The sequence below is a fragment of the Anaerolineae bacterium genome, from assembly GCA_035529315.1.
Classification (GTDB): Bacteria; Desulfobacterota; Desulfobacteria; order Desulfobacterales; family ETH-SRB1; genus Desulfaltia.
Genome location: DATKWZ010000030.1, coordinates 1 through 57,671, shown reverse-complemented (window position 1 = coordinate 57,671; position 57,671 = coordinate 1). Strand labels below are relative to the sequence as shown.

At 42.0% G+C, this 57,671-nt stretch carries 47 protein-coding genes, 1 other RNA gene and 1 pseudogene (1 of these 49 running past the window's edge); 15 read left to right on the top strand and 34 right to left on the bottom strand.

Annotated features, from left to right (window positions below; all coding sequences use genetic code 11):
- A protein-coding gene (locus VMW78_05635; protein ID HUV50484.1) for a septum formation initiator family protein crosses the window boundary here: on the bottom strand, positions 1-236 show its 5' portion. Its footprint begins 43 nt before the window's first position; only the first 236 of its 279 coding nucleotides appear in the window; it begins with the start codon at positions 234-236; its stop codon lies beyond the left edge, outside the window.
- A 17-nt stretch (positions 237-253) separates the two neighbouring features.
- Positions 254-1,822, bottom strand: a complete 1,569-nt coding sequence (gene murJ / locus VMW78_05630) for a murein biosynthesis integral membrane protein MurJ (protein ID HUV50483.1) — start codon at positions 1,820-1,822, stop codon at positions 254-256.
- A 97-nt stretch (positions 1,823-1,919) separates the two neighbouring features.
- Here murJ and rpsT point away from each other — a divergent pair, with 97 nt between their 5' ends.
- Positions 1,920-2,186, top strand: coding sequence for a 30S ribosomal protein S20 (gene rpsT, locus VMW78_05625; protein ID HUV50482.1), 267 nt, complete (start codon positions 1,920-1,922; stop codon positions 2,184-2,186).
- On the opposite strand, the gene VMW78_05620 is transcribed toward rpsT, so the two are convergent.
- The 4 genes from VMW78_05620 to VMW78_05605 all read right to left on the bottom strand — a co-directional run bounded on the left by VMW78_05620 (position 2,183) and on the right by VMW78_05605 (position 7,936).
- Positions 2,183-2,701 carry an LptE family protein gene (locus VMW78_05620; protein ID HUV50481.1) on the bottom strand — a complete coding sequence of 173 codons (519 nt, stop codon included), beginning with the start codon at positions 2,699-2,701 and terminating at the stop codon, positions 2,183-2,185. The genes rpsT and VMW78_05620 overlap by 4 nt on opposite strands.
- Positions 2,702-2,735: 34 nt before the next feature.
- Positions 2,736-5,327 (bottom strand): leucine--tRNA ligase, encoded by a 2,592-nt coding sequence (gene leuS / locus VMW78_05615; protein ID HUV50480.1) that lies wholly within the window; start codon positions 5,325-5,327, stop codon positions 2,736-2,738.
- Positions 5,328-5,574: 247 nt separating this feature from the next.
- Positions 5,575-7,188: a hypothetical protein gene (locus VMW78_05610; GenBank protein HUV50479.1), complete on the bottom strand. Its 1,614-nt coding sequence runs from the start codon at positions 7,186-7,188 to the stop codon at positions 5,575-5,577.
- 298 nt (positions 7,189-7,486) lie between these two features.
- Positions 7,487-7,936: an Hsp20/alpha crystallin family protein gene (locus tag VMW78_05605; protein ID HUV50478.1), complete on the bottom strand. Its 450-nt coding sequence runs from the start codon at positions 7,934-7,936 to the stop codon at positions 7,487-7,489.
- A gap of 346 nt (positions 7,937-8,282) precedes the next feature.
- On the opposite strand from VMW78_05605, the gene VMW78_05600 reads away from it, so the two are divergent.
- Positions 8,283-9,434 carry a pyruvate carboxyltransferase gene (locus tag VMW78_05600; GenBank protein HUV50477.1) on the top strand — a complete coding sequence of 384 codons (1,152 nt, stop codon included), beginning with the start codon at positions 8,283-8,285 and terminating at the stop codon, positions 9,432-9,434.
- Between the two features lie 5 nt (positions 9,435-9,439).
- On the opposite strand, the gene bioA is transcribed toward VMW78_05600, so the two are convergent.
- Genes bioA through bioB form a run of 6 tightly spaced genes read right to left on the bottom strand, consistent with a single transcriptional unit; the run spans position 9,440 to position 15,070 of the window.
- Positions 9,440-10,783 (bottom strand): adenosylmethionine--8-amino-7-oxononanoate transaminase, encoded by a 1,344-nt coding sequence (bioA, locus tag VMW78_05595; protein ID HUV50476.1) that lies wholly within the window; start codon positions 10,781-10,783, stop codon positions 9,440-9,442.
- On the bottom strand, positions 10,780-11,496 hold the full coding sequence (bioD, locus tag VMW78_05590) for a dethiobiotin synthase (protein ID HUV50475.1): 717 nt from the start codon (positions 11,494-11,496) through the stop codon (positions 10,780-10,782). Before bioD ends, bioA begins: the two co-directional genes overlap by 4 nt.
- A 60-nt stretch (positions 11,497-11,556) precedes the next feature.
- Positions 11,557-12,348: a malonyl-ACP O-methyltransferase BioC gene (gene bioC, locus VMW78_05585; protein HUV50474.1), complete on the bottom strand. Its 792-nt coding sequence runs from the start codon at positions 12,346-12,348 to the stop codon at positions 11,557-11,559.
- Positions 12,335-13,030 (bottom strand): alpha/beta hydrolase, encoded by a 696-nt coding sequence (locus tag VMW78_05580; GenBank protein ID HUV50473.1) that lies wholly within the window; start codon positions 13,028-13,030, stop codon positions 12,335-12,337. Before VMW78_05580 ends, bioC begins: the two co-directional genes overlap by 14 nt.
- Positions 12,990-14,168 (bottom strand): 8-amino-7-oxononanoate synthase, encoded by a 1,179-nt coding sequence (gene bioF / locus VMW78_05575; GenBank protein HUV50472.1) that lies wholly within the window; start codon positions 14,166-14,168, stop codon positions 12,990-12,992. The genes VMW78_05580 and bioF overlap by 41 nt, the downstream gene beginning before the upstream one ends.
- Entirely contained in the window at positions 14,156-15,070 is a 915-nt protein-coding gene (gene bioB, locus VMW78_05570; protein ID HUV50471.1) for a biotin synthase BioB, read from the bottom strand. The genes bioF and bioB overlap by 13 nt, the downstream gene beginning before the upstream one ends.
- 296 nt (positions 15,071-15,366) lie before the next feature.
- Here bioB and VMW78_05565 point away from each other — a divergent pair, with 296 nt between their 5' ends.
- Positions 15,367-16,965: a SidJ-related pseudokinase gene (locus VMW78_05565; protein HUV50470.1), complete on the top strand. Its 1,599-nt coding sequence runs from the start codon at positions 15,367-15,369 to the stop codon at positions 16,963-16,965.
- Between the two features lie 308 nt (positions 16,966-17,273).
- The gene (locus VMW78_05560; GenBank protein HUV50469.1) at positions 17,274-19,265 is read left to right on the top strand and encodes an RNB domain-containing ribonuclease; all 1,992 of its coding nucleotides are present in this window, start codon (positions 17,274-17,276) and stop codon (positions 19,263-19,265) included.
- A gap of 108 nt (positions 19,266-19,373) precedes the next feature.
- On the opposite strand, the gene VMW78_05555 is transcribed toward VMW78_05560, so the two are convergent.
- The 4 genes from VMW78_05555 to VMW78_05540 form a co-directional block, all read right to left on the bottom strand.
- Positions 19,374-20,030 carry a thiamine diphosphokinase gene (locus VMW78_05555; GenBank protein ID HUV50468.1) on the bottom strand — a complete coding sequence of 219 codons (657 nt, stop codon included), beginning with the start codon at positions 20,028-20,030 and terminating at the stop codon, positions 19,374-19,376.
- Positions 20,031-20,034: 4 nt separating this feature from the next.
- Positions 20,035-21,504, bottom strand: coding sequence for a leucyl aminopeptidase (locus tag VMW78_05550; GenBank protein ID HUV50467.1), 1,470 nt, complete (start codon positions 21,502-21,504; stop codon positions 20,035-20,037).
- 315 nt (positions 21,505-21,819) lie between these two features.
- Positions 21,820-23,262, bottom strand: a complete 1,443-nt coding sequence (locus VMW78_05545; GenBank protein HUV50466.1) for a diadenylate cyclase — start codon at positions 23,260-23,262, stop codon at positions 21,820-21,822.
- 7 nt (positions 23,263-23,269) lie between these two features.
- Positions 23,270-23,707, bottom strand: a complete 438-nt coding sequence (locus VMW78_05540; GenBank protein HUV50465.1) for a DUF2914 domain-containing protein — start codon at positions 23,705-23,707, stop codon at positions 23,270-23,272.
- Between the two features lie 749 nt (positions 23,708-24,456).
- Here VMW78_05540 and VMW78_05535 point away from each other — a divergent pair.
- A complete protein-coding gene (locus tag VMW78_05535) occupies positions 24,457-26,082 on the top strand; it encodes an ATP-binding cassette domain-containing protein (protein ID HUV50464.1) in 1,626 nt (541 codons plus the stop codon).
- 186 nt (positions 26,083-26,268) lie between these two features.
- On the opposite strand, the gene VMW78_05530 is transcribed toward VMW78_05535, so the two are convergent.
- Positions 26,269-29,625 carry an FAD-dependent oxidoreductase gene (locus VMW78_05530; GenBank protein HUV50463.1) on the bottom strand — a complete coding sequence of 1,119 codons (3,357 nt, stop codon included), beginning with the start codon at positions 29,623-29,625 and terminating at the stop codon, positions 26,269-26,271.
- 355 nt (positions 29,626-29,980) lie between these two features.
- On the opposite strand from VMW78_05530, the gene VMW78_05525 reads away from it, so the two are divergent.
- Positions 29,981-30,196 carry a hypothetical protein gene (locus VMW78_05525; protein HUV50462.1) on the top strand — a complete coding sequence of 72 codons (216 nt, stop codon included), beginning with the start codon at positions 29,981-29,983 and terminating at the stop codon, positions 30,194-30,196.
- A gap of 156 nt (positions 30,197-30,352) precedes the next feature.
- On the opposite strand, the gene VMW78_05520 is transcribed toward VMW78_05525, so the two are convergent.
- Positions 30,353-30,748 carry a hypothetical protein gene (locus tag VMW78_05520; GenBank protein ID HUV50461.1) on the bottom strand — a complete coding sequence of 132 codons (396 nt, stop codon included), beginning with the start codon at positions 30,746-30,748 and terminating at the stop codon, positions 30,353-30,355.
- Positions 30,749-30,833: 85 nt separating this feature from the next.
- On the opposite strand from VMW78_05520, the gene eno reads away from it, so the two are divergent.
- From eno to VMW78_05505, 3 genes are all read left to right on the top strand, one after another.
- Complete coding sequence (gene eno / locus VMW78_05515; GenBank protein HUV50460.1) at positions 30,834-32,108, top strand: phosphopyruvate hydratase; 1,275 nt, start codon at positions 30,834-30,836, stop codon at positions 32,106-32,108.
- Positions 32,089-32,967 (top strand): hypothetical protein, encoded by an 879-nt coding sequence (locus VMW78_05510; GenBank protein ID HUV50459.1) that lies wholly within the window; start codon positions 32,089-32,091, stop codon positions 32,965-32,967. The genes eno and VMW78_05510 overlap by 20 nt, the downstream gene beginning before the upstream one ends.
- A gap of 111 nt (positions 32,968-33,078) precedes the next feature.
- Positions 33,079-34,719: a CTP synthase gene (locus VMW78_05505; GenBank protein ID HUV50458.1), complete on the top strand. Its 1,641-nt coding sequence runs from the start codon at positions 33,079-33,081 to the stop codon at positions 34,717-34,719.
- 87 nt (positions 34,720-34,806) lie between these two features.
- Here the strand turns inward: VMW78_05505 and dnaK are convergent, their stop codons facing one another.
- From dnaK to ffs, 3 genes are all read right to left on the bottom strand, one after another.
- Positions 34,807-36,735, bottom strand: coding sequence for a molecular chaperone DnaK (gene dnaK / locus VMW78_05500; GenBank protein HUV50457.1), 1,929 nt, complete (start codon positions 36,733-36,735; stop codon positions 34,807-34,809).
- An 18-nt stretch (positions 36,736-36,753) separates the two neighbouring features.
- Complete coding sequence (gene grpE / locus VMW78_05495; protein ID HUV50456.1) at positions 36,754-37,404, bottom strand: nucleotide exchange factor GrpE; 651 nt, start codon at positions 37,402-37,404, stop codon at positions 36,754-36,756.
- A gap of 242 nt (positions 37,405-37,646) precedes the next feature.
- An RNA gene (gene ffs / locus VMW78_05490) (signal recognition particle sRNA large type) lies at positions 37,647-37,897 on the bottom strand.
- A gap of 128 nt (positions 37,898-38,025) precedes the next feature.
- On the opposite strand from ffs, the gene VMW78_05485 reads away from it, so the two are divergent.
- The 5 genes from VMW78_05485 to VMW78_05465 all read left to right on the top strand — a co-directional run bounded on the left by VMW78_05485 (position 38,026) and on the right by VMW78_05465 (position 43,671).
- Positions 38,026-38,397, top strand: coding sequence for a DUF3568 family protein (locus tag VMW78_05485; protein ID HUV50455.1), 372 nt, complete (start codon positions 38,026-38,028; stop codon positions 38,395-38,397).
- 133 nt (positions 38,398-38,530) lie between these two features.
- Positions 38,531-40,000: a tRNA lysidine(34) synthetase TilS gene (tilS, locus tag VMW78_05480; protein ID HUV50454.1), complete on the top strand. Its 1,470-nt coding sequence runs from the start codon at positions 38,531-38,533 to the stop codon at positions 39,998-40,000.
- Between the two features lie 127 nt (positions 40,001-40,127).
- Positions 40,128-41,969, top strand: coding sequence for an ATP-dependent zinc metalloprotease FtsH (ftsH, locus tag VMW78_05475; protein ID HUV50453.1), 1,842 nt, complete (start codon positions 40,128-40,130; stop codon positions 41,967-41,969).
- Complete coding sequence (gene folP, locus VMW78_05470; GenBank protein ID HUV50452.1) at positions 41,956-42,822, top strand: dihydropteroate synthase; 867 nt, start codon at positions 41,956-41,958, stop codon at positions 42,820-42,822. Before ftsH ends, folP begins: the two co-directional genes overlap by 14 nt.
- A 75-nt stretch (positions 42,823-42,897) precedes the next feature.
- The gene (locus tag VMW78_05465) at positions 42,898-43,671 is read left to right on the top strand and encodes a type III pantothenate kinase (GenBank protein ID HUV50451.1); all 774 of its coding nucleotides are present in this window, start codon (positions 42,898-42,900) and stop codon (positions 43,669-43,671) included.
- A gap of 48 nt (positions 43,672-43,719) precedes the next feature.
- On the opposite strand, the gene VMW78_05460 is transcribed toward VMW78_05465, so the two are convergent.
- The 5 genes from VMW78_05460 to VMW78_05440 are packed head-to-tail and all read right to left on the bottom strand — an operon-like array spanning position 43,720 to position 47,546.
- Complete coding sequence (locus tag VMW78_05460; protein ID HUV50450.1) at positions 43,720-44,412, bottom strand: zinc-ribbon domain-containing protein; 693 nt, start codon at positions 44,410-44,412, stop codon at positions 43,720-43,722.
- 2 nt (positions 44,413-44,414) lie between these two features.
- A complete protein-coding gene (locus VMW78_05455) occupies positions 44,415-45,584 on the bottom strand; it encodes a PilT/PilU family type 4a pilus ATPase (GenBank protein HUV50449.1) in 1,170 nt (389 codons plus the stop codon).
- Between the two features lie 40 nt (positions 45,585-45,624).
- Positions 45,625-46,707, bottom strand: a complete 1,083-nt coding sequence (locus VMW78_05450; GenBank protein HUV50448.1) for a type IV pilus twitching motility protein PilT — start codon at positions 46,705-46,707, stop codon at positions 45,625-45,627.
- A 9-nt stretch (positions 46,708-46,716) separates the two neighbouring features.
- Complete coding sequence (locus VMW78_05445; GenBank protein ID HUV50447.1) at positions 46,717-47,220, bottom strand: DivIVA domain-containing protein; 504 nt, start codon at positions 47,218-47,220, stop codon at positions 46,717-46,719.
- A gap of 26 nt (positions 47,221-47,246) precedes the next feature.
- The gene (locus tag VMW78_05440; protein ID HUV50446.1) at positions 47,247-47,546 is read right to left on the bottom strand and encodes a YggT family protein; all 300 of its coding nucleotides are present in this window, start codon (positions 47,544-47,546) and stop codon (positions 47,247-47,249) included.
- A gap of 239 nt (positions 47,547-47,785) precedes the next feature.
- Here VMW78_05440 and proC point away from each other — a divergent pair, with 239 nt between their 5' ends.
- Entirely contained in the window at positions 47,786-48,655 is an 870-nt protein-coding gene (proC, locus tag VMW78_05435; GenBank protein HUV50445.1) for a pyrroline-5-carboxylate reductase, read from the top strand.
- Positions 48,656-49,218: 563 nt separating this feature from the next.
- Here proC and VMW78_05430 read toward each other — a convergent pair.
- The 8 genes and pseudogenes from VMW78_05430 to VMW78_05395 form a co-directional block, all read right to left on the bottom strand.
- On the bottom strand, positions 49,219-50,523 hold the full coding sequence (locus tag VMW78_05430) for a hypothetical protein (protein ID HUV50444.1): 1,305 nt from the start codon (positions 50,521-50,523) through the stop codon (positions 49,219-49,221).
- Between the two features lie 96 nt (positions 50,524-50,619).
- Complete coding sequence (locus VMW78_05425) at positions 50,620-51,339, bottom strand: hypothetical protein (protein HUV50443.1); 720 nt, start codon at positions 51,337-51,339, stop codon at positions 50,620-50,622.
- A gap of 172 nt (positions 51,340-51,511) precedes the next feature.
- Complete coding sequence (locus tag VMW78_05420) at positions 51,512-52,624, bottom strand: endonuclease NucS domain-containing protein (protein ID HUV50442.1); 1,113 nt, start codon at positions 52,622-52,624, stop codon at positions 51,512-51,514.
- A gap of 105 nt (positions 52,625-52,729) precedes the next feature.
- Entirely contained in the window at positions 52,730-53,599 is an 870-nt protein-coding gene (locus VMW78_05415) for a site-specific DNA-methyltransferase (protein HUV50441.1), read from the bottom strand.
- 78 nt (positions 53,600-53,677) lie between these two features.
- The gene (locus VMW78_05410) at positions 53,678-54,328 is read right to left on the bottom strand and encodes an MT-A70 family methyltransferase (GenBank protein ID HUV50440.1); all 651 of its coding nucleotides are present in this window, start codon (positions 54,326-54,328) and stop codon (positions 53,678-53,680) included.
- 2 nt (positions 54,329-54,330) lie between these two features.
- Positions 54,331-54,921, bottom strand: coding sequence for a BglII/BstYI family type II restriction endonuclease (locus tag VMW78_05405; GenBank protein ID HUV50439.1), 591 nt, complete (start codon positions 54,919-54,921; stop codon positions 54,331-54,333).
- Positions 54,922-55,029: 108 nt separating this feature from the next.
- A complete protein-coding gene (locus tag VMW78_05400) occupies positions 55,030-56,847 on the bottom strand; it encodes an AAA family ATPase (protein HUV50438.1) in 1,818 nt (605 codons plus the stop codon).
- A 685-nt stretch (positions 56,848-57,532) separates the two neighbouring features.
- Positions 57,533-57,671: pseudogene (locus tag VMW78_05395) on the bottom strand (ORF6N domain-containing protein).

The window sequence follows — 57,671 nt, the reverse complement described above, 5'->3', positions numbered from 1 at the left end:
TCATCTTTACCTATTACTCCTAATTCCTGTCTTACCACATTTTCGACAAACTTGGGGTCATTTTTCAACCTGTCTATCTCACGATACATATTAAGGTTCTCCTGATTAAGCTTTTCATTTTTTTCAACCAGTCTATCCTTTTCACCCTTTATGCTGACGAAATCGACAACCCCATCGTCTCCAAATATTATAAGCAAAAACAGGGAAAACAGAATCAATATTACTATAGACAGCATGATATTTTGCCTGGTAGTCAACTTTTTTTAATGCCCTTAACAATTATACCCCAAAGCTTTCGCAGTTCCGGACTTTTTATTAAAAAGGAAAAGAATCCATAAAGAAGAAAGCCGATTATTATTGTTCCCATAAGCCCGAAAAAAAGGCCATATATAGATCCGTCTGTTAAGGGAATCATAAAAATGGAAACAATGCTAATAATTATACCCATTATTGCGGCACAAAGCAAACTTTTGCAAGCAGATTCGGCAATACTTCTTAATCCTAATGAACCAAGTTTTATTGTTAATGCCCTAACAAGAAGCCCGAAGTTCAGCATTGAAGCAAGAGAGGTGGAAAGGGCAAGGCCCCCGTGAGCGAGCGGCCCCATCAGAATAATCCCAAGCACTATATTGGCAATAATCGATATTACGGCCATGCGTACAGGGGTCTTTGTGTCCTGCAGAGCATAAAATGTAGAAACAACTATTCTTACACCTGAAAATGCCCATAAACCTATACCATAATATAAAAGAGCCTGCGCAGTCAATTGTGTAGCTTTGGAATCAAAAACACCCCTTTTAAATAACAGAGCAACGATCGGCTCCCTTAGTATAATAAGGCCGACCATGGAAGGTATTGTTATGAACAACACCAGATTCATTGCATGTGAAAAGGTGGCTTTAACAGCCTCTAAATCCCCTGACGCCGCCTGCCTTGAGATGCTTGGCAAAATAGCGGTAGCAGCCGCTATTGCAAATATGCCGAGAGGAAACTGCACCAGCCGGTCTGCATAATAAAGATATGAAACACTTCCTTCAGACAGTAATGAGGCAAGAAGGGTGCTAACCAGGATATTAATCTGGTAAACAGCGGATCCGAATACGGTTGGAATCATTAACAGGCCAATTTTTTTCAGCCCTGGATGAAATATTTTTACCCTTTGCCAAAAATACAATCCTTTTTTAATAAGAAAGGGGATCTGAAGAGCGAGCTGAAGAAAACCGCCGATAAGCACCCCTATGGCAAGGCCGGTTACCGGATCAGGCATGTATGGTGAAATAAAAAATACCGAACATATCATTGCAATATTCAAAAAAACCGGCGCCAGGGCCGGAGCGGCAAAGTGGCCCAGACTATTCAGAATTCCCATGGAAAGGGCTACCAGGCCGATGAAAAAAATATAAGGGAACATAATACGGGTCAAATTTACTGTCATGGAAAACTTTTCAGGCGAGTCAATAAATCCGGGCGCAATAATCTTTATAATAACAGGGGAAAGTAGAATGCCCAAAACCGCGACAATCGCAAGGATCATGGAAAGAAGCCAAATGGCGGCTCCGGCCAGCTTAAAGGCTTCCTCTCTGCCTTTGACCGTAAGGTATTCCGTAAACACAGGTATGAATGCAATGCTAAGCGAACCTTCGGCAAAAAGCCTTCTCAGCAGGTTTGGGATCCTGAATGCTACAAAAAAAGCGTCTGAACTGAGTCCGGCCCCAAAAAACCATGCAATTACGACATCCCTTATGAAGCCGAACAGACGGCTTAATAAGGTTGCGGAGCCTACGACCCCAGCAGCTTTTGTCACGCGTGTATTTTCAGACATTGATTGCTTTTAAATAAAACCGTTAAATTTAACTTGACATGCTTTTTAATATTATGTAGCTAAAATCTTTTAAACTTATGCAAAGGAGTTATATAAATTGGCTAATCATAAATCAGCATTAAAACGGGCGCGCCAGAATAAAGAAAGGCGCATGCGTAACAAAACAACGATGACCAAGGTTAAAAACATTGTCAAGGATGTACGGCTTGCCTCAGGTAAAGAGTCGAATGAAACAGCTTTAAACAAACTTAATCAAGCGCAATCTATTATCGACAAAGCAGCAAAAAAGGGAACTATTCATAAAAAAAATGCATCTCGAAAAGTTTCCCGCCTTGCCAGCCTGGTAAGGTCGATTACAGCCTAAAAATCCTCTGTCAGGCTATTATAAACCTTTTCTGCAAGCCTTGTTGAAAGGATTGAAATTGCATCATGTCGTTTTTGCTCTGTCAATAGCTTGTCAGAAACCACGACATAGGCCTCGTTGCCGGCAATATCTTTTGTTGACCAAAGTATCCTGCCGTCCTTATCTGTTAATTTCAAATCAAGTGTAAATGTTACCCGTCTTTCAAGGGAGGTTTGAGCCCCGCTGTGTGATATCGTCTCAATACTCATTGATTTAATTACACCGGAAAGGAGAGCGTCTGCCTCGTCCATGCCTGCGATTTTGCCGTTTCTCGTAAATTCATAGATAAGATCGTTTGTAAATGTATTTTCAATTCCGATTTCAGAGGTGCGGTTTTCAAGAATTGTTACGCAAACACTATTTATACCTGACGGAAGAGTCCCGCCTCCGGCAAACCTGTAGCCGCATGCTGACAAAAAAGCCAAAAAGCACAATATCGCAAAGACAGCCCAAATTATTTTTCCTTTAAAAAGCATTTTCCTCCTTCGACTTTTTGCGAATTCATCATTATTACACTACAATATTTACCAGCTTCTTTTTAACGACAATGACCCTTTTTATGGATTTATCATTTATAAATTCCCTTGCGCGTTCATCTGAAAGAGCCATCTCTTTTATGGCAGCATCATCCGCATCAGCGCTTATCCTGAATTTGCTGCGAAGTTTGCCGTTTACCTGCACTACTATTTCAAGGCTGTCTTGCACAAGAGCATCTTCTCTGTATAATGGCCATGATTCCAAAAGAACGCTGGATTTATGCTCCATGGCATCCCAGAGTTCTTCAGTAAAATGTGGAACTATGGGTGATAAAAGCAGTATAACCGATTCCACGGCAAATCTCATTACTCCCGCGGCTTCAGAGCTTTTTGTTGCCGGGTCTATGCCGTACATGGTATTAACAAGCTCCATTACAGCGCTGATTGCTGTATTGAAATGGAACCTGCCTTCTATATCATCGGTAACCTTTTTTATTGTTTGATGGGCTTTTTTATATAAAATCCGTATGCTCTCGTCCAGTTCGTCAGGACTGCCGTTAAAAGGGATCGCCCCTTTTATCAAATCGATCCAGACTGCCGCAAGGCTCCATATACGATTCAGGAAACGGTATGACCCGTCAACCCCCTGGTCGCTCCATTCAAGGTCCCTCTCGGGCGGAGCCGCAAAAAGACAAAAGAGCCGTGTAACATCAGCGCCGTATTTTTTGAGCATAATATTCGGATCTATCACATTCTTTTTTGACTTGGACATCTTTTCAACCCGGCCTATTATGACCTTGTTGCCGCATTTTTTGCAAAAACCGCCTTTGGCTTCTTCAGGGAAAAGAAATCCATGCTCAGAGCAGGAAGCAGTCTCCTTGCAGACCATACCCTGTGTCAGCAGTCTGGTAAAAGGCTCCTTGTATTTAACAAGTCCAAGATCTTTTAGCACGCGTGTAAAATACCTTGAATAAAGCAGATGCAAAATAGCATGCTCAACCCCGCCGATATATTGATCAACCGGCATCCAGTAGGAAACAGCCTTTGTATCAAACATGCCGCCATTGTAATCTGCGCTGCAGTATCTCTCAAAATACCAGGAGGATTCAACGAATGTATCCATTGTATCGGTTTCTCTTTTTGCGTCCGGGCTGCCGCACTTCGGGCACCTGGTTCTTGCAAAATAATCAAGACCTGCGAGCGGCGACCTTCCTCCTGGCAAAAGATCAGCCTCCTCAGGCAATACAACCGGAAGATCCTCTTCAGGGACGGGAACAACCCCGCATTTATTGCAATAAACCATGGGAATGGGGGCTCCCCAGTAACGCTGTCTGGAAACACCCCAATCCCTTAATCTGAAGTTGACTGTTTTTTCTCCAAAGCCCTTTTCGTCAAGAAAAGAGGCGATTTCATCAAGGGCTTTTTTGTTGTTCATGCCGTCAAACCGGCTGGAATTGACCATAACCCCTTCACCTGTATATGCTTCGGTCATGGAGTCTGCATCAAGGTCCTTATCAAAAGGCTTTACAACAACAATAATGTCAAGACCGTATTTTTTGGCAAATTCAAAATCACGCTGGTCGTGTGCCGGCACCGACATAACAGCGCCTGTGCCATATTCCATGAGAGCAAAATTAGCTGTATATATAGGCATGCGCCTGTTGCTCAATGGATTTATGCAATATGAACCGGTAAAAACCCCTTCCTTTTCATAACTTTCAACAGCCTTGTCAGATCTATCCTGCATTGACATCCGTTCCACAAACTCTCCAACCTTATCTTCCTGGCCGGTGCCTTTTGAAAGCCCTGGCACAAGCGGATGCTCAGGGGCAAGACACATGAAGGTTGCTCCGAAAACCGTATCCTGACGGGTTGTAAATACAGGTATAATCTTGTCTGAATTATCTTCGGCATTTTCAATCGGGAATCTTATCTGTGCGCCTATGCTCTTGCCGATCCAGTTTTTCTGCATGGTGATGACCTTGTCAGGCCAGCCGGAAAGCTTGTCGCAATAAGCAAGCAAATCTTCTGCATAATCGGTTATACGGAAAAACCATTGCCAGAGCTTTTTCTGGCGAACCGGTTTCCCGCATCTCCAGCACATGCCGGCCTCTACCTGCTCATTGGCAAGAACAGTTTTACAGGTATTGCACCAGTTTACAAAAGACTCCTTTCTATATACCATCCCTTTTTCATACATCTTTAAAAACAGCCACTGTTCCCACCTGTAATATTCGGGCCTGCAGGTAGCTATTTCCCTGTCCCAGTCATAGCTGAAACCTATGCGCTTCAGCTGAGATCGCATCGACTTGATATTATCGTATGTCCATCCGGCAGGATGGGTATTGTTTGCAATAGCGGCGTTTTCCGCGGGCATTCCAAAAGCATCCCATCCCATTGGATGCAGAACATTAAATCCCCGCATTCTTTTATATCTTGCGACCACATCCCCTATGGTGTAGTTTCTGACATGACCCATGTGTATCTTGCCTGAAGGATAGGGAAACATCTCAAGAATATAATACTTTTCCCTGTCAGGATCCTCTTTACACTTAAACAGCCCTTTCTCATCCCAACAGGATTGCCACTTTGATTCAACGGTTTTTGGATCGTATTTCTTGTCCATTTTCTACATAATGCCTTTATCAATAAAGCTGGTTCAAGGAGGGTAAACAATCAAAATTATATTAATATGCCATAATATGTTATTAATAGCAAGGGTTGCAATCAACTTCCGGTTGTATTGAAAGCGTCCGAACCTCTCTTTTCGACCTGTTCTTTTTCGAGGCTGCCAAGTTAATATCTGGGTTTAAGAGTCGGTATGTCTGTACATTGAGACAGGCGCATGGGGAGCAGGTTTTTCAAGCCGGATATCAAAATCCCTGATTAACGGCCTTGTTGCAGGCATGAGCGAAGTCTTCGGGATAATGCCCGATAATCCAGCGATATAGCCACTGACTGTAAGTCCCCGGCGATTTAGGATGACGGGGAATAAAAGTGTACATAAGCCGATGGTCATTGTCCGGATTATCAAATCTCTTGGATGTTTCGTAACAAATCATCATTTCCACACCCAATTTTTCCAGCATCCTTACGGTTGTCAAAATAGCCGTGTCCAGAGACCTCCTCACCGTAGAATCCGCCTCAAGAATATTGCCGCACTTTGCTGTGGTCATAATCTGTACTTCTCCCTGAGAGCGCTGGGCTTTGGGTACAAAAGCCATGATGTTTTCGTCCTGATAGAAGACAAGGCTTTTTGCCCTGTCTTTTCTGCCATCCATTCTCCTGTTATTTTCTATGGCATTAATGTATGTTTCAAAGAAGTTTTTGCCGGTACTATTTCTGAACCCGCGGCAGAAGCGAGCTACTTCATCTCCTTGAGTATAGGTTGAAAATAAAGTGTGGCTTTCATCATTTTTCCCATTGATAAAACCCGGAGTATATTTGGGCACTATCGCAAATTGCTGGTGTATTTGCTGGTGAGATGCATTGAGCCGATATCCTGAAGGAGACAGATCAAATCCGAAATTCCATCCCCACATTGATGCGTTAAAGGGTAAATTATTTTTATCATCTTCATGATGTTTTATGGTTTTAAGAAGATGTATCCGCAAAGACTCTAACTCCTCTTCTGTGAAACTGCGTTTTTTTGCGGGAATGGGAATTTCCAGACTCTGGGCAACCTGTGTGTAAACCCTCTGGTAGTATAAATGCCTGAGACCGATCAAATCCTCTTTCTTAAGTGCTTTGATTTTATACCTGATGGAATCATGTGCCATGTTTGCTGCATAATGTCCCCATGGGATATAACTGTTTTCTCTCAGATATTCCCAGATATGAGTGCCCGCAGACTTTTTATACTCTCCCACGATTTTATTGGGGCCCTGGATGCCTGGAATAAGTACCATTGCCTGCTTATAAGTATCAGGTAAAAAAGGATTGTTGGATACGATTTCAAACAAATGGCGATTTTTAATTGCCTGTTGAACCCCCCCATTTTTTGTTTTTTCATATTGAATGCCGGCAGGCTCTCCTGTATGTGGATCAAACTCAAACAAGCACGACTTTTGGGCTAACTCGATAAGCAGGTCCGCGTCTGTGGACATTCGGCCCAATGATATAGTAAGCGGGTCATTGTCTTCAAACTCATTTATATGGGCTTTTAATTTCGAAGATTTATATTTGTTAATAATATCAAAGGGGTTTGCATTTTCTATTCTTTTGTCGGCGCTTGACTTTAATATAAAAGTTGCGCCCATAAAAGGAAACGGGTTGGAGATCTCGAATACCCAGTCTGCGTTATCAATTTTTACATCATTTGCCGGAAAGTTAATTTTGTTTTCAACAGCAGTTTTGCCGTTAATATGTCCAAGCGTTGTTATGTGATCTTTTTCTCTGAGATTGACAACCGTGTAATCAGGCTTGTGAATGCCATAAATAAATTCACCGGAACTTGATACGCAAGTCCTTACAGACAATTCATTCATACATTTTCCTTTTGGTTACACCTTCAGTGAAACCACCTGCCCTTCTGTGGTGAACTTTTACAAATTAGATAAAAAACACATCTGAGTTTTAATTGTCAAGAATGTATATTCTCTGTTTAATTTGAGCAGCTGGCCTTTCATATGTTTTTCCATTTTTCTGATGCCATTTTTCTGATGATAGAAGCTTTAGAACTTTACTCAAGATTGCCTTGATCTTTTGTCGCTGGAAAAATAAAGGCAGGACCTGTTAAAGACCCTGCCTTTGAGGATGAACTGTATTTCAGCTATGTGCCGGTAATTATTTTATATCTATGGTTATTTGTTTTGGTTTCTTTTCTTCCGGTTTTGGAACTTCGACCGTAAGGATCCCGTCTTTATAGGTCGCCTTGATATCCTCGGGATTTACAGCTGTCGGCAGCGTAAAAGATCTGTGAAATGAACCAAAACTTCTTTCCCTGCGGCAGTAGTTTTCTTCCTTAATCTCTTTGTCAATGGATCGTTCACCCTTAAGAGTCAATACATTATCATTAACATCAACAGTAACTTTTTCTTTATCTACTCCGGGAAGTTCAACTTTGAGAATAATAGCGTCATCAGTGTCATAAATGTCTACCGTGGGCTTCCACGAAGCCAGGCTAACCTCATCATCAAAGTCCTTTGAACGGAGAAAGCTTTCATCAAACATACGATTAATACGGTCTTGCAAGGTTGCTACATTTCTGAAAGGATCCCATCTAACGAGAGTCATAATAACACCTCCTTATTATATTGGGTTGATTTTATATTCCGAACAAGCTTGCTTTAATTATTTATTACTCTGTTTATCAAAAATAATCATATTGGATGTTCTGTCAAGAAAAAAAGAGATTATAAGTAAACCCGATAATAGCATAACCATTTACGTATACTGTCTCCAAATACAACTTTTGCCGTTAGGGGGATATCAGTAATGATCAGCGTAGATCGGTGGCTGAATCGCAATAGCGAGCGCATTCCCCGCAGCTTGTCGGAGCAAAGCGGAGATCCTGTTACAGTTTTTTTATAGAAAACCTCTGTGATCTGTGGTAAAAGCCTTTTAGAAAGGAGCCCTTGATATGACTGAATATGATTTTTGGAAGATTTTTCCCAAAATGCCCGGAAAGGTAACTATCGGCGACATAACGATTAGGGACGGTTTTCAGCATGAAGAAAAATTCATTTCCACTGCGGCAAAGATATTTTATCTTGAAGAGCTGATATTCGCGGGCTGCAGGCATATTGAAGTAACTAATCTTGGAAGCTCATTTTCAATGCCTCAGTTCAGGGATGCTGAAGATTTGTTTAAACACCTTAAAGGGGACCGGTTTAAAAAACAATGTGAAAGAAAGGGGGTTAATTATGACGATATCTGCTTTACAGCGATTACGATCCGCGAAACAGCGGTTGATCGCGCTATTTCACTAAGAAAAAAGGGGGTTGGGCCTGATCGTCTTCTGATGATGGTTTCTACGGAAGAAGAGCATCATTTTGCAAACTCAGGGACAACGCTTCCCGAATACTGGAAAGAGGCGGAGCGTTGCATTAAAAAATGCAATGATGCGGGAATGAAGATGTGCGGAACGGTCAGCACTATCTGGGGGAGTCCAATTGGCGGGGCTAAGGACATGAAGGAGGCAGTGGAATTTGCAAAACGATGGCTGGAAATCGGAGCCCATGACATTGAACATGCGGACCATGACGGCAGCGCTTCAGCTCCTGATGTTTACCGTTATTTTTCCAGGACACTTGATGAAATTCCCGACGCTGCACTCCATATCGCCCATTTCCATGAAACAAAGCGCACAGCGTCGGCATCTGTTCTGGCTGCATTGCAGGCAGGAATTACAAGCTTTGAGGCAACCCTGGGAGGCCTTGGCGGGCAGCCGGCAAACTTCATGGACGACTGCCCCACCAAAGGAACCGGAGAATATTATTATAAAGATCCCAGATATGTGGGTCTAATTACACTTGAGGATACGCTGGTACAGATTGACGAGATGGGCATCGAGCATGGATATGATGTTGACCGCATCCTGTGGCTTGGCAGGCAGATGGAAAAGACAATTGGACGGAGACTCCGCTCCGAGGCTATAATCAATGGCCGGACTTTAAATGAAGGGCATATGGAATTTGCCCGGCCGGGTTTAAAGGAAAGAAAGATAAAATTAGGCGAAGAGACCGGACAAAAGATTCCCGGAGACTGGAATCCAAAAGCTGTGTTGCCTTAAAAGCCTTAAACCGCTAATGACGCAAGCACACCGTATGTCCGATCTATTATATCCATCAACTCTTCTTCTGTTACACAGAGCGGAAGAAAGAGATATATGACATTCCCCAATGGGCGAAGGATCAATCCGTTTTTCAGCCCTTTTTTGTAAACCGACAATCCTATCCTGTCTTCAAAGGAGAACGGTTCTTTGGTTTGTCTATTTCTTACAAGTTCGAAGGCTGCTACCATCCCTATATATCTTACATCACCCACAATCGGAATCTCTCTGAATTTTTGGATGATCCTGTGAAAAGTTACAATTTTTGCCGCTGCATTTTCCAGGGTCTTCTCTTTTTTAAAAACCTCTAAAGAGGCGAATCCTGCGGCAGTGCTTAACGGGTTGGCTGTATAGGTGTGACCGTGATAAAAGGTCATGTTGCTGGTATAATCAGCATAAAAGGCGTCGTATATCGCGTCGGTCGTCAGGGTAGCGGCAAGGGGAAGGGTCCCGTTGGTTATCCCTTTTGACAGGCACATAAAATCCGGCTTAACATCCGCATGTTCCACCGCAAACATTTTTCCTGTCCTTCCGAAACCGGTGGCAACCTCATCCACTATCAGATGGATATTGTATGCATCGGCAAGTTCTGAAACCCTTTTAAGATATTCAACAGGATAGATAATAAATCCGCCTGATCCCTGCATCATAGGCTCAAGGATGATCCCCGCGATCTCATTGTTATGTTCCTTAAGAAGTTCCTCCAGTGGATCAACACACTCTATGGCGCAAGTTTCCCGTTTCTTAGCGCACGGACATCGGTAACAGTAGGGAGAAGGTATCTTAAATGCAGGGAAAAGGAGGGGAGCAAATGTTTGATGAAAGACCGAGATCCCGCCGACGCTCATCGCTCCGACAGTGTCGCCGTGATATCCGTTTTCAAGCCCGATAAATTTCTCCTTTTTTTCCTGCCCTTTATTTTTCCAAAACTGGAATGACATTTTCAGGGCTACCTCGCAGGCGGTGGACCCGTTGTCTGAATAGAAGACTTTGCTAAGATTTTCAGGGGAACATTGAACCAGACTTTCTGCAAGCAATATTGCATTCTTATGGGTAAACCCGGCAAAGAGAACATGATCAAGCTCGGAAAGCTGTTTCTTTATCGCGGACCGGATATAGGGATGATTGTGTCCGTGGACGTTACACCACCAGGAAGAGATGGTGTCATAATAGACATTCCCTTCATGGTCGTAAAGACGGCAACCCTCCCCCTTTTCAATCAGGACAGGATATTCCTTTTCATAATCTTTCATCTGGGTATAAGGATGCCAGATATATTTTCTGTCTTTTTCCAATAAGTCAAAACTCATAATATTATATGCTCCCATGATCTATTTAGCGCTTTCAGAATATTTTTCCCTATAGGTTCAAATTCAGCGATTAACGCTTCCGTTGAATCGACCCTGGATAATGATCCAAACGATGGTCTTTTCCCTATCCTGGAAATAGTTTTTATATTATCTGCTTCTATTATTTTATTCTCTTTTCCTGCAAAATTAAAGACCATGCCTAATATCGGGATGCCTCTTTTTGTCAGGGCCTCGATGGTAAGAAGGGTATGGTTGATTGTGCCTAAACCGCTATCAGTAACAATTAAGACCGGAATTGCAAGATCTGCCACAAGATCGATCAGAAGACGGTCTTGGGTAAGAGGAACCAGGACGCCACCCACCCCTTCGACTATAAGAAGATCGTGTCTTTGCACAAGCGTATGATAGCTTTCTGCAATCTTATTAATATCAATCTCTTTCCCTTCCATTTCTGCGGCAAGATGCGGAGAGGCTGGAAAATCGAATGTATATGGGTGTAAAAGCAAGGGGTTGTCAATATCTTCCTTTTCCCTTCCAAGCATCGAGAGACAACAATCCATGTCATCCGAGGTATTCCTGTTTCCGGTGCTTACCCATTTTTGAATCCCGACGTTAATACCTTTGCGGCTCAAGTACCTGGCCAGGCAGCCGCATATAACGGTTTTGCCTATGCCTGTATTGGTGCCTGTAATAAATAAGCTTTTATTTTTCATAGACCGTCCACGAGACCTTTGCAAAACATCCCCTTTTAATTCAAAATTTAACATTTAAAATTAATAATTCTCAATGTAGCCGGCCTCACATAAAAAAACCTGATAACTTACCCTTATTGCCCCAAACCTTTTTATATAAGCATTTTCAGCCTTTTCAAGAAGCGCCGGAGTAAACAGAATACGGTCTCCGTTCCTTCTAATATTTACTCCGGTATGTTTTATTGTCCTTAACAGATCAAGGATATTATCATGTCTTCTTGTAAACAGGGTTTCGCTTATTTTGACTTTTTTAAAAACCGTGTGCAAAAGAGATTTCACATCATCATGTTGCATAAAATATTGCGCCGCCATATTTACTTTTCCTGGATATATACCCTTCATTATTTCATAAAGCTCATAGAATGTTTCAGGCCCCATCATTGAAAAAACAATCATACCTCTGTTGGTGAGCAGCTCATGGTAGTGTTCCAATCCTTTCTTTAAATCCGCAAACCATTGAAAGGTGGAATTTGAAGTAATCAGATCGTATCTTTTTCCGTTTTCCGGAATAAACCCCTCTGCATCATTAACAAATAGCCTGACCTTTTTTTTCCTGTTTAATTTGCGAGCGGCGACAGAGATCATTTCAGGCGAGAAATCTATGGCTGTAATGTCGGCTGACGGAAACCTTTCTTGCAGCATCTCCGTGTAATTTCCTGTCCCGCATCCGATTTCAAGGATATTCTGAAAAAAATGAGGCTGTATTGAATCTATAAGCCTTACGCCAACCTCCTTCTGAACAAAAGCATATTGATCATAGGTGCGGGCAGCCTTTGAAAACGAATTTTTTATCCTTTGTTTATATCCCGGCATAAAATCTTTCCTTGAAATCAGGCTCAAGAAACGGGATATGCCCGCTTTTTTTAAAGGTAACCATCCCGGGGAAAGAGATATCCTTTGCCATCTCAACTATCTCGGAATAAGGCGCAATCCGGTCTTTTTCCCCATGGATGATCCTTACAGGATTTTCTTTCAGCGCAGTAGTCTCAAGCCTCTGTTGCATCAGATAATCGAGCCCCTTCAAAAGGAATTTCAGATCAAACATCTCTATATAGGATGAAAACATGCGCTCTTTAAACCACGCAAATGCCCTTTTTTGTCCCATGAAACAATTTCTGTAAAACCGGCTCAGATATAATATGCGATCCTTTATTAAAAGGGCGATCTGGGAATCGATTTCTTTCTCTGGATAGGTTTTTCTCATGGAAACTAAAAAGATTTCCCGCACAAACTCCCTGCCGTATTCCTCTAAAAAATTGATAGCCAAAAATCCTCCCATTGACCATCCAAAGAGCGAGACCTTTTTAATCCGATTTTCAACCAGCGCGCCCATAAGATCTGCGCTGAAACCCTCTGGATCATTTATTTGCGGAAGAAGATAATTAAAATCAAGATCAAGCAGCTCAAATATTCTCGCGTCAAACCCCCATCCCGGGATCAGTACAAGAACTTCGTCATGCCCCCTGTTTAGATATTGGAATCTGTTTAAACGCATATTTTAACACATCCGCAGCCTTTTTAAGGTCGTCTTTGGAATGATTGAAGGTAATGGAAAACCGGACACGAGCCTTTCCCTCAGGTACGGTAGGCGGACGCACGGCAAGAGCAAAAATGTCGTTTTCATAAAGCCTGTTTGAGATATTCAATGCATCGTAATTTTCACCCGCAAGCACAGGCACGATCTGGGCGTTCCCCATGACATTAAGGCGGTTTTCTTTTAGGAGAGATCTGAAATATTTGGTCTTTTCCAGCAGGACGGATCTCCGAGCCGGTTCTTCCACCACCATCTTTATTCCCCCTATACTTGCGCCGATTACAGAAGGGGGAAGCGCTGTTGAATATATGAAGCTTCTTGCCCTGTTGATACAATAATCGATCAGTCCCGCTGATGCCGCGGCATACGCGCCATAGCTGCCAAGCGCCTTTCCAAAAGTTCCTACAATAATATCTATCTTGTCTGTTAATCCGTATTTTTCGGCAACACCTGTTCCTTTTTCTCCGATAACGCCGACAGCATGGGCCTCATCTATCATACAAAGAGCGTCATACCTTTCCTTTAATTCCACGATCTCTTTTAGCGGCGCCACGTCTCCGTCCATGCTGAACAGAGACTCTGTAATGATGAACGCTTTTTTAAATCCTTTTCTTTCCCTTTTCATCAATGTTTCAAGGTGGTTAACATCGTTATGTTGAAAACGGAAAAAACGCGCGCCGGAAAGGAGGACTCCGTCCACGATACTTGCGTGGTTAAGACGGTCAGAGAATATAACATCCTTTCTGTCACATAAGGCCGATATAAGGCCGATATTTGCCAGATAACCGCTTCCAAACAAAATAGCCTTTTCCTTGCCGATAAAATCGGCTGTCATCTCTTCAAGCTGATGGTGGATGGAAAGATCGCCGCTCATGAGCCTTGAAGCAGACGAACTCGTTCCGAATCCATTGATCGCCTTTTGACTCTCTTCGATAAGTCGTGGATGTCCGGCAAGGCCGAGATAGTCGTTGGAGGAAAAATTCAGATATTCTACGTCATTTATATATACCCGGCCCGGCCCGGCAGGCCGCAGAGGTTTGAGTGTCCGCAGCAGATGCTGCTTTTTTCGTTCATCCAGGTAAGCATCTATCCATTCCATAACTTTCTTATCTCCGATATCATGGCAAGGTCTTCTTCAGGAGACCTTCCTTTTACAGTCAGATATCCTCCTATCATCATGCCGTTTGCGCCGGCGATAAAGGCTAATCCCTGGAAATCCTTTAAAACCGATTCTCTGCCGGCCGCTATCCTTATTGTCATGTTGCCTGTGATTAAGCGAAATATCGCGATGGTTCTCAGAACTTCTGCTGCTGAAATGTTTTCTGTTCCTTCAAGCGGCGTTCCTTTCAAAGGAACAAGTATATTGATCGGAATCGAATTTACATTAAGATCTCTCAGCGTCAGAGCCATATCAACCCGGTCTTCTTCGCTTTCGCCCAGCCCTATAATCCCGCCGCTGCATACTTCAAGGCCGGCCTCCTGGGCCGCCCTTATCGTCCTGATTCTGTCGTCAAATGTATGGGTAGTGACAATATTGGGATAGAACCGTCGAGATGTCTCAATGTTGTGATGATACCGGTTAAGTCCGGCATCTTTTAGAAGGACAAGAGATTTTGTGTCAAGTATGCCTAAAGAGGCGCAAGGGGATATTCCGATTTTTTCCTTTATTATGTTTATCACTTCAGCGATTTTTTCAACCTCTTGCCGGTCAGGCCCCTTTCCGCTGGTAACAATAGAAAATCTCTTTGCCCCGATCTCTTTTGCCCTTTTCGCCTGGGCCAGCAATTCATCTTTGCTCTTTAACGGGTATACAGAAATTTTTGTGTTATAATGAATTGATTGCGCGCAAAATCTGCAATCCTCACCACAACGTCCTGATTTGGCATTGGTGATACTGCACAGCTCAATCTTTCCTCCTGCCAGGCGTTTTCTTTCCTCGTTGGCAAGCAAGATCAATTGCCAGGTAGATAGTTTCTGAAAATCCTGTAATTTTGTATACATATTCGTAACCGTTTCGTAAATTGAGTTTATTATAAAACTTTATACATTATAATATATGATCCCCAAGTTTTTAACATACTACACTGATTATAAAATGCAAGGATCGTTAAAACCCTGTCCCCTGTAAAGAGCTGCTAAAATCATGCACATTCTACTTTACGCATAAATAAAATCAGGTTATGTTTATTTTGCAGAGTTTTTATATTCACCGCAGAGTACGCAAAGAAATTTATTGCCAAGAGACTAAATGAGCCGTTAAAATTATTTGGATTTGGTCGTTATTATTTGAGCTTAAGATGTATTATCGGAATCTGGAAAGAGAACAAAGCAATTTGGAAAATGCGCTCAAAAACGAACACCTGGATTTTAGCGCTGCATTTATGATTGTTCAGGATCTGCATCAGCTTGTCCGGGCAAATCCGGAAATTATCCGGCCGGAAACAATCTCGGCGCTGAAAAATGTTCTTGAAGATCCAAAGCACACCTTCCAGACACAATCATTTTTTCTCTATAAAGAGGCTGCTGATGCACTGGCCTCTATTCTGGTTCTTTCTGCTGACGAGTCCCTGTCAGAAAAAAGCATTTCTTCCCTGAAACAGATTGTTAATACAGGCTCCGGCATGCAGCAAAGGGCTGCTACCGAAGCCATGGGATCACTTCCCCTTCAAATTTGCGGCCCCGGTATGCCTGAGTATTGTTCTGAAAAGATACCATATGCAAGGTGGGATGACATATTAAAGCTTAACAATATTGCCGCCTGTAATAGCCCGGTAATTCTTGGCAGGAGTATGGTCGCACCAATAAATAATAGCTCCAAAATACTTGTTGTAAAATCGGCTGCAACCGAAAGCGGGGTGAAATTAATAAAAAAAGAGGCGGAATGGATGCATTATCTGTCTTCTTATGGCTATTCCTTACCCGTTGGATTTAAGATTCCTCAGCCTCTTCAGATTAACGGAAGCTATCTGTTCAGGCTTAAAAACCTGCCGGTCAGGCCTCCGGAGGGATCGTATATTAATCCAAAACACAATTGTGCTATAGCTTATATAGCTCATAAGGACTATTTCAGCTATCCGAACGACCATAGAAAAGCAAGACAACTGACCAAGGACAAATTCAGAGAGGTAATATTAAGAAATTCCAAGCTGTTGGGGAAATTAACCTCTTTGGGCATTGTTCATTCCGCCCCTATTCCTCTTTTCCATAATCGTGTGCAGCGCAACAGAAGAGCGGATCAGGGTGTCTATGAATGGCACCATGGCGGCAGACTTGACAGGTGGCTGTATTCATGCCGGCACCCAAATTTCGGAATAACCGGCATAAGAGATTTTGAACATCTTATCTCATATCAGGGATCGAGCCGGGAGCTTTACAGGCACATCGGCAGACAGATATTAAGCCTGGTGCTGGTAACCGGCAGCTACTTCCGTAACTTTGAGGCTGACAAGGTTGGATTCGACAAGCATGGAAAACCTGTGGATGTCCGATATCTTTTTGATAAACCCTTTTTGCAGGAACTTCTTCAGAGCATTTTTCATGAGTATTATAATGGATTTGTAAAAGAAAATTTCTGCGGTGATATCCCTTTTAACATTGAACAGCTCAGTCCCCGTATAATTGAAGAGATGGGGGTTGATCATCATATGGAGGAAATTCTGAGAGTGGCTGATCAAATAGAAATGACGGAAAAGGAGTTTATAGATTTTCTGGCCGCAAGAGGCTGCTCAAAAGAAGAGATAGAAGCTTTTAATAAAGATGCCGCAGATATTACCATCCAGACCGGCCCACATCTTGGCGGGTTTAATCAGAGTATATCTGTGCCGGAACTTATTCAATGCCTGGAAGTGGTGTCAGCCTATTGTATAGGGGGCAGATATCTGGCGAAAAAGGACTGAAAAAAATGAACGTCCAACATCGAACGTCCAACATCGAATGGAAAAAGATGAACATCTGAAAAGAAACAGAAATAGTCATTCAATGTTCGGCCTTTGTTTTTTTATTCAATTTAAAAATAATTTGAAGAGCGAAGCGACATCATTATTCGACGTTCAATGTTCGATGTTGGACGTTCATCTTTCAAAAATATCTGTGGAATGTTCGGTATTGGGTGTTTGTTTTTTAACTAAAGAATCAGCCCATGGTCAAACAACTTAATGGCATCCACACATTGACTTTAAAGAAGCCGGTTGTTATGATTTTAAATATGAAACCAGGAAATATTATTGAATATATCGACCGCCAGAAAATAATATGCGCGGTTGTTATGGAAGTCAAAAATACGAAATTGCGGCTTCTTACAGAAAAAGACCGGGAAGTAAAACTTTCCACAGGCCGTGTTTCACATAAATCCAGCACATGCATGGATCTTTCATCAAGCAGATATGAGCTGGTTGAAGCTTTAAAGGCAGCGGCAAACAAGCGCAAACATCTGATCGGCAGTGTAAATATCGGGGAGTTATGGGATATATTACATTCAGAACAGGAATGGATCGATCTGGCCACTATGACCGAACTGTGTTTTCCGAATAGCCCTGACGGTGATCACGAGGCAGCGGTTGTCAGGGCATTTTTTAACGACAGGCTTTATTTTAAGTTCGACCTTGATCGCTTTTTTCCGAATTCAGAAAACCAGGTTGAGCAGATTGCTGCCAATAGAAGAGAGGAGGCTCGAAAAGATCGGATAATAGAGGAGGGCGGGGCATGGCTTAATAAAATGGTCAATGCAGATAAAGGCTCTTTTTCACCTGATTCTCTGTCCTTAGAATATGTAAAGATATTAGAGTCCTTTTATCTGTTTGAAAAGGAAAGCACAGATTATGCTCTTGGTAAAGCAATGCTTGAAAAGGCCGGCATAAGAGATGGTGAAGCTGTTTTTCAGCTTTTAGTAAAGCTGGGTGTATGGGATAAAAATGAAAACATTGATCTGTACAGATATAAAATCCCGACCGCCTTTCCTGAGGAGGTAATGAAAAAAGCGGCGGAAATGGCAGGTTCATTGAGTGACATTTTCATATATGGTGGTCGAGAGGATCTGACCATGCTTCCTGTTATTACGATAGACGGGCAGTTGACCACGGATTTTGATGATGCCTTAAGCATTGAGGAGATCGGTGATCACTACAGACTTGGTATTCATATATCCGATGTGGGCCACTTTATCAAAAAAGGGGATATTATTGACCAGGAAGCCGTTGCTCGCGGAAGCTCAATTTACATGCTCGACAGGAAAATACCGATGCTGCCGGCATGCTTTGCCGAGGATCTATGCAGCCTGAAAGCCGGAGAATTGCGTCCGGCCATAAGTGTAATGGTAGAATTAAGCCGGTTTTTTGAAATAATTGATTTTGAGATTATTCCAAGCCTTATAAGGGTAAAACAACAACTTACATATTATGATGTTAACATGATTGCAGAGGATGACAGGGAAATAGGCATCCTGTATGATATAGCAAAAAATTTTCGTGAATTCAGGTTTGGCAGGGGCGCATTACAAATAACTTTGCCTGAAATTAATCTCTGGACAAATGGGGCCGGAGAACTAACTATAAAAAGGGTGCAGAGGGAAAGCCCCGGGAGGATGCTGGTTGCGGAAATAATGATAATGGCCAACTGGCTGATGGCCCGTTTCCTGGCAAAACAGAATGCTCCTGCAATTTTCAGATCCCAGCCGGAACCGCGCGGGCGCCTCTATAAAGGCAATGACGGAACTCTGTTTCAAAACTGGATGCAACGAAAGCTGCTAAGCCGTTATGTGTTAGGTCGGGAGCCGGAACATCATTCAGGGCTGGGGCTGGAGGCTTATGTTACCGCCACGTCACCTATCCGCAAATATTATGACCTTGTCACGCAGCGCCAGATTCGGGCCATCCTCGGGCTGGAAGAACCTTATAGTATCGAGGAGATAGAACGCATAATTCAATTGCTTGAGCAGCCCGTGAGCTGCGTGCTGAAAATTCAAAACAGCCGCCACAGATACTGGCTGCTTAAGTATCTTGAAAAAAGAATCAACCAAAAAGAGGAGGCTCTTGTGCTCTTTAAGCGGAAAAACAGCTACCAGGCGCTTATAAAGGAATATATGATAGAATGTGAGCTGCCTGTATCGAGCGGAATAGATTTAAAGCCCGAAGACCTGATTCAGGTCAGATTGCAGCATGTTAATGCAAGAAAGGATGTGCTTTCCGTGTATATGGGATAGGCACTTCAAAGTGACTAAAGTTACGAGTGACTAAAGTGAGCTAAAGTTAATGACTCGCTACGCTCCACTTTTTTATAAAATTGACAGAATTCAACAACTTTAGGCACTTTAGATCACTTTAGGCACTTCAAACTCTTTTTGAATATGAACGCAGAGCAGCAGGCCCTGTTTTAGAAATACCGTGGCCGAATTTTCGATAAATACGTTGCTGATCCCACGGCTTGAGCCCAATTTCAACATATCATCCTTCAGGGGATATTCCAGCCCGATAGCGGTTATGCCCAGAGTGTCACGGCCCAGAGGAATCAGAGAGAGAATATCCCCCTTTCCCCCATGGAATGTTATCTCTTTTCCTGCCCGCAGCAGCATGATTTCATGGCGTCCATCTATAATACGGATGGTTGCATTGGACAGGTTTTGCTCAGCCGGAAGCAAAATATTTGCAATACTCATATCCCAGCGGCCGCCCATGGCGCCGAACACAACGATTTCATCAGCGCCGCGGTCAACAGCAAGCTTTAAGGCCAGCTCCAGATCGGTTTGATCCTTTTTTGCCGGATAACGTATTATTTCTACGCCTGCGATTTGTAGCCCCTTTATGTCATCTCCGGCAAGAGAGTCCATATCTCCTATTACCACATCAGGAGTTATGCCTAAGCTCCGGCAGTGATGCAGCCCGCCATCTGCAGCAATGATTAAATCATTTCCGCTAAAGACAGAGCCGGCATCATCAATAATCCCATTTGCAAATATAACGGCTTGCATCGGTTTACAGTTTGTCAAGCAAATCACAAAAAAGCCGCACGCCAAAGCCGGTGCCGCCCGCGCCGCAGTATCCATCCCCTTTTTTGATATAAGCCGGTCCCGCAATATCAATATGAGCCCATCTGGAGTCTCCGGCAAACTCCGCAAGGAAGAGGGCGCCTGTAATAGCGCCGCCCCAGCGCGAGCTGCTTACATTCTTTATGTCTGCCAAATCGCTCTTGAGAAGCTCTTTGTAATCATCAGGCATGGGCAGTCTCCAGCAGCGTTCATGAGTTTTTTTGCCGGATAATTCTATGGCTTTTGCCAGCTCATCATCAAAAGAAAACAGCCCCGCGATTTTTTCCCCTAACGCTACGACACATGCTCCGGTTAAGGTCGCAATATCAATAATGGTATGAGGTTTATATTTTTTTATACAAAAGGAGAGCGCGTCTATCAATATCAGCCTGCCTTCAGCATCTGTATTTCCTATTTCAACTGTTTTTCCGTCATAGCTTTTTACGACGTCTCCTGGACGGGAGGCGCTGCCTGACGGCATATTTTCAACGATCGGGATTATTCCGACAACGCTTACATCAAGCTTTTGCCTTGCCGCCGTAATCAGGGTCGCGGCAACTGCGGCGGCTCCGGACATATCCGCTTTCATGCCATCAAGGGAGTTGGTGGGTTTTAAATTAATACCGCCGGAGTCAAAGGTAACACCTTTCCCCACCAGGGCTATCCTCTTCCCTGTTTTTTTGGGGTTATATTCAAGTATGACCATTCTTGCCTTGATCTGACTGCCGGCTGCCACAGCCAGCATTGCATTAAACCCTTTTTGCTTCAGCTCCTTTTCATCTAAAACCCTTACAGTAAGATTTTCTTTTTCGGCAAGGTTCACAATAGACCTTGTAAACTGCTCAGGCCTTTTATCGTTAGACGGGGTGCTGACCCAGTCTCTCGCCAGTATGGTTCCCGCACAAACAGTTGAGATACGTGCTGATAATCCGCTGTATTTTTCCGCCTCATCAGGTTTCACAAGAAGCTCAATTTTCTTGAGAGGCTTTATTTTTTTATCCTTTTTATATTTATCAAAAATATGATTCCCAAGAAACGCCCCTTCCATCATGGCCTCAAGCGCTGATGCAACCTCGATCTTCATGTTTTTACCGCAGGGGACGCTTAGAAGAACCTCAGGAAGATTTATTTTCATGCATTTTTTTACCGCTTTGCCCGCAAACTCCCGCAACGCTTCAGTATCGATTTTTTCAAGTTTCCCAAGTCCAAGAAACATCACCCTTTTTGCTTTTACCTCTTCAATGTCGTAAAAAATTACTTCATCATTTTTTTTACCTGTAAACTCCTTGAGCTGCTTTGCTTTTTTAATAAGCAAGGATATCAACTGGTTGTCATGAATTATTTTATCCTCACAAACGGGTATAATAAGTGTTTCCGTTTTTACTTTTTTTAGATCAACAGATGTCAGATTAAGCATGTTTTTTTCCTTTTTTTAAAAGAGACCGGACCAGAACCAAAAAGATCTTATTTGTTTATCAAAAAGGTATATTAAGTCAATATCATACTTTCAGCGGCTTTTCATTTAAAACCCTTGCCGGACCAGAACGCCGTTTTATTACAGCTTGTTTTATGCAATAAAACAGACTTTACATCCGATTTCTCATAGCATTTCACCACGAAGATTTTCCGGGTTTTACTCGTGTCTGCGGATTCGGTAAAATCGGAAAATCTTCACCTTTGTAAACGTTATAATAGGTGGATTATAAAAAGATTTGAGGTTCTTGGTCAGGCACTAATTAGAAGGCAATTTTGGTTTGACTACATATGAAACGTTAATTTTGTTTTTGGAACCAGAAGCAACTTTTAAAGATGCCGGAATGAGAACCGGATTCAGCGTGATTGCCCCGGATTTTCGGATATTGTCAAGTTGAACTTTTTCCGTGTAGATGGTTGTGATGTTGTCCAAAACGCGATTTCCGCCGACAACCTCGATGGCTTTTGGCTCAACCCTTACTTCCGATAGTATCAGTTGCTCGGGCAGCTTACCTACCCAGTCAACCTGAACAGGCAGTGTTTTTTTGATGGTGATATCAAGGGTCGCTTCAACGATTGAGGGGGTGATCTTTTTTAAAAAAATTCCCGGCGGCAGGGTAATATTTTTTTTGGTAATGGAAAAGGTATTACGTCCGGCAACGGCTTTATCCAGATCCATCTGCACATGAACCTGATCGGGTCGAATCGATTTTATTAAAGTTCCCGAGCCTCCCAGTTGGAGGCTGACGGTATTCACGGAAGTGTCAATAATTTCCATGCGGGGATCACGGGTGGTGTATTCTAAAGGGATTTCCAGGGTGATCAGGGTGTCTATTCCTTTTGAAAAACCGAACCATACAACCGTTACCAATATGATGGATAAAAACGCTGCAACGCCTAGTTTTAATCTGCTTTTCCTCAAAAGACCCTTATTTTCTTCAATTGTTCCAGCATGCACCTGTAACTTTTTTATCAGCTCGTCCTTTCCTGCAATATCCGAGATTGTCGAATCTTTAGCCACAACCACTTTTCCTGTTTCCTCGGAAACAACGACAATCAAGGCGTCTGTGGTTTCGGCCAATCCGAGCGCTGCACGGTGACGGGTTCCGTAACGAGAAGGCAGATCATTGTTGTGGGATAACGGCAGAATGACTCCGACGTCGGTAATCTGATTCCCCTTAATTATAGCAGCACCGTCATGGACAGGATTATCAGGCCAGAAGATGCTGATTATCATTTCCTTGGATACCGATCCATTCCAGCGCATCCCCTTTTGAATTGTCTCTTCGAGATCGTCCTTGGCCGGGAAAACCATCAGTGCCCCGATACGTAGCCGGGACAATGTATAAATACTTTCCACAATGATTTCTATCGGTGGATGAAACGGCTTATAAGAAAAACCCCAGAGAATGGTTTTTAAATTCTTGGCCTGAAGAACGCTGCGGATTTCATTTCTGAAAACAATGATGATAATGAGTGTGGCAACCGCCATAATTCCCTGAAGTGCCCAGCTGGTTAAAATTAAACCGAAAAAAACAGCTGTTCGTTGGAAGACCCACAGGATCGCGATTCCGGTAATCACCCGAAAGACCATGGTCCCTCTAAAAAGGACGTAAAGCCGAAACAGTATATAACTGTTTAACAGTATATCCGCGATATCCTGCCATCGTAAGGTCGCAAAAAAAGGCAACAGTATTTTCATTTCTCAATTAGTCCGTGATGCTGAATCTTACAATATCAAGCAGATTGCCTTTGTGGTCGAGTATCTGCACTCGCCATGGGCCCTTATCGGTTTCCCGGAGCTGAATACTGCTATAGGTTGACCAGCGCGGCGGTTGAAGGTACAGCTTTTTCTTTGCGCTGAGTTTATCCTGGTAATACCATTCGTGATAAATAAACGTTTTTTCAGGTACAGGATCAAATGAGGTAAAACACGAGACTTTGCCGATGGCAATCGAAAACACTACCGCCGAATTATAAGGGGCATAGTCCTTGATTTCCTCACACATTACTGTGTGAGTCAGGGTCAGTTTTTGGGGGACCTTAAGAGGCTGAGCATTATTTGGATCCTGGGGAAATCCATGGGAAACAAAGAAAAAATCAGCAGCCAGCAATAAAATCAGTATTAAACAAAATTTGCATCTCATGGTTTTGTTTTTTAAAATAAAAGTATTTCAGAACTTAATAGGAACCAAGTTGTGCTGTTATCGATTTTTAGCTGATATTTATAATTTTGCAAGTAAAATCATGCGGTCATTTATTATTATCATAAATAACCCTCATGCATTATGCGAACACAGGTTGTTTTAAAGTATATGCTCTGGATATTGAATTGTTGGGGGTCATGGCCGTATAGAAATTCCGGGACATCCTCCGGTTTATAAGTTTATATCGTCAAGAAGTAACTATTGATTCTCTTTTGCAATTGCAGTTTTTTCACCACGCTTACCAGACAAACTCACGGCGGGTTGAGATAATTTCAGTCAGCTTCGGCTTTGTTGATTTCAAAGTGGTGGCTACTGCTATTTGCCCCATATCATGAAAACCATTTGATATGATGAAAAACGAACCTGACTCCAAGTACCTATAATTATTGTATGTTTCATCCATTTGATACTATTGATATGTTTATTTCCCGGCAAGATATCAAAATTGGCTTGCTTTTTAAATTATTTTTTATTAAATTGTACATCCCTTTTAATATTCCCATAAGCTCTATCAAACAGTTTGTTTCAGGCAGTTTGTTTCAGGTTGATCCTTCTGAATCTTTAACCTACTTGGAGAAAATGGTAATTAACTATCGATAGATGTGTTGCGCAGTCTATTCTATGCTTTTCGAGCCACAGGATCCGTTCCTGTGGCTTTTAATATTTAACAAAAAGGAAACAAAACAACAATGATTTGCACCACCAATGTTACCCTCGCCTATGGCAAGAGGGTTCTGTTCAAAGACGTTAATATAAAGTTTGCACCAGGCAACTGCTACGGACTCATCGGCGCCAACGGAGCAGGAAAATCCACATTTTTGAAAATTCTTGCCGGGGATATCGAACCGGACTTTGGAACCGTCTCCGTGGGAGCCAGGGAGAGAATCGCGGTTTTAAGACAGGACCACTTTGCCTTTGACGAAGAGACGGTTTTAAACACTGTAATAATGGGCCATGAAAAGCTGTACAAAATTATGAGAGACAGGGAGGCTCTTTATGATAAACCGGATTTTTCCGAAGAGGACGGAATCAGAGCAGGTGAGCTTGAGGTTGAATTCGCAGAGATGAGCGGCTATGAGGCAGAGTCTGAAGTGGGGGTTCTCTTAAACAATCTGGGAATTACCGAAGAGATGCATCAGAAAAAGATGAAGGAACTCGAGGGCGGGGGAAAGGTGCGAGTGCTCCTTGCCCAGGCCCTGTTTGGAAACCCGGACGTCCTGCTTCTGGACGAGCCCACCAACAACCTGGACCTCAAGTCCATTGCCTGGCTTGAGGAGTTTCTCTACAGGTTCCAGAACACGGTAATCCTGGTATCACATGACCGTCATTTCATGAACCAGGTCTGCACCCACATCGCAGACATTGATTTTGGTAAGATCTCGGTGTACATGGGGAACTACGATTTCTGGTACCAGGCCAGCCAACTGAATCTGAAACAGAAACAGGCGGGAAACAAGAAAATCACCGACCGGGCCAATGAACTGAAGGCTTTTATCCAGCGGTTCAGTGCCAACGCCTCCAAGTCTAAGCAGGCCACCTCCCGAAAGAAACTTTTAGAAAAACTCACCGTTGAGGACATGCCGGTGTCGTCAAGAAAATACCCGTTTATTTGCTTCAAGCCGGAACGACCCTGTGGTAACGTGATCCTGGAAGTTGACGGACTCACCAAGACCATTGATGGTGAAAAGGTACTGGACAACGTGAGTTTTACCGTGAACGGAGGGGATAAGATCGCCTTGATGGGCGGGAACAGCCTGGCCAAGACTACCCTTTTCCAAATTCTGGCAGGGAAGATAGAACCGGACAGCGGAACTTTCCATTGGGGAACCACCATCACCCACTCCTATTTTCCCAAAGAATACAGCGCCTATTTCAAAGGTGAACGGAACCTTATCGAATGGCTCCTGCAGTTCGCTCCCCCAACAGAGGGGGAGAGCTTTGCCAGGACCTTCCTGGGACGCATGCTCTTTTCCGGGGAAGAGGCCCTTAAAAAGATCAGCGTACTCTCCGGTGGGGAAAAAGTTCGCTGTATGCTCTCAAAGATGATGCTTTCCGAATCCAATGTCCTGATGATGGATGAACCCACCAACCACCTCGACCTGGAATCGATCACGTCATTAAATAACAGCCTGCTCAACTTCCAGGATGTGATTCTTTTTACCTCCCATGACCACGAGTTCGTGAATACCGTGGCAAATCGGATTATCGAAATCATCCCTGGTGGCGTCATTGATCTACTCATGACTTTCGACGAGTATATTGAAAGAACGGAGGTTTTGAAAACCCGTGAAGGCATGCTCCGTAAGGCCGCTTAAGCAACCGGTTTCAAAGGACACCGGGTTATGAATTAAAAAAACAGACAGGGAAAATACAAGGTGTAATAAAAAAGCCTATGCCTGGCTGTAATTAATACTAATCTACAAAAAGCGGCACTATACAGAATTGCCTTACATCTATAAGGCCAGAGCAACTATCCTGTCATCGCCCAAAAAGGGGAAAGATCATCCGCTCCAAGCCTGGCTCCGGAGGTTTCCATGTGGGGTATTGGTTGTTTCATCAATACTGTTTAGGGACATTGGATGGCCCATTTGCATTGAAATCTGCGCTATTATGTCTTTTCCTTGTTTATTTTTGCTCCGCATAGTGTTTGGAACAGATAAGGAACTTACCCTTCCCTCGATATTGGTAATGGTTCCCTCTGATTCATTAAGTGGAGGGGGGGGAAGGATTACTTCTGCGGCTGACAATAATCGTGAATGATAAGGTGATTGAGCCACTAAGAATTCAGCCTGAGAAAGAGCGTTTTTTACTGTGTCATCATATTCAACAGCTTCAGGAATGTCCCCCATCAAATAAATTACACGAATATCCTCTGTGAGAGTTTTTTCCAGTATTTTTCCTGTTGATAATCCTGGCTGTTCAGGCAGATTTGTTTTCCAGGCATTTTCAAATTTTTTGCGTTCTTCAATATCACTTATCCACTTTTGTCCGGGGAAGAGGTTTGGGGAAACGCCCATATTAAGCAATCCATAACCATTGGTTTTAAAAAGAAGTGGAAAAAGATGCAAAAATCCCTGCCTGGACATTGAAAAAATTTGTTCGAGCTGATTTGCATCCCACTTAAAAATTTCCTTTGAATAAAGAAAAACTGTAGGCAGTTCGTCTGAAATATCAGGTAATGTGTCATCCACAAAGACAACTGCCGCTTTGTTCTTTCTTTGAGCGCGTCTGACAAGCGCATCGATTATTGGATATCGAACAGATGGATTGTCAGAGGTGATAAGAATCTGTTTTGCGGTTTCAATAGTTCTATATTCAGCCGTAGCCGAAAACAGCGAAATACATTCAGGGAGAATATCTATTTCAGACAGGCTATCGAAAAAGTCGATATTCGGAGTTTTAATTACAGCTCTTAAAAATTTCTGAAATAGATATGCTTCTTCATTTGTGCATGCTGATGTGGCAATCCCTGCAAAAGATTCAGGGACATATGCCTTTTGAAGAGTTTTTAGCCGCTGAGCAACATAGGAAATCGCCTCATCCCATTCTACAGGGATAAATTGCCCCTTTTGCTTGATCAACGGCTTGTCCAGCCTTTTTCTTCCATCTGCATCTTTATATCTGAACTTTCCATCGATACACAAATGGCCGTAATTCGGTTTCTTATGCAGATTCGATGTTATCTTGATAAGGTCTTTCCCTATGTAGTTTAATGTTATTGCGCAGCCGCAACCGCACAACGAGCATGTGGTTGGCATGGTCTCAAGGTGGAAGGGGCCTGGTCGTTTTTTCGTTTTTTCAACAAGGGCGCCTGTGGGACAGTTGCCAACACATAAGCCACATGAAACACAATTATCGTTAATTACAGGTCCGTAAAAGGACACATTGTCTTTTTGATCAAATTCCAGCGGTTCTAATGTGATCGCATCAGAACACTGGTATTCCGAGCAATTGCGTACACATCGCCTGCAGTTAATGCACTTGTTTGGATCAACTATGATGTAAGGGTGGGTTTCGTTTATTTCAAACTTTTTCTCCTGCCAGGTTTCAATGTTTGATATATCTACTCCGTATTCTGTTGCATATTTTCTTAATTTGCATTCAAATGCATCAATACACCCGCAGGAAAGACACCTTTTTGCTTCTTGAACAGCAGTTTCTTCTGAAAACCCCATATCTACTTCTTCAAAATTATTGCGCCGGGCACCTGCAGGAAGTTCCGGCATTTTTGCCTTCGGGTTTTTATCAATTCCTGCAAAATTTTGCATGCCAACTTTATCAAGAGGCCCTTTGCTTATGTTAAATGGCATTTCAAGGGATTTTACAGGTTTTTTGCGAAGAAAAAGATCAATGGAGTTTGCAGCGCGTCTGCCTGCTCCAAAAGCAGAAATCACTGTTTTGGGACCAGTAAAAATGTCGCCTCCGGTAAAGATCCCTGCCGCGTTAGTTTGTAACGTGCCTGAATGAGCTACAATTGTACCCCAGCGTGTTGTTTCAATTTCTTGACCAAGCTCGTCATGCTGTAACCCGGAAAGATCCGGAATCTGGCCAATTGCCGCTATTACTGTGTCCACGTCAACAACTTGCTCAGAGCCTGATATCGGCACAGGACACCTTCTTCCACTGGAATCCTTTTCTCTCAGTTCCATACCGATATATTCCATCTGCCGCAACTTACCATTTTCTCCTATTAATCTGGATGGAGCAACAAGGATATTGATTCCAATTCCTTCTTCTTCCGCTGCATCAACTTCTGCGGCAAGAGCCGGCATTTCAACGCGGGACCGTCGATAGTATATGTCGACCTTTTTGGCGCCAAGTCTAAGGGCGCTGCGAGCAGCATCTATAGCTGTATTCCCGCCGCCGATAACTATTACCTTATTTCCAATCTCTACATCTTTCCCAAGTGAGACATCTGTTAAAAAAGTTGTGCCTTCTATAACGCCACTTAATTCTTCTCCGGGGATACGCAAGTTGCGTGTACCCCAGCACCCTATACCTAAAAAAACTGCGCTATACCCATCTGCCAGAAGGCTTTCACAGGTAAAGTCTTTCCCAAGTAAAATATTTGTTTTTGCTTCAATTCCAAGCTGAAGCATAGATTCTATTTCAAGATCGAGTATATGCCTGGGAAGACGGTAACTGGGAATTCCATACCTCAATTGTCCACCTAATTCCGGCATAGCCTCCAATATGGTTACCTCATGTCCTTTTTGCCTGAGATAATATGCAGCGGAAAGTCCGGCCGGTCCTCCTCCAACCACTGCAACCCTGTAACCAGAAGGTTCGGGGAGACATATAATTAATTTTTTATAATTATTTCTCTCGTAATCGCCAAGAAAACGCTTTGCAAAATTAATACAAACAGGCTCGTCAACTCTTTGGCGACGGCATTCAGCTTCACAGGGGCGTGGGCATATCCTTCCGATTACCAAAGGCATTGGGCAGCGCTCCTTAACTATTCTTAATGCTTCCAAATATTGGCCATTGGCAAGTAGTGCAAGATATCCCTGAATATCCACGTTTGCCGGGCAGGTGAGGTGGCATGGGGCTACGCAGTCTCCATAGTGTTTGGACAGTATTAATTCTATTTTATTGCGGCGTGCCTGGCGGACCCTCTCTGAATCGGTATCTACAACCATTCCTTCTTTGACCTTTGCGATACAAGATGTTACCAGACGATCCTTACCTTTAATTTCTACTATACATAAACGACATCGTCCTAAAGGCTTGAGGTGTTCTTGATAGCAAAGGGTTGGTATATGAATCCCTGATTCTTCCGCTGCTTGAAAGATCGTAAATTCAGGGTTTACTGTGGTTTCTCTTCCGTTGATCGTGAGCTGAATTTTTTTTGACAAGCCTTACCTCCTATTTCCCGCATACCCTTCCATCCCGCACCCCTTTGCCTTTGCTTCCCATAATATAAAGAAATGCCAGGAAGATTGTCGCATTACATTAGCTATAGCAATTAGAAAAGACACTCCATATATATCAAATATATCCGATAGCTGTATAAGATGCAACTTGTTAAATTGGGAATATCCAATCAGTCCCCACGGAAATCCATGAAAGGGGAAATGCCCATATATATGCCAAACAGGATCATAAAAATTCCGCAGCAAACAAGAATTCCATAATATATTATATCTTTTTGTTTAAATACCGCGGGCCGAAAAAGGACAAAATCGAAACAAACACTTACAGGGGTCACAAATGAGAATAATAAAGGGCGACTTACTAAAGCTGGCGATAGACAAGGAGTTTGATATAATCATTCACGGTTGCAATTGTTACTGTACCATGGGTGCGGGTATAGCCAAAGCTATAAGAGATACATTTCCTGAAGCCTGGGATGCGGATTCAAAGACCGGAAAAGGCTCATTAAACAAGCTGGAAACCATGCGGTATAGGGGACATCCTTCAGATTAGATTCCTGAGAAATAAGTCAGTTTTTTTGAAACAAATAAATTAGAGCTATCGAATTCGGTTTGTCGAGGTTATTCCACATAAGACCAAGTCATGTTTGATGATATTGACTTCAAATACGTTTAAACGATGTAAAATGAACCATATAAAATGTTGATATTATTGATTTTTCAGTTTTTTCTCAAGCTCTGCAAAAAGATTTTTTTGCTTTTCTGCCTGTTCAGCCTGAAACAACTCAATTTTTTTTGATAAATCCTTTTTGTTGCTCTGAAATTTTTTAAGCTCTTCTTCTAATTTACTCTCCCCGAAGCCCCTCGGAATTTCTTCTATTTTTAAATGGTTTTTGACAAAAAGCATGGCCCCGTATGATCCTTCAACAACATCTATGATTCCCATTTCACCAAGCTTTTTGCATATAAGATTGCCATGCTCCAGAGAAAAGGATATCATCCGGCAGACCTTTTCAATAGAGGAAGAAGCATCATCCTGGTGCTCAAGAATCCTTATTGCCGCAACCACAAGGTGTGCTTTAGTATATAAGTCTATCTCTTTCATAAGCGTTTCTTGACATAAAAGTTCAGGCAGAGTAACATTTTTTAATTATATGTCAAGTTGGGAAATTTATTTTAAGGAGGTTATGATGACGGAAATAATTGATGTAAAGGCAAGGGAGGTTCTGGATTCAAGAGGGAACCCAACAGTTGAGGCGGATGTAATTCTCACCTGCGGAGCTGTTGGTCGCGCTATTGTGCCTTCCGGCGCTTCAACCGGAAAACGTGAAGCCCTTGAGCTTCGTGATACACGATCAAAGCGTTTTAATGGAAAGGGAGTTAACAAGGCCATTAAAAATGTGACGGATATTATTGCGCCGGCTGTGCTCGGAATGGATGCGGCTGATCAGGACACCCTTGACAACTATATGATTAAATTAGACGGCACTCCAAACAAATCAAAACTTGGAGCAAATGCCATACTTGCCGTATCCATGGCAGCTGCAAGGGCTGCATCGCTTGCCTATGGATTGCCTCTTTATAGATATTTAGGCGGGATAAATGCCAGATATCTTCCCATTCCCATGATGAACGTAGTTAACGGCGGATCACATGCCGCCAATAATCTTGATATTCAGGAATTCATGATAGTGCCTGTTGGAGCAAAATCGATTACCCAGGCGATTCAGATGGGAGCAGAAACCTTTCACAGCCTGAAAAAGATATTGAAAGAAAAGGGGCTTGTTATTGCTGTTGGCGATGAAGGAGGTTTTGCCCCGGATCTAAAGTCTAATGAAGAGGCAATAAAATTAATAATAAGCGCTATTAAATCAGCCGGATATAAACCAGGGGAAGATATCGGGATTGCCATTGATGCGGCTGCAAGCGAGTTCTATAAACAGGGAACATATTATTTAAAATCGGAAAATAAAAAACTTACATCAAAACAGATGATCGACTATTATGAGGGTTTAATTGAGAAATATCCTGTCCTTTCCATTGAGGACGGCCTTTCTGAACAGGATTGGCAGGGATGGGAGCTGATGACCGACAGGCTGGAAAACTCTATCCAGATTGTCGGCGATGATATCTTTGTCACCAACCCAAAGATATTCGGCAAAGGCATTGAACAGGGAATAGCAAACTCCATTCTTATTAAGTTGAATCAGATAGGTACGGTAACTGAAACCCTTGATGCCATTGAAATGGCTAAGCAGGCTGGATACACTACAGTAATATCCCACCGGTCAGGAGAAACAGAAGATACATTTATCGCAGACCTTGTGGTCGGCGTAAACGGCGGCCAGATAAAAACAGGTTCAATGTCGCGTACAGACAGGATCGCAAAGTATAACCAGCTCATCAGGATTGAAGAGGAGCTTGGTGGCGGAGCCAGATTTTCAGATGATATATTTATTGCATAATAAAATGCATCAATACCTGAGAAATGCTTTTGTTATAATATGTTTCCTTGCAATGGTTTTGTGCTGTTATACACCGGCAAGTTGTTATGTTCTGCAGGGGCCGCATCTTCTGGATTTAATGATAAAAAAATACGGGAACGCCAAAAAACTTTTGGTTTCTCAAAACCTGATTTTTTACGACAACACCAGACAGATGGATGCGGTTAAAATAAATGAAACATTAAGCTATGTTTTCCCTGAAGAGTTCCGCTCCGATATTTTATCTGAAAATACTCAAAAAATTCATATTGTATCAAAAGACCGGACATTAACAATAATCGACGGAAAAATTGCAGACGATTTTAAATCAATATTTGACAGTTATAAGGATCTTATTCTTTATCGTTCCAGGATATTGCTCCAAAAAAGGCTTGACATGTTTGGGGTTGATGGATCAATTTCAAGCCTGGGACGTTTTCGCGGTAAAATAGCCTATATAGTGGGCGCTCAATACCCTGACGAATCAGCACCCCAGGTATGGATAGACAAAGAAACGTTCAGGCCGGTCCGCTGGATAATCACCAAAAAGGCGGAAAACGACAGGCAGGATACCACGGAATTCAGGTATGTTGAATGGAAGATGTTCGACAACAACTGGTATCCTATACGTATCGAGATTTATCAAAACAATACCTTGCTACGCGAAATTGTTGTTGATAATATTAATATAACCCCTTCATTTTCAGAGGATTTTTTTAATATCATGAAACTGCAATCAACCTATATGGAGGCTGGTCAGATCGAGCAGAAACAACGCGACCCGGAAGAATTAAGCGAGATTCAAAAAACCATTGAGGAATTCAAAAAAATATATAAATAACAATTTAGGATTAAAGGATTAAGAGGATTGTTTGCAACATTCGGTTGGCTTGTTCATACCACTTTTAATCCTTACCTCTTAATCCCTTACTCCTTTCAATGAGGTTATTATATGCATTATGATACAAAATTTATATTTATAACCGGCGGAGTTCTTTCCTCCCTTGGCAAAGGGCTGGCTTCCGCATCCATTGGAGCGCTTCTCGAAAGTCGCGGCCTTACCGTTACCATTCAAAAACTCGACCCTTATATTAATGTTGATCCCGGAACAATGAACCCATTCCAACACGGTGAGGTTTTTGTAACAGATGATGGTTCTGAAACAGATCTGGATCTTGGGCATTATGAGAGGTTTACCCACGCAAAACTTGGCAGGGACAATAACTTTACAACCGGCAAGATATATAATTCCGTCATAACCAAGGAACGCAGAGGAGATTATCTGGGAGGCACTGTCCAGGTCATTCCGCATATTACAGATGAAATTAAGAATAGCATCAAACTGGCCGCTAATGGGGTGGATATAGTCATTGTTGAAATAGGCGGCACAATCGGCGACATAGAAAGTCTTCCTTTCCTGGAAGCAATCCGGCAATTCAAAGCAGATGTGGGCAAGGAGAATATTCTATATATCCATCTAACCCTTGTTCCTTATATTGCTGCTGCAGGAGAGCTCAAAACAAAACCGACCCAGCATAGCGTAAGGGAACTCAGAAGCATAGGCATTCAGCCCGACATACTGCTTTGCCGTACCGACAGATACCTGTCTAAAAGTCTCAAATCCAAGATAGCGCTTTTTTGCAACCTGGATGGTGATGCAATAATCACCGCCAAAGATGTTCAGTGCATCTACGAAGTCCCTCTAATATTTCACAAGGAAGGGCTTGATGACAAGATTGTTGAACTGCTTAAAATTTTTACAAAACCACCCGAACTTGATGCATGGGAAGAGCTTGTCAAAAAGTATAAAAACCCAAAACATTCCGTTAACATAGCTATAGTCGGAAAGTATGTAGATCTGACTGAATCATACAAGAGTTTGAACGAGGCTCTGTCTCATGGCGGAATCGCTAATGATTGCAAGGTGAATCTTATATTCGTTGATTCAGAAAATATTGATGATAACAATTGCGCCGGCTCTCTCGGCATTGCCGACGGCATACTGGTTCCCGGCGGGTTTGGATCGCGCGGCATCGAAGGCAAGATATGTGCGGTTAAATATGCAAGAGAAAACAAAATTCCGTTCTTTGGTATATGCCTGGGAATGCAGATAGCGGTTATTGAGTTTGCGCGCAATGTGGCCGGCATGCCAAATGCCCACAGCAGCGAGTTTGACGAAAAAAACCCATATCCTGTTATCTATCTCATGCTTGAGTGGTATGATGACAGAACCAAAACAATGCAAATGCGTGATAAAAGTTCAGACAAAGGCGCTACAATGCGCCTTGGAGCATATCCATGTAAAATCAGGCAAAAAACTTTTGCTTTTGAAGCATACAGCAGGGAAAATATTTCGGAACGGCATCGCCACAGGTATGAATTTAATAATGCTTATAAAGACAAACTTGAGGAAAGCGGACTTGTCATAAGCGGCACATCACCGAACGAAGAACTGGTTGAAATTGTCGAAATTAAAGACCACCCGTGGTTTTTAGGTTGTCAATTCCACCCGGAATTTAAATCACGCCCAATGGACCCTCATCCTCTGTTCAAAGATTTTATCAAGGCCGCTCTTAAGCAGGCACAGGCGTAAATAACAGCCTTTTAACCGGAACAGCTAAAAAAAATCCCGCTGCGCTATTGCGAGCGGGATTTTAATTAAGCGATTTTTATTTTTTTGCTATTTTTTATCATCACTCTTTACTTCCTCGAAATCAGCATCTACAACATCCTCGTCAGGAGTAGAACCTCCTGGCTGAGCAGCGCCTTTCGCACCAGATTCAGCGTGCTCTTCCCCTTTTTGCGATGCCTGCTGATACATAGCTTCTGCAAGCTTATGGGAACACTGTGTCAACTCCTCGCTCATGCGTTTGATTTCTTCCTTGTCATCACCTTCCATAGCCTTTTTAAGGTTGGTAATGTTTTCCTCAATTTTACTTTTAGTTGCGCTGTCCACCTTATCTCCAAGGTCCTTTATTGATTTCTCCGTTGAATAAATAAGAGAATCAGCGGTATTGCGCGCTTCTACCAGCTCTTTCTTCTTTTTATCTTCATCAGCATGAAGCTCTGCGTCTTTAACCAGTTTATCTATTTCTTCCTTTGACAGGCCGGAAGAGGCTGTAATCTGAATCGACTGTTCCTTGCCGGTAGCCTGATCCTTTGCAGACACGTTCACAATGCCATTGGCGTCCATATCGAATACCACCTCTATCTGAGGCACACCTCTCGGTGCAGGTGGTATGCCAACAAGTTCAAAACGACCGAGTGTCTTGTTGCCTGCCGCCATCTCGCGCTCACCCTGGAGCACATGAATTGAAACAGCCGGCTGGCTGTCTGCGGCGGTTGAAAAAATCTGGCTTTTTCTTGTAGGAATGGTTGTATTCTTTTCAATAAGCCTTGTCATTACGCCGCCTAAGGTTTCAATACCAAGTGAAAGAGGTGTAACATCAAGAAGCAGAACATCCTTTACATCACCCTTTAGAACACCTCCCTGAATAGCAGCGCCGATAGCAACAACTTCATCAGGATTAACCCCCTTGTGTGCTTCTTTGCCGAATATCTTCTTGACCCTTTCCTGAACAGCCGGCATGCGTGTCATGCCGCCGACCAGGATAACCTCATCTATATCGCCGAGAGCCAGTCCTGAATCCTTTAGCGCGGTACGGCATGGGTTTTCAAGCTTATCTAACAAGCTGCCTGTAAGGTCTTCCAGCTTGGCTCTGGTTATTTTAATATCAAGGTGCTTGGGGCCGCTGGCATCAGCAGTTATAAAAGGAAGATTAACATCTGTCTCCACGGATGTGGACAATTCCATCTTTGCTTTTTCAGCTGCTTCCTTAAGCCTTTGCAGTGCCATCTTGTCGGTTCTGATATCAATTCCCTGATCTTTTTTAAATTCATCTGCAAGATAATCGATCAGCCTTAAATCAAAATCTTCCCCTCCAAGATGGGTGTCGCCGTTTGTAGATTTTACCTCAAACACACCCTCACCGATTTCAAGTATGGACACATCAAATGTGCCTCCACCAAGATCAAATACAACGACCTTTTCCTCTTTTTTCTTGTCCAGGCCGTAAGCAAGAGCCGCAGCAGTCGGTTCGTTAATAATTCTTAAAACATTAAGGCCTGCAACCCTTCCAGCATCTTTAGTGGCCTGACGCTGACTGTCGTCAAAATAGGCCGGCACGGTGACTATTGCATCAGTAACTTTTTCGCCAAGATATTCCTCTGCTGTTTTCTTGATATTTGCCAGTATAAATGATGATATCTCCGCGGGGCTGTGAAGTTTACCACGAAGGTTTATGCGTATATCTCCATTACTTGCCTGTTCCATCTTATAAGGAAGTATCTTGATATCACTTTGAACTGTGGGTGATGCATATTTCCGGCCTATAAGTCTTTTAACGGCAAAAATTGTATTTTCAGGATTCGTGATAGCCTGTCTTTTTGCAATCTGGCCGACCAGCCTCTCCCCTTTGTCGGTTATAGCAACTACCGATGGTGTTGTGCGGCCTCCTTCAGGATTTGTAATGACCTTTGCTTCGTTTCCTTCCATTATGGCTACGCACGAATTTGTAGTACCAAGATCGATTCCAATTGTTTTACCCATTATCTGCCTCCTTAATCTTTATATCAGATCGTCAGATCTGTTTTTTTCATTTTCAATATTTTTGTTTTTTTCATTATCTGCCCTGGCTTTTGGCATGGAGACTACCACCATAGCCGGCCTCAGCAGCCTTTCATGTATAATATATCCCTTTTGAAGTTCATTTATAACGGTGTTTTCATCATAATCATCCGATTCCTCGCTCAGTACAGCCTGATGGAAATTTGGATCAAAAGGTTTTTTCAATGATTCCAAGGGGGTTACGTTGAATTTTTCAAAAATTTTCAATATCTCCTTCAGGGTCATATTAACCCCTTCCACCAAAGCGGAATCTGCCTTATTATCAGCGGTTGAAGAATTTACAGCTCGTTCAAGATTATCAACAACAGAAAGCATGTCTTTAATTAAGGATTCATTTGCAAATTTTCTGAATTCACCTGTTTCTCGAGCCGACCGCTTTTTGTAATTTTCAAACTCAGCTGAAACCCTTAAAAAACGATCATAATTTTCTCTGGATTCTTCTTGCGCAGCTTTCAGTTCGGCTTCCATGTCCTTAATTAACTCATGATGTTTTTTTTTATGCTCTTTCGCTGCACCGCTTTTTTTTGACTCTTTTTCTACTGAATCAACTTTTTCGGGTTCAACATCTATTTTCTTTTTTTCGTCAGACATCAGTGGTTATGTGCTCCTGTTCCATTTTCCAAAGGTCTCGATGTGTTAGGTTGATCATAAAGACAATCAAAACCATCACGCAAAAAAATAATACTATTTAGAATAATGTCAAGGCGGTAATTGCAGGGATTAGTTTATGAAAAATAATCGCTTGAAGAGACCTTTACAAAACGCCCCTTGAAATTGAACAAAATTGAACATTTTTCAAAGGTCTCTTGACGGCAGGCTGTTTTAAAAAATGATTGTGCACCCGCTATCGAATCTTTTTCAGAAAAACATAAGCCAAAAATTTGACCGGGATCGATCCGCGACACAGACCGCATCGTTTATCGCTGCTTCCTTCCGGACCTGACGAGGTTCGCGACCGTCTGTTGCGCAGTGTCCGATCAGGATGACTTACAATTTTTCGGAATAAAAACCCTTTAGAGGGAATTCAGCCCCGCATAAAGCGGATTTCGGGAAAAGGGCACCGCTAGCTCCCCGCCTAGCACAACCATTATTTTAATATAATTCATAATAGTATTTTTTCAAGAGAAAAAAATCGACATGGTTTTATTTAAATTATTTCTTGCTGATTTTCGCAAAATCATTAATAATAAATTTATGAGACAAAAATTTTTGATGCCTATATTATTAGCCTGTTGCCTTATAAACACCGGTTGCGCATTTTTTGTTGCCGGAGTCGGTACAGGCGCGGCAGTTTGTACTTATAAATGTGGCGAATTAAAAAAGTCGTACCAGGCATCGCTTGATAAAACAATCATTGCCTGTAATGCGGCTTTAAAAAGCCTTAAAATAACTATTACAGAAAAAACACCGGCCGGTATTACCGCAATAATTAAAGGCAGATGCCCTGACAAAACATTGGTTAAAATAAAAATTGCTATGATAACAGACAGGATTGCCGAGGTTTCCGTCCGTTCAGGCATTGTGGGAGTATGGAACAAAAAAAGATCTGAGTTGATTCATGCCGGCATCGCTCAAAGGCTATAATAAGGAGACCTTTGAAAAATGCTCAATTTTGTTCAAGTTCAAGGAAGGCGAAAATTTTAAATGTAGGAATACATTTAGTATTTCGAGGCTTAAAATTTGAGCCTGACGCTGGTATTGGGCAAAAGGGGGCGTTTTGCAAAGGTCTCATAAGATATTTTCTGTTGTAAGACAGGCAATTACAGCTTACAGGATGTTTCAACCCGGTGATTCTGTGCTGATATGTGTGTCAGGTGGGCCTGATTCCGTCGCTCTTCTTCATATATTGCTTTCATTAGCTCCAGAGTTTTCATACACGATTGGTGTTGCTCACCTTAATCACTGCCTCCGCAAAAAAGATTCAGATGATGACGCTGAATTTGTTGCATCCCTTGCCAAAAAGCTTGATCTGCCCTGTTATATTAAGAAAAAGGATGTTCGCAAATATCAGAAACAGCACAAACTTTCTCTGGAAGAAGCAGCCAGACGTGTCCGCTATGCTTTTTATGATCAGGTCGCGGAAAAAAACGGATTCAACAAAATTGCCATCGGCCATCATGCTGATGACAATGCGGAACTTGTATTGATGTATTTGCTTCGAGGAAGCGGTCCGCTTGGTATTGGCGGGATACCTGCCGTGAGAAACTGCAAAAATGACAACAGGCAGATTATTCGGCCTATGATAAGTGTGAAAAGATCCGAAATTATTGATTTTTTAAGAGCAAAAGAATTAAGGTATGTTTCCGATAAATCCAATAATGATATGAGATTTCTTAGAAATAGAGTGCGTCATCAATTAATTCCTTTGCTAAAGGGATCGTACAACCCAAGGGTAGTCGAAACCCTTAACCGCCTTTCTTTAATTATAAGATGTGAAGAAAAATGGATTGAAAGTAATATAAATTCAATATTCAAAAAACTTACCATATCCATACGGAATGACAAGATTATTCTTTCAGCAACAGGAATTGACGAAATAGATCCGGCAGTGCAAAGAAGGGTAATAAGAAAAGCAATTGCCGAGGTAAAAGGGGATTTAAGGCGCATTACATTTTCTCATATAGACTCGGCGATTAGTCTTTTGAAAAGCGGACGGACCATTGCCAGTATCGATCTTCCCGACCGTATCAGGGTTGAGCGGAACAAAGATCTTCTCTGCTTTTCAAAAGAAAAAAAGAGGTTGCGGGACCTTAATACAAAAGCCGGTGATATTGAACCGGTTTGTTTTAAATACAGTATTGTAAAACCGCGCTCTAAGCCTGAATCAGTATATATAAAAGAGATGAATCTAACTCTGAAATTTTCTAATATAAATATCGAAAACCTGCCTGATATTCATTGCGCTGGACAGAATATTGCTTTTTTTGATATGGCTGATATTGTTTTTCCTTTAATTCTCAGGCCATTCAGGTCTGGTGATTATTTCCAGCCGCTTGGCATGTCAGGCGCTCAAAAGGTAAAAAATTTTTTTATAAACAACAAAATCCCGAGGCCCAAACGATTAAGATATCCGATCCTGCTCAGTAAGGAGAAAATAATCTGGATTATTGGCCTGAGAATCGATGACTCAGTTAAGATTAAACCATCAACAAGAATTGTTCTAAAGGCCGAGCTTATACTTGCCTAATTAATAATAATGATTAATATTTATGATCGGTTTACAGTTAACGGTTGATCAAAGCATAAAAGCAATCAGTAAAAAAACCGTGAACCGACAACCGTGAACCGACAACCGTGAATGGAGGTATTATCTTTTGAACCAATTTTATAAAAATCTCGCTTTATGGATAGTCGTCACCTTGATGATGATAATGCTATATAATCTTTTCAGCCAGCAACGCGTACCTCAAGTTAATATCAATTACACTGATTTTCTTGCCATGGTAGAAAGTGAAAAGGTGGCTGATGTGATCATACAGGGTCAGGAGCTTCTGGTTACCGATACAAGCCGCAATCGTTTCAAGGTATTTGCGCCCCAGGATGCCGATCTTATCAAGATTCTCAGGCAAAAGGGTGTATCTATCAACGCAAAACCTCAAGCCGAGTCGCCATGGTATGTATCCATTCTTGTTTCATGGCTTCCAATGATTGTTCTCATAGGGGTATGGATATTTTTTATGCGTCAAATGCAGTCCGGAGGCGGTAAGGCACTTTCATTCGGCAAGAGCCGCGCGCGACTGCAATCCGACCAGTCAAAAAAAGTAACATTTGACGATGTTGCGGGAATCGACGAAGCAAAGGAAGAGCTTGGTGAAATTATTGACTTCCTGAAAGAGCCTAAAAAGTTTACACGTCTTGGAGGACGGATACCCAAAGGGGTTCTTTTGATGGGGCCTCCAGGCACAGGAAAAACTCTTCTTGCACGCGCGATTGCAGGCGAAGCAGGGGTTCCCTTCTTTAGCATCAGCGGCTCAGATTTTGTAGAAATGTTTGTCGGCGTAGGAGCATCACGTGTAAGAGACCTTTTTGTTCAAGGCAAAAAAAACGCTCCGTGTATTATATTCATCGATGAACTCGATGCTGTAGGAAGGCATAGAGGAGCCGGTCTCGGAGGGGGACATGACGAAAGGGAACAGACATTAAACCAGCTTCTTGTTGAAATGGATGGATTTGAATCAAATGAAGGTGTTATTCTTATATCCGCAACAAACCGTCCTGATGTGCTTGATCCTGCTCTTCTGCGTCCCGGCCGTTTTGACCGCCAGGTGGTTGTTCCGCTTCCTGACATAAGGGGCCGTGAAGAAATTCTTAATGTTCACATGAAAAAAACGCCTATTGCGACTGATGTGGATTCACTGGTTTTGGCAAAGGGAACGCCGGGTTTTTCCGGCGCGGACCTGGAAAATCTGGTTAATGAAGCAGCTCTTCTTGGCGCCAAAAGAAACAAAGAAAAAATTGATATGTCCGACCTGGAAGATGCAAAGGATAAAGTTTACATGGGGCTGGAGCGCAAGTCAAAAGTCGTCAGGGAAGAGGATAGAAAAATAACAGCATATCACGAAGGAGGACATGCCCTTGTTGCCCGTTTGTTGCCCAATACAGATCCAATTAATAAAATAACCATTATACCAAGAGGCCGGACAGCCGGTGTTACATGGTTCTTGCCTGAAGAAAGGGATTTCAGATTTAAAGATCAGCTTGAAAATGAGCTTTCAGTTGCCTTTGGAGGCAGGGCAGCCGAAGAAATCGTTTTTAACAGAATCACCACCGGTGCGGCAAATGACATCAAACAGGCAACTAAACTTGCCCAGCGTATGGTGCGTTCCTGGGGTATGAGTAAAAAGCTCGGCCCTCTTTCTTATGCAAAGGATGAAGAACAGATTTTTCTTGGCCGTGAAATATCTCAGCACAGGGATTACTCTGAAGAAACAGCAAAACAAATAGATGAGGAAATAAATTCTTTTATCAAGAAAGCATACACACAGGCTGAAAATGTATTAAAGGAACATATAGACATTCTTCATAAACTTGCGCTGCTTCTTCTTGAAAAAGAGACCGTCAAAGGGAAAGAGCTTGATGAACTTATACACTCCATGAAACCGGATTTTAAGTTGCCGCCCAAAGAGTCTGAAGATAAAAAAAATGAAAAAGCATAATTTTTTGTGGGGCAGGCACTCTTTATGTTTTAGCACTCGCACCTTGATAATGGGTATTTTAAATGTAACTCCGGATTCATTTTCTGACGGGGGTAATTTTTTTTCAACCACTGCTGCTTTTGCTCATGGGAAAAAACTTGTTGAAGACGGGGCAGACATAATTGATGTTGGAGGTGAATCTTCCCGCCCTTTTTCAGAAGCGGTTTCTGTTGAGGAGGAGTGCAGGCGCGTTCTTCCTGTAATAAAAAAATTGGCAAAACATATTTCAATACCGATTTCCATTGATACGACAAAGTCGGAAGTGGCAAGACAGGCTATTTTAGCCGGCGCTTCCATAATAAATGATATAAGTGCTTTGCGTACTGACAATAAAATGGCGGCTGTTGCTGCTGAATACAGGGTGCCGGTCATTTTGATGCATATGAAGGGAACCCCTGAAACAATGCAGTTAAAACCGTTTTATAATGATATTATCAGTGAAATTAAAGAGTTTTTTGAAAATGCGATCATCATGGCTGAAAAAAACGGGATTTCAAGATCAAAAATAATTATCGATCCTGGAATCGGTTTCGGCAAGACAGTTGAACACAACCTTCTTTTAATTAATCATCTACATGAATTTACAAGCCTGGATACGCCTATTCTTATAGGACCTTCAAGAAAATCATTTATTACAAATATCCTTTTTAACAATCCAGCCGGGGATATCAAGAATGATATGCCTGCGCTGGAAACCGGCACCCAGGCAGCGGTTGCTGCTGCAGTTTTACATGGAGCCAATATTGTGCGTGTCCATGATGTTGCCGGAACATATAAGACAATAAAAATTGTTGATGCTATTAAAAATGCATAAACTTATTTTTTTATCGCACCGCAGAGCCGCAGAGGACGCAAAGAAGTCTCTTTTTTTTAAATGGATATTTAATATATGCTTTTAGTTATAGATATTGGAAATACAAACATTGTAATGGGTGTTTATGATGGCGCTCATCTTCTAAAAGACTGGCGGATTCGCTCAGAAAGAAATATTACGGAAGATGAGTTCAACATTCTTGTATCTAATCTTTTTGCGGGAAGCAATATTGACATTAATAAAATAGATAAAACAATAATCTCCTGCGTGGTTCCACCAATAGCGGCTATTCTGGATTCATTCTGCAATAAATATTTAGGACATATTCCATACTGGGTAGATGCATCGGTTGCTGGAATGCCGATTCTTTACAGCAATCCAGCAGAGGTTGGTGCAGACAGGATTGTAAATGCTGTTGCAGGTTTTCACAAATATAAAACCAGCCTTATTATAGTGGATTTCGGCACAGCCACAACTTTTGATGCCATTTCGACAAGGGGTGAATATCTTGGCGGTGCAATCAGTCCCGGAATTATAATTTCTGCTGAGGCTCTGTTTGAAAAAACATCCAAACTGCCCAGAGTGGAAATTTTTAAGCCTCCTGAAAAAGTAATCGGTAAAGATACCGCGAGCAGCATGAAATCCGGCATTATTTATGGATATGCCGGCCTTGTAGATGGAATTGTCAGGCGGATGAAAACAGAGATCGGAAACAACCCCCAAATAATTGCTACAGGAGGGCTGGCCAAAATCATGGCCGAAGTTTGCGAGAGCATAGACCTGGTAGATACTTCCCTGACTTTGGAAGGATTGCGCATTATCTATGAAAAAATAAGAAACACTCAATAAAGCTTCCCATCTGATTATGAGACCAGGATGCTTTTTGCAAAGCCCTTATTATACCTTGCCGGTTTTAATAAGGGCATCCTTGAAAACGCGGTAAAAAGCCGCACTGTCGGACCGTCCGCTTTTAATAATTTTTTCTATTTCACCTATGTTTTTCGTATTGACAACAATGTTGACGCTCTTGTTAAAGGCTGCCATGTTATCCATTGTGCGGAATCGACCGGTAACAAGAACCACAAAGATTTTCCGTCGTATGGCCATGGAAAGCCGTTCCAGATATTTCATAACATTATTCTCGTCAGGATTTATGGAGCTAAACCCTTCATTTAATACAACCAGATCAAAGACATAAAAACGCATCTGTTTGAGGGCATCTCTATCAGATCCCGGTTCAGTAACATTATATCCCATGTTTTCCAGGGCTGATCTGATTTTGCCTCTAACAGCCGAATCAGGCTCACATAAAAGGGCTGTCTCTGCTCCCTCTTCCAGGAAATCAAAAGGTTTTTCCGAAGCATCATAAGCGCCGGAGTCTATTTCATCGATAATGGTCTTTTTTGCGCCAGGCTCTGCTGCGGCTGATGGCTGAGGTTTCTCTTCAAATGATGGAGAAAGGCCCTGGCGCATGTCAATGGAAATTTTGCTTTTGCATTTTGGACATGAAAGTGTGAAAAGCTGACTTTCGGGGACCTTTTCGTCCGGAATTTTAAATCTGCTTTTGCATTCTTTACAAACAACATCCATTATTATTTCCTCATTTTTCCGTAATTATTGTCAACCTGCAGGTCTTCGATATCTGTGGTAGCCTCCCCGCGACCGCTTTTGACCAAGTCGATTCCACGGCCCACAATTCCTTTGCGGGAAGCATATGCCATAGCTGTCTCTTCGGTGACCAGCCCTTTTTCATACAGTTCCACGATATAGTCATCAAAGGTTATCATGCCAAAGGCCTTTCCAGCGCCGATTATTTCATAAAAGGTTTTACCCTCTGATTCACCCTGCAGGATCGTATCCTTTATACGCAGGTTGGTCCCCATGATTTCAAAGGCAGCCACACGGCCCCCGCCAACCATGGGAAGAAGTCTCTGGCATACGATCCAGCGTACAGTATCGGCAAGCCGTATGCGAATCTGGTTTTCATCTTCTGTATTGAACATGCCAAGGATACGGTTGATTGTCTGACCGGCATCCACGGTATGAAGAGTGCTTAATACCAAATGGCCTGTTTCAGCAGCGCTAAGCCCGATTTCGACTGTTTCTCTGTCACGCATTTCGCCGACCAGAATTACCTTTGGAGCCTGGCGAAGGGCAGCCCTGAGACCGCTGGCAAATGTGTCAAAATCATTGCCCATCTCCCGCTGGTTGAAGGTGGACTTTTTTTGCGGATGCTGATATTCTACGGGGTCTTCAAGGGTCACAACATGAACTGATTTGGTTTCATTAATCTCATTGAGAATCGCTGCAAGGGAGGTTGTTTTACCAGAGCCTGTCGCGCCTGTAACCAGGATAATTCCATTTTTCTCCAGGGCCATCTTTTCAAATGCCCCGGGAAGCTTCAGCTCCTGACGTGTGGGAATCTTAGATTCCAGTTTTCGCAGAATAATCGAATAATTACTCATCTGAGAAAAAATATTTACCCTGAAACGTACCTTGCCGGAAAGTTCGTATGACAAATCGCACGAACCTTCCCTTAGAAGTGTTTCAGTAAGACGATGATCCTGATTAATCAGATTAAGAGCAAAGATTTCAGTTTGAAATGGTGTGAGCTTGTGAAAAGGAGGATCTATTTCAACAGGGATAAGCTCGCCGGAACTTTCTACCTGAAACGATTTGCCGGCAGTTATATTAAGATCGGAAATATTATTACCAGCCTCAAGCATCTTTGCTAATATGTAATCAACTTCCTGCTTTCTCATGATATAATCTCCGGTTACAATATTATAAGCAAACCCTATATTATGCTTCAGTAAAATCTACCGGCGGAGTCTTTAAAAGGGGTCTGAATCCGGCCTTATCATTCGCTTTTATATAAGCTTCGTCAGCGCTTATCCACCCCTTTTTATACAGTTCCATAATAGCATCATCCAAAAGCTGCATGCCATATTTCCTGCCGGTCTGAATCATCGAAGGTATTTGATAGGTTTTTCCTTCTCTAATAAGATTCCGAACAGCCGGGGTTGCTATCAGTATTTCCAGCGCGGGGCAACGCCCTTTTTTATCAATCCTTTTAAACAACACCTGTGCTATTACAGCTCTTAATCCATCAGATAGTGTTGAACGTATCTGCGGCTGTTGCTCGGACGGAAAAACCTCTACAACACGATTAACCGTCTTGGCAGCGCTGGATGTATGAAGAGTGCCAAAAACAAGATGCCCTGTAGATGCGGCTTCTACGGCAAGTGATATTGTTTCCAGGTCTCTTAATTCACCGACCAGAATAATATCCGGATCCTCGCGCAAAGCGCCTCGCAGGGCAGCGCTGAATGTTTTTGTATGAAGGCCCACTTCACGATGGTTAACTATACAGCTCTGGCTTTTATGAACAAATTCAATAGGGTCTTCGACGGTGATTATATGATCCTTGCGTGTTCTGTTTGCCTCATCAATTATTGCCGCAAGTGTTGTCGACTTGCCGCTTCCGGTCGGCCCTGTCACCAGAACCAGACCTCTTGGAAGTGAAGCCAGCTTTGTTATAACAGGAGGAAGACCAAGCTGCTCGGCTGTCATTATATCTGCCGGAATTTCTCTGAAAACAGCGGCAGCGCCATATTTTTGCATAAAGAAATTTGCCCTGTACCTTGCAAGCCCGGGTATTTCATATCCAAAATCAACATCCCCTGTTTCCTCGAAGACCTTTACCTTGTCCTCCGGAGCGATTTCATAAAGCATGGCTTTAAGCTCATCATTGTCAAGCACCTTATACTTGACCCTCTCCATATCGCCTCTTATTCTGAGAATAGGCGGCTGCCCTGATACAAGATGAAGATCTGAAGCGCCCTGGTCATGCATCAATTTAAAAAAAGCATCTATTTTTGCCATTTGCTGTTCCTATGTCCGGTGCTGTATAAATTTCAATTTTGTATCTTCCTTATCCATAGCCTTCATGCCCTCATTGCCGATTTCAAGAAGCTTACTATGCGATTCAATTATTGAACGGATCTGAACTTCGATTTGTATCCGCTGTCGTTTCAATTCTGTGATATCATCATGCAACTGGGCGAGTCTTTTATGAGCTCCGTTTAAAATTTTTTCCGCTTTTACTTCGGCGTCGGCAACAATTAATTCAGCCGATTTTCGAGCATTTTCATTCATCTGATCCAATACTTTTTGGGTGTTGAGCATGGCACGCTTGAATATTTCTTCACGTTCTTTATATCCCTGGCTTTCAAGCTTTATTCTTTGAATCTCATCTTGTGCGTTCTTATTTTCCTGCTGTAATAATTCAAATGTATCGGCCAATTGTTCAAGGAATTTATCAACCTCTTTGACGTCAAATCCTCTGAATCTTACTTTAAACTGTTGCTGTTGAATTTCAATCGGCATGATTTTCATGACATATAACCTGCCTTTTTAATTAATTATAACAAGGTTGCAGACAATCTGAACAGGCTGCTGACAATAAAGGTGCGGAGAAAAATAATTACCAAAAAAACAATAATCGGAGAAAGATCAATGCCGATGAAGTTAACGGGAATAAATCGGCGTATGCGATATAGAACCGGTTCCGTAGCATTATGAATAAAACGCACAATAGGATTGTAGGGATCAGGATTAACCCAGGACAAGACAGCCCGTGCAACAACAATCCACATAAAACAAAGCAAAACAATATCAATGATCTTTGCCGCAGCCATAAAAAGATAACCGATTATAAACATAAAAAACCTTATATTTTAATTTTTTTGTTCCAGCCAATGGTTATGATTATAAATAATTTGACTCTGTTTAATACAAAAACTAAATATTTCTAAATGATAAGTCAAGATGTTTCAAGCAAAATCATTGACATCCCATATATCCAACCTCTATTTAATGGTTCAGAGGTTCATACTGTATCCATTGGGATGCGGAAAAACACTAAGCAATTAACCTTGAACTTTATATATATGGAGGCGGCATGACTGCACTTAACAAGAAAATCGGTTTTATCGGGGCCGGCAATATGGGAAAAGCCTTTGTCGGGGCTATTATAAAATCTAATATATTATCCCCTTCAATGATATATGTCAGCGATATAAATAAAGATAGCCTGAAAGTTTTGCGTTCATCTTACGGCATATCTGTTTTAAGCGACAATGTTAAACTCTTTTCAATATGTGATATTATTGTGCTTGCCGTAAAACCACAGCATATAGAGCAGGTGCTCTCTCAAATTGCCGGGCAAAAGGGGTATAAAATTCATAACCAAAAACTGGTTGTTTCCATTGCAGCAGGAATCCCCCTGCGAAAAATTGAAGATATTCTTTATACACCGCTTGATGAAAAATCCAGGATTAAGCTTCCTGTAATACGGGTGATGCCGAATACCCCCGCTCTTGTTTTAGCCGGAATAGCCGGAATGAGCGCAAACATACACGCTTCAAAAGATGATGTCAACATCGTCAAGTCCATCCTTAAAGCAATGGGCAAAGTAATCGAATTTAATGAAGAAGATCTTGATGCTGTGACCGCCTTGTCAGGTTCCGGACCGGCCTATGTTTTTTATTTTATAGAATCTATGATCGAAGGAGGTATCTGTGTTGGTCTTGAACCGAATGATGCTGCGACACTGACTATTGCAACCTTAAAAGGGGCTGTTAAGCTCATGGAGGAGATGAATGAATCCCCTGAACTTCTTCGCCGGAAAGTAACCTCTCCGGGCGGCACAACTGAAGCAGCCTTCAAGGTGCTGGACAAAAATCAGGTTAAACAAAGCATAATCGAGGCAATAGCCGCGGCAGCCAACCGCTCAAAGGAGCTTAGCTCCGGCAGCACCGGAATACTTTAAAAACTCTTTCCTGCTGATGCCGGCCGGCAGCTTATTTTTTTCTCCTTCGAGAATCCGGCCCTATCTCTTTTCATGACTGTCCTTTAGCAGATTAACTATGTCACCCTGTTTACCTGATGTCATTATTTGAACTAATTTTCACCAAATTTGGATTTGAGCAACAGTCAGTCAAACTTTGACACCATGGTTGTTCAAACAAATAAAAAAGAAACGCCTAAATTCAACCCCCCCTTTATGCACTATTTTGCATGATCAAATGGTTATTCTGGGATTCCGTCAATCTGCATGGGAATCAGGTAGCTCTTCTTAATGGCTAAGGCTTGCAGTTCATTCAAACAGGAGGAAAAAACTTTTATTAAATAGTTAATTTTTTAAAGCTTATTACAGGTTAAGGCATTCCCTTGCCTTGAAAAAAGTGCGCTTTTTAAAAACGCACTTCCTACCCCTTGTTCAAAAAAAGATATTTCCTTATATACAGAATATGCAGATACACCGGGCTTGTTCAACAACCGGATAAGATCGTGATTCGCTTCGCTCTCACAATCTATCCTTATTCGTTAACGCTATTTTGTCCAGAGCTTGTAGGCTGCCCCCGCTTTCGCTGGGACTGTGGTTGGGTCGATTAGTTCAACAATATTCTTAAATCTATTCTTGCAGACGGCATACTGCTTAATTCGTCCTGCCGCGATTGTCTTTGTTGCTGGTAAACTGAGCATGATTCCAACTTCACCTGGCGAGAATCCTTTGATCATTTTTTGATAGTAGGGGACGGCGGCGTTTGAAACACCATACGGATTTCCAATAGCACATGTTACTACCGTTGTAACAAGTTCCTCTTTTACAGTATCCGGGACCGCAGCCTGTCGCGAGAGTTGCAGCAACCTTTCAGCAAATGGTGGCTCGTTGTAAAAGTTGTCAAATGCTTGATGGACAGCCATTAGACGTTTCGAGGCATTCGACAATAATGAATGAACTTCATGCTCACCAAGAAGAGCAAGCATTCCAAGTTTTTCAAAGAACTGCTGAGATGCTTTATGACGCTTCTCGTCACCCTTCGCGATATAGTCGTGATGCCTATTTATTAAGTCAGACTTTGCTTTTGGCGTAAAGTGCGGTGAAAATTCTGCGGCGATAGACAATGAATTCACTCGTGCTTCTTCATTGCTATTTGGGTCACTGAATATTCCATGCAAAGAGCCGAAAAGTAAGTATTGTTGTGCTTCATGGGTTTTCCCAATTCTATGCACCCATTGATTTTTCTGCTCAACCGAGAACTTTCCACCCTTAATTGCGACCATGAAGGCCGCGATGTCAACGCCTACCGGGTTATGTTCATTCCCGAGTGCGTACTTTGCACAGCGGTTAGCAAAGCCGATGAACTCATGATCATCAATTTTTCCGACTACCGGATGCGCGGCCGAAAAATTATTCCGAATATCTCGACAATGATCGAGAAAAAAATAGCCGTCTTCGGTGATGAGGTTTAGTTTTAAACACAGGCTTAGAAGTTCTGAATCCTTTAGATCAAGTAGTGCTTGATCGTCGAAATTTGATTTTCCAGTGATTTGCTCAACAACATTTAAACCGAATCTCTTAACCTTTTCCCTCAGTTCAATAATTGATGAATTCCAGATGTAATTAATCGCACTATCAAATAGGCCTGACGCGACCGCAACGCACATTCGAGCCATTCCTTCGTTGCGCAGTGCTGGAGGGATCTTATTCAACACACCGGGAAGATTGTTCCATGCTGTTTCGATCTCACCAGCAGAAGCAAGAATGTCGCGTGGTACACCAAGCGCTGTGGTCAGTTTATCGAGAGCCGGCATGGTATTCCCAATTATCGCAGGCAATTTTACATCTGGCATTCAGATACTCCTTTTCGCGTAATTTGTACTTAAAGCGCTAACGACGCAAATCAGCCGGAGCGTTAGCGATCGGCTGTATTGCCTGGTTGGCGATTATCATTTTTGATAAAACCACCGAAGAAACCTTTCACTAGCAGGGCCAGGCCATTGCTTTCTTTTTGGCACAGGTTCTTTGCCCCACCCAACTGCATACGTAAAAAGCTTTGTCTCCGCTGCTACAAAAGCCTCTTTGTCGCTTGGTGAGTCCTCACCTAAGTAACACTCTGGCCTATCGCGTTCTCCGGTGAGCCAGCCTGCTTGTAGAATTGCAGTACGACAATCCTCGCATCTTAGTATTGCCAAGAAAAGGGCACTAACAGTTCTAACCGCTGTATGTAATGTTGCTTCAGTCCTGTTTTGTAAACGGTCATGCTTAATACTGTTGTAGGCAGTCCACCAATCAAGAAAGGCCTGGTCATCTTTCGTTTTATATTGTCCCGTTTTGGACCACCCTTTGTATGGATATTTCATTACAGGTTCTTCGGCCCAAAAAACTACCCACCTCGGCTCCATATATTCACCATAATATTTGAAATAATCGAGCATCTTAAGATCATTCCTTTTTTTGGCGTTTTGTACACAGGATGATTGCCAGGATTGCGCGCGCCATAAGGAGTCGAGGAGACTGCATGCTTCTAAAATGACTGTCACAAGGTAATCAGACCAAACTTGCTTATGGGTTTCGCAATATGGAACAACCTGAAGGACACGGTGAAGCGAATCCTCAATCCGTTGATATGTATTCAATACTGTTTCTGCAGGAATCTTTTCTGTCATATCACTTTATTCGCTCGCCAACGCCCGCCATCACCAGTGGGCAGGGAAAACAGGTCTTTGTAAATAGCAAGTAAACATAAAAACTGGTAAAAAACTCAAACCGCACGACCCTGCCCATCTGAGTGAATGGCGTTGTTATATGCTATGTATTTGGGTAGTTATGCGTCTGGTTCTAAGCTTCAGATTGGTCTTCGCTATCACTGATTGATTCAGTTGCCTCAAATTCATCTTTTGATTGTTGTTCACGCGTTCTCTTCCAACCCTCTAATATTGCCGGGCATAATTTCCCAAAATGAACTTTGATTTTTTTCCAATCACTATTTGACTTAACCCAAATTTCACAACTCCCATCCTTTTTCGGAATCATGCTATTATGAATACTATCTTTAAAGTCAGATAAGCTTGAAGAAGCAGCCTTCAATGCCCGCTCATGCAAATAAATCTGAACACAGCCCGGCTTCCCCTGATAAACATACAGGGCAACATAAACTCTATTTGATTGATTACCGGTGTCCGTCAACTCCGGCAAAGAATAAGAATACCCACCTGGGTTTGGCCATTCATAGGCAGCAGGAAATTGATTCCGGAAAAATGAGGCTATATTGTAATAATATTCTTCTAATCTAAGTTCCTGGACATTATGTTTCAACTTTTCGAGATTGCTCTTTTTAGTGTAGATAGTAGAAGGAAGTTGGGGCCTTGACTGGACATCTACTTGCCGTGCCAAAAAGACTTCATCACCTTTCCTGAACCCATGAAAGGTTATCAAAGAAATATCGAGATCACCTTCAGACATGAAAGAAACCATTCTTTTTGTTTTTTCATCCGCGCCTAAGCCAACTAAAACCATTCTTGGTCTTTGAACTTCTGTGAAATTTCTTCCAAACTGTTCTTGGTACCAGATAAGAAAATTTTCAATTTTTTCGATACCTAAATTTCCAGAGCGAGGAGAAATGTGTTCTGATAATTCTTTAGGTTCAAGTGAGGCTAAGTATGAAGAATAATCTACTATTTGAGCTACGGCTTCTCTTGTAAGGGTGCCTCGTTTTAGTTCGAAAACGACCAATTGACCATCACCATCTACACCAAGTAAATCTAAGGGGCCGCCAGCAGTATCAGTTTGACGACCAATAAGCTTTAAATCTTTCATCAATAAATTTGGACAGCGGGTAATTACTTCCTCGAGTTGGTTCTCCGTTTCAGTTTCCTTGACATTCTGAATGCGTTCAACATTAAGCTCTTGGGAATTGCTCCCAACTATTTTCCATAGCCTTGTTTCGTCCATATGGCCTCCAAGTTTTGTAAATATAACCGGTTTTAAAATGCGCCAGCATTTTAAAATCCGTGTTCATGCCATTGTTATGTGCAGGTTTCCAACAATCAAAATATTCTAAAACGAAGTATATTTAACATCATTGATTGTCGCCTTTAATCTTTTTTGGGCTATATTCAAATACGCTATCTCATTATCAATACCAACAAATTTTCGATTTAGTTTTTTACACACAACTCCCGTTGTGCCACTCCCGCAAAAGGGATCGAATACTAAATCGTTAATATTACTGGATGCTATTATAGCTCTTTTAACAACTTCTTCCGGCTTTTGTGTTGGATGTTTTCCAAAAAGTTTTTCAGACTTATCAGCTGATGGCATTTCCCAGATATCTCTCCATACAGATTTCATTGGTTTCCCATTTGAGATAGTTTTGAGCATATCATAATTAAAAGTATGTTTTGAATGCTTTGTTTTTGATGCCCAAATAAGATGCTCAGAAGCATGAGTAAAATATTTTTGGGTTAAATTTGGAGGAGGGTCTTGCTTTTCCCAGACGATATTGTTTAATATTTTAAAGTCTAACTCCTGCAAGGCAAAGCCAACTGAGAATATATTATGAAATGTACCACAAACCCAAATTGTACCATTTGCTTTCAGAATTCGCTTAATTTCTATCAACCATTTTTTATTGAAATTATGAACAGATTCAATGCTGCGTGATTTATCCCACTTCCCCTTATTTACACATACCCTTTTCCCACTGCGACACGTTATACCGCCGGATGATAAAAAATAGGGCGGATCTGCAAAGATCAGATCGACACAATTGTCTGGTATATGTGGGAAAAATGAGAATGTATCTAAATTATATAATTTAATTTTATTCGCAACATCATAATAAAATGGCGCAAGACTGCTTTCAGCAATTTCAAACCGTTGATCAAAATCAAATATGTTTAAATCATTGGCAATATAATATCTCATAAAATATTGTCATAACCTCTGCAAAGGTCGAATATAGTTGCTTCCCCGTTTTAAAACCTTCTTTTTATGTTTCATCTTTCACCCGGCCTTAACTTTTTCAAACGGTATGACTTTCCCTGTTTGAGAGTGATTTGAATATGTTGCCCAATCTGGAGTATATTCTTCAGATTGATTACCCCAAGTAATCCATCCTTTTTTTGTTCCTCTTCCAAAAAGTTCTAAATATGGACCCCAACTGCAAGATTCGATTATATCGTACTGTTCATCTGGTTTCCGGCTATGTTCTCTTTTGCGCGATGATATAATATTTTCCTGACTTCTTCCTGGTTGTAAAGTTCTAATATTTTTCCCGCGAACACCAAACAAAATCATTTCCGTCACATTCCTGAAATAAAATCCAACCCCTCTCCTGTCAGGACCACCATCCTTCCTTATTTTATACCAGATCAGATTTGTTTTATATTTAAATCCCCAGTTTTCCATTACTTGCATACCTTCTGCCAAGAGTGCATTTGGAACCCACAAATAAAGATGTGCTCTTTCTTCAGCAATTGCTTCTACAGGCAGGTCTTTTATTTCTTGTAATTTCATTGTTGAATAACGTGATAACCGTTTATGTTCTGGGGCCATTTTACCTGTACGGTTCTGAAACTGCCAAGGTGGATCTGCAAGTATTGTAGAAAACTTTCTTTTACCAATAAAATGTAATAAATCATCTGACGCATTCATAATTACATATCCTCCACATAAAGAGATTTTGAAATTCCAAAAACCACAATAGGGCAGCCAGCACCACTGCCACCTTCAATTCTCGGAAGCAGTTTGCCCATATGCGTTGTAGAAGCTCCATAAGATGAGCCTCTCCCCAAATCATTAAAAATGTTTTGAAGGTTATCACAGCGTGTTATAATCACACCAACACTAATTGCACGAAGATCAAAAAGCAGTCTAAAATTATTTAAATCTCTATCATAGAAGGGATCTTTGTTATTCCATTCAATTTCCAATGCAACTCTATTTTTAAAACAATCTATTTTATGAGTTGGGGTATCCATTGTATGATCATCAACAGTTACTTTGGTTGCGAATTCTTTTTCAATCCAACCTTTATTGTAAAGATAGCCATCGATAAATCCAGAAACCTTCGATTTCCTTCCACCAGGAGTTGTTATCCAACTCTTTTTTAAACGAAAAGCCTCTAAGACGGATATTATGTCATTCCATTCATCTGTAAAATCTTCCTTTAAAATGGCACAGGCATGTTTCCATTCATGCGCCTCATAATTTTCTCTAATAAAGTCAGAAAGTAATTCTATACCCATATCTTCTCCACGATAGCTACACATAAGGGTAACCAGCGGCACTACTGAACATGTCCGCTAAGCCGCCGCACTTCTCGCCGTCTGGTTGACACTGTTGTTATACGTTTGCTATTCATTACCAGCAAATTGACCAAAAATCTCTATTATCTCTCTGAAAGGGTTCGAGCTCATGCCTTCAGCTTTTTGAATATAAAGAGTTTTCAGGCGCCCCTCCGGCATTTTTGCTTTACTACAAAAGGTTTTGAAAATTGGCTTTCCTGGAATATCCCTTTTCCAAAACTCGTCGTTTTTTTTCATTGACCTTTCAAGTTTTTCATATACAGACGTACAGGATTTTGACACTTGTTCGGCGTTCAAGGCAGTTGTAATCCGATCAATCTCAAATCTACACCTGTTGGCAAATTCCTCAGCCATATTTTCCTTGGTCTGTCTTTGGCAACCCTTCAACATGATATCAATGTTTCCTGCTGTCCTACGTTTTTCGCCAGCAAGGGTTAGCGCCACAGCATAAGGCAAATGATCACGCGCTATTTCCAAAAGAACGGCTGAAATCTCTGCTGGATCACACAACCAGGAGTCATCGGGCTCCATGTTTCTGAATACTTCGGCTAAAACTTTTTCATCTAAGAAGTAGTTTTCCAAATGGTATCTTGAAAGAAACCGAAACCGTCCTGGTGCTTTAGCCTCGAGACTTGCCCCATCGGAAACTGCGTCGCGATCTGCCAGCATATAAAAATCAATGCCCCAAATCGAACGGTTAAGTACCGTTTCGGCAATCTGATCAAATGCACTCAGATTTCCCTTTCCGCCGCTTGGCAAAAGAACAAGATTTGGGTACCTATTTTTTAATAGATGAACATAGGTCTGTTTATCAAGACTTGCGTCAGTTCCTTCAATTAGCACAATCTTTTTACCTAATGAAACTACTCCAACAGAGTGACCCAGGCGGTTGAGTGCCTCAGTTGATTCATCGTCTGGCTTTAACACGACAGCTTGATTAGAGCCGTCGCCTCGGGGGGGAGTTAAGAAAACGACTGTATCTTCTAATGAAGAAGATATTATGTCTGGAGAGTGGGAACAAAGAAAAAACTGATTGTTTTTGCCAATGCTTTTTAGCGTACTGATGAGCTTAGATGAAAGCTCTGGATGCAGATGTAATTCTGGTTCGTCAAAAAATATTATGCAATCAGACGGGCACCTAAGTAAGAAATCAAACGTGACATTCAAGACTTCTCGCTCACCAGCACTTAACGCATTGATATTATATTCATTATTATTGAGACGAAATCGTAGAGTGTTGGCCTGTAAATCAGCCCTAACTAGTTCTTTAGGGCCAAGTAGCTTGAAAAATGCTTCTCTGAAAGGATCGAGGGGGTCAGTAAATTCGAGGTTCATAGAGGCATGGCCCTGTTGCCTAAGGGTTATTGCTCTATTTGCAATCGATGTTTTTTGATTTTGAATCTTCCTAAAAATAGAGTGTAGTGTATCTTGAAAACGTCCAGCTAATCCGCCATAGGTAAGGTTCCAGGATACTTTCTCTTCAAATGGATCTGGCATCTCCCATTGGTATGCGAGCGGTTGGATCTTCTGAATAGTGCGGTTGCTTTCGTAATAAAGAATGCTACTAATAAAATTTCGGCGACTGCGATTCTGTTGAAGTGTCTTTTTAAGGAGTTGTGCGTCTTGGGCATTGCTGGTATCCAATATTTTTTTCCCCCAGTCCTCTGCTTCGGATTTTACTGTGGCCTCGATTGCAAATTTAACCGAATTACCAGTTAGATTTTGGAAATAGGCTATAAATGCTGAAACGAGTCGTGTTTTTCCACTGCCGTTGGGACCAGCAATAACGACCAGGTCGGAAAGATTATCGACATTGAAAAGCACTACCGGCAGGGTATCTTGTGCGTACAGCTCCTTTATCCGCATATGTTCTCCTTCCTTACGTATAACAATGTCATGACTGACAGGCGAAACAGTGTAAAACTGATCAATGGAATATAGACCTTTAATTTTCTGAGCAACTTAAAAAAGAGCCCAGCTATAGCCTGTTCAAGTCCATGAACTGGTTATGTCCTGTTTTTATCTAAATTTATCGAAACTGATAGGAAATCGAATTTCCTTGAGTTTGGGGACATCCTACATTTCCACATTTGGGCTTAAGGATCGATGAGATTGTAGCCCTTTTATTGTACTATTGTCTCCCCTCGCTTTACCAACTGACTCACCCCGGCCAATGAGAGATTCAATCGCCTTACTATTTGAGCCATACTAATACAAAGGTCTCTTACCACCCAATAACATAGTAGACTTCTTGCCGCAACCCGTAACCATCATTTCAAAACAATTGGGGTCGGGCCACAGTAACCAACTATAATAACTGCAAAAGAACCCCAAAATAGCCCCTATAATCGTCTTAAATGGCTCTTTTTGGCCCCCCCCCCCAAAGGGCCGTTTAAGCTAAATAATATTTCAACAAAATCTTAAACTTTTCTTCTTAAAAGTTTGTTTTAGGCCCCCAAAATGCCCTTCTAATGCATTATTTGACGCATTTTTTAAATGTTTAATCTATTATATCAAGATGTTCCTGTGGCCCGACCCCCATTCTAACCTCTAACCGGTCACAATTTGTGACCAGTTCCTGTTTTTTTTCTTTGGTCAGTCTGAACATGAAATCCGGCGGAAACCTCTGTTCATTTCTGGTAACAGCCTGATTTAAAGCCTTGGTAGTAACCCCATAAAGCTCGGCAAGG

Excerpts from the sequence above, each read along its gene's own strand:
- VMW78_05555 (HUV50468.1), bottom strand. The coding sequence starts at position 20,030 with ATGCAAGCCGTTATATTTGCAAATGGGATTATTGATGATGCCGGCTCT.
- VMW78_05520 (HUV50461.1), bottom strand. The coding sequence starts at position 30,748 with ATGAAAGAGATAGACTTATATACTAAAGCACACCTTGTGGTTGCGGCA.
- VMW78_05610 (HUV50479.1), bottom strand. The coding sequence starts at position 7,188 with ATGAATGAATTGTCTGTAAGGACTTGCGTATCAAGTTCCGGTGAATTT.
- eno (HUV50460.1), top strand. The coding sequence starts at position 30,834 with ATGACGGAAATAATTGATGTAAAGGCAAGGGAGGTTCTGGATTCAAGA.
- bioD (HUV50475.1), bottom strand. The coding sequence starts at position 11,496 with ATGAAAAATAAAAGCTTATTTATTACAGGCACCAATACAGGCATAGGC.
- VMW78_05560 (HUV50469.1), top strand. The coding sequence starts at position 17,274 with ATGAAACCAGGAAATATTATTGAATATATCGACCGCCAGAAAATAATA.
- bioF (HUV50472.1), bottom strand. The coding sequence starts at position 14,168 with ATGGAATGGATAGATGCTTACCTGGATGAACGAAAAAAGCAGCATCTG.
- grpE (HUV50456.1), bottom strand. The coding sequence starts at position 37,404 with ATGTCTGACGAAAAAAAGAAAATAGATGTTGAACCCGAAAAAGTTGAT.
- VMW78_05535 (HUV50464.1), top strand. The coding sequence starts at position 24,457 with ATGATTTGCACCACCAATGTTACCCTCGCCTATGGCAAGAGGGTTCTG.
- VMW78_05510 (HUV50459.1), top strand. The coding sequence starts at position 32,089 with ATGATATATTTATTGCATAATAAAATGCATCAATACCTGAGAAATGCT.
- VMW78_05505 (HUV50458.1), top strand. The coding sequence starts at position 33,079 with ATGCATTATGATACAAAATTTATATTTATAACCGGCGGAGTTCTTTCC.
- VMW78_05600 (HUV50477.1), top strand. The coding sequence starts at position 8,283 with ATGACTGAATATGATTTTTGGAAGATTTTTCCCAAAATGCCCGGAAAG.
- VMW78_05565 (HUV50470.1), top strand. The coding sequence starts at position 15,367 with ATGTATTATCGGAATCTGGAAAGAGAACAAAGCAATTTGGAAAATGCG.
- VMW78_05465 (HUV50451.1), top strand. The coding sequence starts at position 42,898 with ATGCTTTTAGTTATAGATATTGGAAATACAAACATTGTAATGGGTGTT.
- proC (HUV50445.1), top strand. The coding sequence starts at position 47,786 with ATGACTGCACTTAACAAGAAAATCGGTTTTATCGGGGCCGGCAATATG.
- bioA (HUV50476.1), bottom strand. The coding sequence starts at position 10,783 with ATGAGTTTTGACTTATTGGAAAAAGACAGAAAATATATCTGGCATCCT.
- leuS (HUV50480.1), bottom strand. The coding sequence starts at position 5,327 with ATGGACAAGAAATACGATCCAAAAACCGTTGAATCAAAGTGGCAATCC.
- VMW78_05545 (HUV50466.1), bottom strand. The coding sequence starts at position 23,262 with ATGAAAATACTGTTGCCTTTTTTTGCGACCTTACGATGGCAGGATATC.
- VMW78_05425 (HUV50443.1), bottom strand. The coding sequence starts at position 51,339 with ATGACAGAAAAGATTCCTGCAGAAACAGTATTGAATACATATCAACGG.
- bioB (HUV50471.1), bottom strand. The coding sequence starts at position 15,070 with ATGTATACAAAATTACAGGATTTTCAGAAACTATCTACCTGGCAATTG.
- VMW78_05440 (HUV50446.1), bottom strand. The coding sequence starts at position 47,546 with ATGTTTATAATCGGTTATCTTTTTATGGCTGCGGCAAAGATCATTGAT.
- VMW78_05485 (HUV50455.1), top strand. The coding sequence starts at position 38,026 with ATGCCTATATTATTAGCCTGTTGCCTTATAAACACCGGTTGCGCATTT.
- dnaK (HUV50457.1), bottom strand. The coding sequence starts at position 36,735 with ATGGGTAAAACAATTGGAATCGATCTTGGTACTACAAATTCGTGCGTA.
- VMW78_05410 (HUV50440.1), bottom strand. The coding sequence starts at position 54,328 with ATGAATGCGTCAGATGATTTATTACATTTTATTGGTAAAAGAAAGTTT.
- VMW78_05580 (HUV50473.1), bottom strand. The coding sequence starts at position 13,030 with ATGCGTTTAAACAGATTCCAATATCTAAACAGGGGGCATGACGAAGTT.
- VMW78_05460 (HUV50450.1), bottom strand. The coding sequence starts at position 44,412 with ATGGATGTTGTTTGTAAAGAATGCAAAAGCAGATTTAAAATTCCGGAC.
- VMW78_05415 (HUV50441.1), bottom strand. The coding sequence starts at position 53,599 with ATGAGATATTATATTGCCAATGATTTAAACATATTTGATTTTGATCAA.
- murJ (HUV50483.1), bottom strand. The coding sequence starts at position 1,822 with ATGTCTGAAAATACACGCGTGACAAAAGCTGCTGGGGTCGTAGGCTCC.
- VMW78_05540 (HUV50465.1), bottom strand. The coding sequence starts at position 23,707 with ATGAGATGCAAATTTTGTTTAATACTGATTTTATTGCTGGCTGCTGAT.
- VMW78_05445 (HUV50447.1), bottom strand. The coding sequence starts at position 47,220 with ATGAAAATCATGCCGATTGAAATTCAACAGCAACAGTTTAAAGTAAGA.
- bioC (HUV50474.1), bottom strand. The coding sequence starts at position 12,348 with ATGCCGGGATATAAACAAAGGATAAAAAATTCGTTTTCAAAGGCTGCC.
- VMW78_05620 (HUV50481.1), bottom strand. The coding sequence starts at position 2,701 with ATGCTTTTTAAAGGAAAAATAATTTGGGCTGTCTTTGCGATATTGTGC.
- VMW78_05605 (HUV50478.1), bottom strand. The coding sequence starts at position 7,936 with ATGACTCTCGTTAGATGGGATCCTTTCAGAAATGTAGCAACCTTGCAA.
- VMW78_05430 (HUV50444.1), bottom strand. The coding sequence starts at position 50,523 with ATGCCAGATGTAAAATTGCCTGCGATAATTGGGAATACCATGCCGGCT.
- VMW78_05525 (HUV50462.1), top strand. The coding sequence starts at position 29,981 with ATGAGAATAATAAAGGGCGACTTACTAAAGCTGGCGATAGACAAGGAG.
- VMW78_05400 (HUV50438.1), bottom strand. The coding sequence starts at position 56,847 with ATGCGGATAAAGGAGCTGTACGCACAAGATACCCTGCCGGTAGTGCTT.
- VMW78_05450 (HUV50448.1), bottom strand. The coding sequence starts at position 46,707 with ATGGCAAAAATAGATGCTTTTTTTAAATTGATGCATGACCAGGGCGCT.
- VMW78_05550 (HUV50467.1), bottom strand. The coding sequence starts at position 21,504 with ATGCTTAATCTGACATCTGTTGATCTAAAAAAAGTAAAAACGGAAACA.
- folP (HUV50452.1), top strand. The coding sequence starts at position 41,956 with ATGAAAAAGCATAATTTTTTGTGGGGCAGGCACTCTTTATGTTTTAGC.
- VMW78_05420 (HUV50442.1), bottom strand. The coding sequence starts at position 52,624 with ATGGACGAAACAAGGCTATGGAAAATAGTTGGGAGCAATTCCCAAGAG.
- VMW78_05455 (HUV50449.1), bottom strand. The coding sequence starts at position 45,584 with ATGAGAAAGCAGGAAGTTGATTACATATTAGCAAAGATGCTTGAGGCT.
- VMW78_05405 (HUV50439.1), bottom strand. The coding sequence starts at position 54,921 with ATGGGTATAGAATTACTTTCTGACTTTATTAGAGAAAATTATGAGGCG.